55 protein-coding genes and 3 tRNA genes are annotated in these 57,671 nt (G+C 38.4%); 29 read left to right on the forward strand and 29 right to left on the reverse strand.

Annotated features, from left to right (window positions below; all coding sequences use genetic code 11):
* From EXE10_RS09690 to EXE10_RS09705, 4 genes are all read right to left on the reverse strand, one after another.
* A partial coding sequence (locus tag EXE10_RS09690) for a DUF1376 domain-containing protein (RefSeq protein ID WP_130113221.1) occupies positions 1-394 on the reverse strand: 394 nt, incomplete at its 3' end.
* Positions 395-462: 68 nt separating this feature from the next.
* Positions 463-711 (reverse strand): hypothetical protein, encoded by a 249-nt coding sequence (locus tag EXE10_RS09695; RefSeq protein ID WP_130113222.1) that lies wholly within the window; start codon positions 709-711, stop codon positions 463-465.
* Positions 704-1,885, reverse strand: a complete 1,182-nt coding sequence (locus EXE10_RS09700) for a tyrosine-type recombinase/integrase (protein WP_130113223.1) — start codon at positions 1,883-1,885, stop codon at positions 704-706. Before EXE10_RS09700 ends, EXE10_RS09695 begins: the two co-directional genes overlap by 8 nt.
* A 19-nt stretch (positions 1,886-1,904) precedes the next feature.
* Complete coding sequence (locus tag EXE10_RS09705; protein ID WP_000122748.1) at positions 1,905-2,114, reverse strand: hypothetical protein; 210 nt, start codon at positions 2,112-2,114, stop codon at positions 1,905-1,907.
* A 113-nt stretch (positions 2,115-2,227) separates the two neighbouring features.
* Here EXE10_RS09705 and EXE10_RS09710 point away from each other — a divergent pair, with 113 nt between their 5' ends.
* Positions 2,228-2,455 (forward strand): helix-turn-helix domain-containing protein, encoded by a 228-nt coding sequence (locus EXE10_RS09710; protein WP_130113224.1) that lies wholly within the window; start codon positions 2,228-2,230, stop codon positions 2,453-2,455.
* A gap of 473 nt (positions 2,456-2,928) precedes the next feature.
* Here the strand turns inward: EXE10_RS09710 and EXE10_RS09715 are convergent.
* From EXE10_RS09715 to EXE10_RS09725, 3 genes are all read right to left on the reverse strand, one after another.
* Positions 2,929-3,004: transfer RNA gene (locus EXE10_RS09715), tRNA-Gly, on the reverse strand.
* Between the two features lie 45 nt (positions 3,005-3,049).
* Positions 3,050-3,125 (reverse strand) — tRNA-Gly (locus tag EXE10_RS09720).
* A gap of 47 nt (positions 3,126-3,172) precedes the next feature.
* A tRNA-Gly gene (locus EXE10_RS09725) sits at positions 3,173-3,245 on the reverse strand.
* Between the two features lie 233 nt (positions 3,246-3,478).
* Here EXE10_RS09725 and EXE10_RS09730 point away from each other — a divergent pair.
* From EXE10_RS09730 to EXE10_RS09745, 4 genes are all read left to right on the forward strand, one after another.
* Entirely contained in the window at positions 3,479-3,787 is a 309-nt protein-coding gene (locus EXE10_RS09730) for a BolA family protein (protein WP_087552085.1), read from the forward strand.
* A 17-nt stretch (positions 3,788-3,804) separates the two neighbouring features.
* Positions 3,805-4,197, forward strand: a complete 393-nt coding sequence (locus EXE10_RS09735; protein ID WP_130113225.1) for a SirB2 family protein — start codon at positions 3,805-3,807, stop codon at positions 4,195-4,197.
* An 85-nt stretch (positions 4,198-4,282) separates the two neighbouring features.
* Positions 4,283-5,119, forward strand: a complete 837-nt coding sequence (locus EXE10_RS09740; RefSeq protein ID WP_130113226.1) for a ParA family protein — start codon at positions 4,283-4,285, stop codon at positions 5,117-5,119.
* 13 nt (positions 5,120-5,132) lie between these two features.
* Positions 5,133-5,546, forward strand: a complete 414-nt coding sequence (locus tag EXE10_RS09745; RefSeq protein WP_086322704.1) for a hypothetical protein — start codon at positions 5,133-5,135, stop codon at positions 5,544-5,546.
* A 91-nt stretch (positions 5,547-5,637) separates the two neighbouring features.
* Here the strand turns inward: EXE10_RS09745 and EXE10_RS09750 are convergent, their stop codons facing one another.
* On the reverse strand, positions 5,638-6,300 hold the full coding sequence (locus EXE10_RS09750; protein WP_130113227.1) for a DedA family protein: 663 nt from the start codon (positions 6,298-6,300) through the stop codon (positions 5,638-5,640).
* A 198-nt stretch (positions 6,301-6,498) separates the two neighbouring features.
* Between EXE10_RS09750 and EXE10_RS09755 the strand changes: the two genes are divergently transcribed.
* The 3 genes from EXE10_RS09755 (at position 6,499) to guaA (ending at position 9,372) form a co-directional block, all read left to right on the forward strand.
* Positions 6,499-6,915: a DoxX family protein gene (locus EXE10_RS09755; RefSeq protein ID WP_130113228.1), complete on the forward strand. Its 417-nt coding sequence runs from the start codon at positions 6,499-6,501 to the stop codon at positions 6,913-6,915.
* 211 nt (positions 6,916-7,126) lie between these two features.
* On the forward strand, positions 7,127-7,693 hold the full coding sequence (locus tag EXE10_RS09760; protein ID WP_228256811.1) for a hypothetical protein: 567 nt from the start codon (positions 7,127-7,129) through the stop codon (positions 7,691-7,693).
* Between the two features lie 110 nt (positions 7,694-7,803).
* Positions 7,804-9,372 (forward strand): glutamine-hydrolyzing GMP synthase, encoded by a 1,569-nt coding sequence (gene guaA, locus EXE10_RS09765; protein WP_068975605.1) that lies wholly within the window; start codon positions 7,804-7,806, stop codon positions 9,370-9,372.
* A 195-nt stretch (positions 9,373-9,567) separates the two neighbouring features.
* Here the strand turns inward: guaA and EXE10_RS09770 are convergent, their stop codons facing one another.
* From EXE10_RS09770 to EXE10_RS09785, 4 genes are all read right to left on the reverse strand, one after another.
* Positions 9,568-10,704, reverse strand: a complete 1,137-nt coding sequence (locus EXE10_RS09770) for a restriction endonuclease (protein WP_130113229.1) — start codon at positions 10,702-10,704, stop codon at positions 9,568-9,570.
* Between the two features lie 65 nt (positions 10,705-10,769).
* Positions 10,770-11,771, reverse strand: a complete 1,002-nt coding sequence (locus tag EXE10_RS09775) for a DNA cytosine methyltransferase (RefSeq protein ID WP_130113230.1) — start codon at positions 11,769-11,771, stop codon at positions 10,770-10,772.
* Between the two features lie 194 nt (positions 11,772-11,965).
* Entirely contained in the window at positions 11,966-12,733 is a 768-nt protein-coding gene (locus EXE10_RS09780; RefSeq protein ID WP_130113231.1) for a putative porin, read from the reverse strand.
* A 300-nt stretch (positions 12,734-13,033) separates the two neighbouring features.
* The gene (locus tag EXE10_RS09785; RefSeq protein ID WP_130113232.1) at positions 13,034-13,891 is read right to left on the reverse strand and encodes a putative porin; all 858 of its coding nucleotides are present in this window, start codon (positions 13,889-13,891) and stop codon (positions 13,034-13,036) included.
* Between the two features lie 190 nt (positions 13,892-14,081).
* Here EXE10_RS09785 and prfB point away from each other — a divergent pair.
* The 5 genes from prfB (at position 14,082) to EXE10_RS09810 (ending at position 19,384) form a co-directional block, all read left to right on the forward strand.
* Positions 14,082-15,177 (forward strand): peptide chain release factor 2 gene (gene prfB / locus EXE10_RS09790; protein ID WP_100249700.1). Its coding sequence is split into 2 segments (ribosomal slippage): positions 14,082-14,153 and positions 14,155-15,177, totalling 1,095 coding nucleotides; the frame shifts between segments, so codons are not numbered across the junction.
* A 181-nt stretch (positions 15,178-15,358) separates the two neighbouring features.
* The gene (locus tag EXE10_RS09795; protein WP_087512036.1) at positions 15,359-15,658 is read left to right on the forward strand and encodes an ArsR/SmtB family transcription factor; all 300 of its coding nucleotides are present in this window, start codon (positions 15,359-15,361) and stop codon (positions 15,656-15,658) included.
* A gap of 38 nt (positions 15,659-15,696) precedes the next feature.
* Complete coding sequence (locus EXE10_RS09800; protein WP_130113233.1) at positions 15,697-16,770, forward strand: alkene reductase; 1,074 nt, start codon at positions 15,697-15,699, stop codon at positions 16,768-16,770.
* A 623-nt stretch (positions 16,771-17,393) separates the two neighbouring features.
* The gene (locus EXE10_RS09805) at positions 17,394-18,674 is read left to right on the forward strand and encodes a 3-deoxy-D-manno-octulosonic acid transferase (RefSeq protein ID WP_130113234.1); all 1,281 of its coding nucleotides are present in this window, start codon (positions 17,394-17,396) and stop codon (positions 18,672-18,674) included.
* On the forward strand, positions 18,671-19,384 hold the full coding sequence (locus tag EXE10_RS09810; protein WP_130113235.1) for a 16S rRNA (uracil(1498)-N(3))-methyltransferase: 714 nt from the start codon (positions 18,671-18,673) through the stop codon (positions 19,382-19,384). Before EXE10_RS09805 ends, EXE10_RS09810 begins: the two co-directional genes overlap by 4 nt.
* On the opposite strand, the gene EXE10_RS09815 is transcribed toward EXE10_RS09810, so the two are convergent.
* Together EXE10_RS09815 and EXE10_RS09820 are read right to left on the reverse strand one after the other, a co-directional pair.
* Positions 19,367-20,344: a mechanosensitive ion channel family protein gene (locus EXE10_RS09815; protein ID WP_130113236.1), complete on the reverse strand. Its 978-nt coding sequence runs from the start codon at positions 20,342-20,344 to the stop codon at positions 19,367-19,369. The genes EXE10_RS09810 and EXE10_RS09815 overlap by 18 nt on opposite strands.
* Positions 20,345-20,503: 159 nt before the next feature.
* On the reverse strand, positions 20,504-21,085 hold the full coding sequence (locus EXE10_RS09820) for a DUF805 domain-containing protein (RefSeq protein ID WP_130113237.1): 582 nt from the start codon (positions 21,083-21,085) through the stop codon (positions 20,504-20,506).
* Positions 21,086-21,377: 292 nt separating this feature from the next.
* Between EXE10_RS09820 and acs the strand changes: the two genes are divergently transcribed.
* The 3 genes from acs to EXE10_RS09835 all read left to right on the forward strand — a co-directional run bounded on the left by acs (position 21,378) and on the right by EXE10_RS09835 (position 25,535).
* On the forward strand, positions 21,378-23,321 hold the full coding sequence (gene acs, locus EXE10_RS09825) for an acetate--CoA ligase (RefSeq protein ID WP_130113238.1): 1,944 nt from the start codon (positions 21,378-21,380) through the stop codon (positions 23,319-23,321).
* A 217-nt stretch (positions 23,322-23,538) separates the two neighbouring features.
* Complete coding sequence (locus EXE10_RS09830; RefSeq protein ID WP_130113239.1) at positions 23,539-24,714, forward strand: acyl-CoA dehydrogenase family protein; 1,176 nt, start codon at positions 23,539-23,541, stop codon at positions 24,712-24,714.
* Positions 24,715-24,845: 131 nt separating this feature from the next.
* The gene (locus tag EXE10_RS09835; RefSeq protein WP_130113240.1) at positions 24,846-25,535 is read left to right on the forward strand and encodes a hypothetical protein; all 690 of its coding nucleotides are present in this window, start codon (positions 24,846-24,848) and stop codon (positions 25,533-25,535) included.
* Between the two features lie 109 nt (positions 25,536-25,644).
* On the opposite strand, the gene sfnG is transcribed toward EXE10_RS09835, so the two are convergent.
* A complete protein-coding gene (gene sfnG, locus EXE10_RS09840) occupies positions 25,645-26,769 on the reverse strand; it encodes a dimethylsulfone monooxygenase SfnG (RefSeq protein WP_130113241.1) in 1,125 nt (374 codons plus the stop codon).
* Positions 26,770-26,811: 42 nt separating this feature from the next.
* Positions 26,812-27,549 carry an FMN reductase gene (gene msuE, locus EXE10_RS09845; RefSeq protein ID WP_130113242.1) on the reverse strand — a complete coding sequence of 246 codons (738 nt, stop codon included), beginning with the start codon at positions 27,547-27,549 and terminating at the stop codon, positions 26,812-26,814.
* A 377-nt stretch (positions 27,550-27,926) separates the two neighbouring features.
* On the opposite strand from msuE, the gene EXE10_RS09850 reads away from it, so the two are divergent.
* Positions 27,927-28,580, forward strand: coding sequence for a response regulator (locus tag EXE10_RS09850; protein WP_068975621.1), 654 nt, complete (start codon positions 27,927-27,929; stop codon positions 28,578-28,580).
* 175 nt (positions 28,581-28,755) lie between these two features.
* Positions 28,756-29,967 (forward strand): MFS transporter, encoded by a 1,212-nt coding sequence (locus EXE10_RS09855; RefSeq protein ID WP_130113243.1) that lies wholly within the window; start codon positions 28,756-28,758, stop codon positions 29,965-29,967.
* 45 nt (positions 29,968-30,012) lie between these two features.
* On the opposite strand, the gene EXE10_RS09860 is transcribed toward EXE10_RS09855, so the two are convergent.
* Positions 30,013-31,029 carry an alpha/beta hydrolase gene (locus EXE10_RS09860; RefSeq protein WP_130113244.1) on the reverse strand — a complete coding sequence of 339 codons (1,017 nt, stop codon included), beginning with the start codon at positions 31,027-31,029 and terminating at the stop codon, positions 30,013-30,015.
* Positions 31,030-31,319: 290 nt separating this feature from the next.
* On the opposite strand from EXE10_RS09860, the gene EXE10_RS09865 reads away from it, so the two are divergent.
* Together EXE10_RS09865 and EXE10_RS09870 are read left to right on the forward strand one after the other, a co-directional pair.
* Complete coding sequence (locus EXE10_RS09865) at positions 31,320-33,734, forward strand: YgiQ family radical SAM protein (protein WP_130113245.1); 2,415 nt, start codon at positions 31,320-31,322, stop codon at positions 33,732-33,734.
* A gap of 483 nt (positions 33,735-34,217) precedes the next feature.
* Complete coding sequence (locus EXE10_RS09870; protein ID WP_130113246.1) at positions 34,218-34,751, forward strand: DUF2726 domain-containing protein; 534 nt, start codon at positions 34,218-34,220, stop codon at positions 34,749-34,751.
* Positions 34,752-34,846: 95 nt separating this feature from the next.
* Here the strand turns inward: EXE10_RS09870 and EXE10_RS09875 are convergent, their stop codons facing one another.
* From EXE10_RS09875 to argS, 7 genes are all read right to left on the reverse strand, one after another.
* On the reverse strand, positions 34,847-35,200 hold the full coding sequence (locus tag EXE10_RS09875; RefSeq protein WP_130113247.1) for a RidA family protein: 354 nt from the start codon (positions 35,198-35,200) through the stop codon (positions 34,847-34,849).
* A 79-nt stretch (positions 35,201-35,279) separates the two neighbouring features.
* The gene (locus EXE10_RS21895; RefSeq protein ID WP_130113248.1) at positions 35,280-35,495 is read right to left on the reverse strand and encodes a hypothetical protein; all 216 of its coding nucleotides are present in this window, start codon (positions 35,493-35,495) and stop codon (positions 35,280-35,282) included.
* Between the two features lie 100 nt (positions 35,496-35,595).
* Positions 35,596-37,005, reverse strand: a complete 1,410-nt coding sequence (gene creD / locus EXE10_RS09885) for a cell envelope integrity protein CreD (RefSeq protein ID WP_130113249.1) — start codon at positions 37,003-37,005, stop codon at positions 35,596-35,598.
* A 127-nt stretch (positions 37,006-37,132) separates the two neighbouring features.
* Entirely contained in the window at positions 37,133-38,623 is a 1,491-nt protein-coding gene (gene creC / locus EXE10_RS09890) for a two-component system sensor histidine kinase CreC (RefSeq protein ID WP_130113250.1), read from the reverse strand.
* Positions 38,624-38,626: 3 nt separating this feature from the next.
* Complete coding sequence (gene creB / locus EXE10_RS09895; RefSeq protein ID WP_130113251.1) at positions 38,627-39,364, reverse strand: two-component system response regulator CreB; 738 nt, start codon at positions 39,362-39,364, stop codon at positions 38,627-38,629.
* A 489-nt stretch (positions 39,365-39,853) separates the two neighbouring features.
* Positions 39,854-40,447: an SPOR domain-containing protein gene (locus tag EXE10_RS09900; protein ID WP_068975630.1), complete on the reverse strand. Its 594-nt coding sequence runs from the start codon at positions 40,445-40,447 to the stop codon at positions 39,854-39,856.
* A gap of 242 nt (positions 40,448-40,689) precedes the next feature.
* Positions 40,690-42,480, reverse strand: a complete 1,791-nt coding sequence (gene argS, locus EXE10_RS09905) for an arginine--tRNA ligase (RefSeq protein WP_130113252.1) — start codon at positions 42,478-42,480, stop codon at positions 40,690-40,692.
* A 282-nt stretch (positions 42,481-42,762) separates the two neighbouring features.
* Between argS and EXE10_RS09910 the strand changes: the two genes are divergently transcribed.
* Positions 42,763-43,035, forward strand: coding sequence for a DUF2798 domain-containing protein (locus EXE10_RS09910; protein WP_068975632.1), 273 nt, complete (start codon positions 42,763-42,765; stop codon positions 43,033-43,035).
* Positions 43,036-43,070: 35 nt separating this feature from the next.
* On the opposite strand, the gene EXE10_RS09915 is transcribed toward EXE10_RS09910, so the two are convergent.
* Positions 43,071-43,664 (reverse strand): hypothetical protein, encoded by a 594-nt coding sequence (locus EXE10_RS09915; RefSeq protein ID WP_130113253.1) that lies wholly within the window; start codon positions 43,662-43,664, stop codon positions 43,071-43,073.
* 314 nt (positions 43,665-43,978) lie between these two features.
* Between EXE10_RS09915 and EXE10_RS09920 the strand changes: the two genes are divergently transcribed.
* The 5 genes from EXE10_RS09920 to EXE10_RS09940 all read left to right on the forward strand — a co-directional run bounded on the left by EXE10_RS09920 (position 43,979) and on the right by EXE10_RS09940 (position 52,088).
* The gene (locus EXE10_RS09920) at positions 43,979-45,676 is read left to right on the forward strand and encodes an NAD-dependent malic enzyme (protein WP_130113254.1); all 1,698 of its coding nucleotides are present in this window, start codon (positions 43,979-43,981) and stop codon (positions 45,674-45,676) included.
* Between the two features lie 158 nt (positions 45,677-45,834).
* Positions 45,835-49,113: a type VI secretion system Vgr family protein gene (locus EXE10_RS09925; RefSeq protein WP_130113255.1), complete on the forward strand. Its 3,279-nt coding sequence runs from the start codon at positions 45,835-45,837 to the stop codon at positions 49,111-49,113.
* 20 nt (positions 49,114-49,133) lie between these two features.
* On the forward strand, positions 49,134-51,182 hold the full coding sequence (locus EXE10_RS09930; RefSeq protein WP_130113256.1) for a LysM peptidoglycan-binding domain-containing protein: 2,049 nt from the start codon (positions 49,134-49,136) through the stop codon (positions 51,180-51,182).
* A 4-nt stretch (positions 51,183-51,186) separates the two neighbouring features.
* Positions 51,187-51,606: a hypothetical protein gene (locus EXE10_RS09935; RefSeq protein WP_228256812.1), complete on the forward strand. Its 420-nt coding sequence runs from the start codon at positions 51,187-51,189 to the stop codon at positions 51,604-51,606.
* A complete protein-coding gene (locus tag EXE10_RS09940) occupies positions 51,597-52,088 on the forward strand; it encodes a hypothetical protein (protein ID WP_228256813.1) in 492 nt (163 codons plus the stop codon). Before EXE10_RS09935 ends, EXE10_RS09940 begins: the two co-directional genes overlap by 10 nt.
* 38 nt (positions 52,089-52,126) lie before the next feature.
* Here EXE10_RS09940 and EXE10_RS09945 read toward each other — a convergent pair whose 3' ends face one another.
* Positions 52,127-53,047: a Dyp-type peroxidase gene (locus EXE10_RS09945; protein ID WP_130113258.1), complete on the reverse strand. Its 921-nt coding sequence runs from the start codon at positions 53,045-53,047 to the stop codon at positions 52,127-52,129.
* 161 nt (positions 53,048-53,208) lie between these two features.
* Here EXE10_RS09945 and EXE10_RS09950 point away from each other — a divergent pair, with 161 nt between their 5' ends.
* Both EXE10_RS09950 and EXE10_RS09955 read left to right on the forward strand, forming a co-directional pair.
* Complete coding sequence (locus tag EXE10_RS09950) at positions 53,209-53,829, forward strand: LysE family transporter (RefSeq protein ID WP_087554117.1); 621 nt, start codon at positions 53,209-53,211, stop codon at positions 53,827-53,829.
* 27 nt (positions 53,830-53,856) lie between these two features.
* Positions 53,857-54,477 carry a LysE family translocator gene (locus EXE10_RS09955; protein WP_130113259.1) on the forward strand — a complete coding sequence of 207 codons (621 nt, stop codon included), beginning with the start codon at positions 53,857-53,859 and terminating at the stop codon, positions 54,475-54,477.
* 10 nt (positions 54,478-54,487) lie between these two features.
* Here the strand turns inward: EXE10_RS09955 and znuB are convergent, their stop codons facing one another.
* From znuB to EXE10_RS09970, 3 genes are read right to left on the reverse strand one after another with little or no spacing between them, the layout of a single operon-like run.
* Positions 54,488-55,288 carry a zinc ABC transporter permease subunit ZnuB gene (gene znuB / locus EXE10_RS09960; protein WP_130113260.1) on the reverse strand — a complete coding sequence of 267 codons (801 nt, stop codon included), beginning with the start codon at positions 55,286-55,288 and terminating at the stop codon, positions 54,488-54,490.
* 3 nt (positions 55,289-55,291) lie between these two features.
* Positions 55,292-56,080, reverse strand: coding sequence for a zinc ABC transporter ATP-binding protein ZnuC (gene znuC, locus EXE10_RS09965; protein ID WP_130113261.1), 789 nt, complete (start codon positions 56,078-56,080; stop codon positions 55,292-55,294).
* Complete coding sequence (locus EXE10_RS09970; protein WP_068975680.1) at positions 56,053-56,550, reverse strand: transcriptional repressor; 498 nt, start codon at positions 56,548-56,550, stop codon at positions 56,053-56,055. Before EXE10_RS09970 ends, znuC begins: the two co-directional genes overlap by 28 nt.
* A 138-nt stretch (positions 56,551-56,688) precedes the next feature.
* On the opposite strand from EXE10_RS09970, the gene EXE10_RS09975 reads away from it, so the two are divergent.
* Positions 56,689-57,531: a metal ABC transporter solute-binding protein, Zn/Mn family gene (locus EXE10_RS09975; RefSeq protein WP_130113262.1), complete on the forward strand. Its 843-nt coding sequence runs from the start codon at positions 56,689-56,691 to the stop codon at positions 57,529-57,531.
* Positions 57,532-57,671: the final 140 nt, after the last annotated feature.

Here is a 57,671-nt window from a genome sequence, read left to right on the forward strand (position 1 = left end):
CATTTATTTTGGATTGCTTGGTTGATGCTTGAGCATTACTTGCAGATTTCCCCCAACGTGCTTGAGCTGCATTTTTGGCTTTCTCAGATTTCATTTGCTGATTTTGTAATGCTTGGCTTTTTAAATTGGTTAAAAAATTTGAATGAATTTTTTCGGATTCTATTTCAAACAGTTCCAAGGTCATCAATGTATTCAACAAGGTTTTAGCCTTAGCCTGCTGTGGTAATTTGGTGATACTGCACAGTGTTGCTAAATCTTGAGGAATAGCACCATTTTTCCAAAAATCCATCATTAATAGCAGTGTTGCACCAATTTGTTCAGCTGTCATTCGTGCAAATTTTGCTTGTAAGTCGCCAATATAAAGTGGCATCCAAATTGAAATATCTTTATGCATGGTTTTACCTTTTTATGGGTATAGAGGGTCTAAGGTCATCAATAAAATGACCTTATATGTTGGTTTTATTAGTGAGTAAGGCTCATTAATCGGAGGCGAGCTTCTTGAGCGAGATCATCGTAATGAGTTTGTCCATCATCTAGTATTCGCTGTAGCCAAAGTCTCAAAGCTTGGTGATCATCAAAGCATTTATTGATATTGAGTAAGAAAGCCAAATTATGTAATTTCTGAATATGGAGCTCCTGAATCAGTAAACGAGCAACCTGATCAGCTTCTTGGCTCACTACAACACCGCCAAAGAACGATTTACTATTCATGTAAAAACTCCTTTTCATTGAGCTTTTCAAGCATCGCTTCAAATGCACTACCATCGCGGCGTGTAACGTTGGGAATATAGCGGCTATAGACCCGGAATAGCATTTCAGTCGTTGAATGACCAAGCTGACGTGCAATCCATTCAGGATTTTCACCTGCAGATAGCCAAAGCGTTGCAGCAGTATGGCGTGTTTGGTATGCACGACGTGATTTGAGCCCCAGAAATCGTAACAGAGGATGCCAAACACGTTTGTTAACAATGCGGTAGTCTAAAGGACCACCATTTCGACTACAGAAGACAAAATCTGATTTACCATTATTCAAACTTTTTTGTTGTTTAAAAGCTTGATAAATACGCTCACTCATTTGAATTGTCCGATCGGAACCATAAGTTTTGGTGCCACCAAGTACACCATTTACAAGTGCTTCTCGGATATGAATTTCTCGACGTTGGAAATCCACATTTTTCCACTGTAATCCATCAATTTCACTAGTACGCATACCTGTGAAAAATCGGATGGTGTAGTACGGTTTAAAATCGTCACGCACAGTTGAGAGGATCTTTTGTACTTCTTCGAGAGAAAATGGAGTTACCTCGATTTTACTTTCTTTCAAATTGTTAATATTTTTATAAGGCGACTCGAAACTATATCGTTCAGCCGCATCATTCAGTATCATACGCAAAGGTGTCATGATTTGATTGATCCTTGATGCTTTCAGACTTGTCTGATTTTTTCCGTGTGTCACTTTGGCGAGAGAGGCACGGAAGTTCAACAAGTCTGACTTCTTAATTTTTGTTAAAACAAGGTTACCAAAAGCAGGTAGCAAGTAGTTTTTAATGACAATAGCCACTTTTTGCTGATAAGAACTCCGCCATTCGATTTGTTTCTGTTTAAACCACAAAGCTGCAAAATCTTTGAAAAGCGGTACTTGTGTTTGTACAGCAATTTGCTGATTACGTTTTTCTTTGAAGTCATCAATTTTTTTACTTTTAGGAAAGTACTTTTCATACTCAAAAGTACCTAACGTTATTTCCGCTTCTAGTTGTTCTAGTCGCTTCTTTAAGACTCTGCGGTTATAGGCATTATCTTCGAGACTTGTCGTCTCTCTACATCGAATACCCATATAGCGAAAGTCAGCAATCAATTTGCCACTTCTTTCCCGAATTGTAGCCATTAGTTAAACCTCCTAAGCCTTATTGCAAAGCATCCATGCTTAAACCAGTGAATTTGAGCATTTCTGTTTCAATGCGTTCCCAAACAAAAAGAATTTTGCGACCACCAAAAGGGCGGATGTAATGTACACCTTCGATGAAGACGCTATCTTTAAGTTGATTGCGAATGGTACGGGCATCGTATTGAATTTTTTCAGCCAGTTGTTGGGCTGTAAGATAGGTATATGACATAATAAGAGCCTCTGATTTTTTACTAGTTAAGTAGGAAAAATTATTCCCTTTAAGTAAATTATCATATTTTTATGTCTTTGCAAGTAATTTTTACTATTTAACTAGGATAATTTATGATTATTTCAAACTTGGCTGTTTTGTTGGCTGAAAGGAAATTAAAAGTTGCTGATTTAGTCAGGAGTACTGGGATTAACAAATCTACATTACATAAACTTTATAACGATGAGTCAGTAAGAATTGATTTTGAGACAATAGACAAGATTTGCACAGCACTAGATGTAGAGGTTGGAGATTTATTGATTTTTAAAAAAAATGTTAATAATCATATGAGTGAAGAGTAGTTTGGTCACCGATGGTCACATTGAAATCGCGATTGGTCACAAAAGTAGATATAAGGTTTGAACGATCGTTAAAATTTATATAGATAATTTGAATTGATTTACTTAAAACCTAAATGAATATCTAAAAATGAGCTTTTTTAAGTAAAAAATTTGGTCACCGATGGTCACTTTAGAAAAGTGATTGGTCACAAATTTGAGAAATTAGTTCAAGTCTCGAACTAAAATTCTATTTTTTAGATCCAGTTTTGGAGTTTTGATAAGCTAAAAAGAGCAAATGATTTAATGGAAACTGAGATCATTTGAAGTAATTTATATGAGGTGGGCGCCGAATGGTCACATCTTGGTCACAGAGAATAAGAAAAAATAATAAAAGTGATAAGTAGGTTCTAGTAAATCATTCTAATCAGATTAAAAAATATCAATTAAATCAACAATAAAAAAGCCCTAATCTTTCGATCAGGGCTTTTTGAATTTGGAGCGGGAAAGGAGACTCGAACTCCCGACCCCAACCTTGGCAAGGTTATGCTCTACCAACTGAGCTATTCCCGCGGAGTCTGTCCAATTTTTTAAATAAAAAACTGAATAAAAAAATTTTGGAGCGGGAAAGGAGACTCGAACTCCCGACCCCAACCTTGGCAAGGTTATGCTCTACCAACTGAGCTATTCCCGCGGAGTCTGTTCAATTTTTTAAATAAAAAACCGAATGAAAAAATTTTGAGCGGGAAAGGAGACTCGAACTCCCGACCCCAACCTTGGCAAGGTTATGCTCTACCAACTGAGCTATTCCCGCATGCGGTGTATAATACATCAACAGATAACAGGGTCAAGATTTTTTTGCTCAGGAGAATGTTAATTGCATAAAATAAAGTCATTTTTATGAAAATAATCCAAGAAAGTTCTCATAAAATACAGAATTGTCTTTTTAACAAAGGATATTCTGCATAATTTGGAGCTTTCAATAAGCCATTTAAAGATAATCAGCTATACTAATAAAAACCATTGATGTATCTCAAAGGAAGTAGCATGACCTTAGAACAGCAACTTATTGATAGCCTAAATCAACTTGAACCTACTCACTTAGAAGTAATCAACGAATCTTCAGGTCATGGTGGCTATTTCCCTGGCAAAGAATCACACTTTAAAGTGATTATTGTCAGTGAAGCTTTTACTGGCTTACGTTTAGTTCAGCGTCATCAAAAAGTTTATGCTGTCGCTAAAGAACTACTTTCCCCAGGAAAAATTCATGCCTTGGCGATCCATGCATATTTACCAAGCGAGTGGCAAGGTCAAGCGCCTGCAAGTCCTGCATGTGCACATGCACCTAAAGCTTAAGTATTTGGGATAATTAAATGGATACACATTTATTGATAAAAATCATTCACATGACCAGTGTTGCGGTGTTGATACTGGTTTTTGTTTTACGTGCAAGTACTTTATTTATAGGCACTCAAAATCAACAACCCAATCAAAAAGGTCGTGTGGCTTTTGTTGCATTACAACACTTATCACTCACATTGATTGTCGTCACAGGTGTGACACTTTTGGTGATGAATGAATTTAAGGTTCAACCATGGTTTTATGCCAAAGTTGTTCTATTTATTGTGTTCTTATCATCCCAAATTAAAGCTTATAAAAAAGATGAGAGCATACTCTTGGCACAACGCCGTGCAGGTTTAGTGATCGGTGCTGTCGCGCTCATCGCCACTTTGGCTTTGGTGGTAATCAAACCAGTTTTTAGTTGATTGTTAGACATAGATTTCACACTTATAGTGTGTCTAGGTTAAACTATAGACAAGTTTAAAAATAATGATATTTCGGGGAAGAGGTATGTTGACGCGTGTGGTGTTTAACCAAAAGGGCGGTGTTGGTAAATCAAGTATTACCGTAAATCTTGCGGCGATTAGCGCACATCAAGGTTTTAAAACATTGGTCATTGATCTAGATCCACAAGCCAATTCTAGCCAATACCTTTTGGGTGATGATGCGACCTATTCTGCGGAAAAAACGGCTTTAGAACCGAATATTGAAAACTTTTTTAGTGATGTTTTAGGAAATAATCAGCAAAAAGGCTTGATTGGCAATGCCATCGGTTCATTGCTAAAAGGTAAAAATAAAGGTTTTGACCAATATATTCACCGTGCGCCATTCAAAGACCTCGATGTATTGCCTGCAAGTCCAAGTTTGGGTGAGTTAGAGCATGCTTTAGAATCTAAACATAAGATTTATAAGCTACGCGATGCAATCCAGTCTTTAAACGGTCAATATGATCGTATTTATATTGATACACCACCTGCATTTAACTTCTTTACCCTGTCTGCGCTTATTTCGGCAGATCGTGTACTGATTCCTTTCGATTGTGATGTATTTTCAAAGCGTGCCTTACAAACCTTGATTCAAAATGTTATTGAAACCCAAGATGATCATAATGATCGTCTTGAAATTGAAGGGATTGTAGTCAATCAATACCAAGCTCAGGCAAAATTACCACGTGAAGTGGTACAACAATTAAAAGATGAAGGTTTGCCTGTACTTGAAAATATGCTTCCTCCATCGGTGTTGATGAAAGAATCTCATCATAAAAACCTACCGTTAATCCATTTGGCTACAGATCATAAATTGACTCAAGCCTATCAATCATTGTTCAATGAGATTGATAAAAAATAATTTCGAGATTGTGATGAGTTCATTAAAAATGAATGCTGTAAAATTAGCGACAGCAACGATTGCAACATTAGTATTGTCGGCATGTGCGACGACGGTAAAACCAACTTATGTTTCGCCTACACAGTATCAAGCGATGAACTGTGCGCAAATTTCAGCTGAATTTAACCGTATTCAGCAATACATCAACAATGGCGTCACACCTGCAAAACGTACAGGTGTTGGTGTTGGCTTGGGTCTTGGTGGTGGTTGGGGCAGTGGCGGTTTTGGTTGGGGAATTGGTCCGAGTATTTCTGTCAATATGGGACAATCTTCAAATACCAAAAATACCGAGCTGTCTCGTCTATATGGCGAGCAAGATGCACTTTCGCAAGCTGCACAATTTAAAAACTGTCCTTATGTACCGAAGCGTCAAGAAGTGAAAAAGTAATTATTTCATCTTTCGAACTGAATATCAGACGCAATAAAAAACCGATTCTTTTTGAGAATCGGTTTTTTATATTCAATTTGATCTAGTGATCTTATTTGCTCTCAGTTTTACCTTCAATGGCTTTATTTTTATCAAAAAACTTATGACGAATATAACCGATTATACCAGGTAATACGCTCAAAATAATAATACCAAAAATAAGGTGGGTGAAATTGTCTTTGACTACAGGCAGATTGCCAAATAAATAACCGAGTGTAATAAAAGAACCAACCCAGCAAATTGCACCAACAGCATTATAAGTGAGGAAATACTTATAATTCATGCTACCTGCGCCTGCAACAAAGGGAGCAAAAGTACGTGCAAAAGGAATAAAACGTGCAAAAATAATAGTTTTGCCACCGTGTTTTTCAAAGAATTGTGAAGTTTTGATCAGATGTTGTTTATTAATAAATCGGGATTCAATTTCAAAGACGCGAGGACCGATATATTTACCAATATGATAATTTAGTGTGTCACCTAAAACCGCTGCGATAAACAGTATGATTACTAAGACTACAGGATCCATCGCACCTGTAGATGCAGCTAAAGCACCTGCGGCAAAAAGTAAGCTATCCCCAGGTAGGAATGGCATCACCACCAAACCCGTTTCTACAAAAATAATCAGGAATAAAATTCCGTAAACCCAAACACCATAATTGGTTATAAATTCAAATAAATGTTGGTCAACGTGCAAAATAAAATCAATAAGATTCATAAGGCAAAAACTATGCGAACTCGTAGGCAAATCCTAACAGTGTCGATATTGAAAGTCAGTATTAAAACGTAACTTTATTACATTAAGATGATTGTTCTTTAAATGAAACAATAGGTCTTTTTTTTAGTATTTATGTTGAAATTGGCGATGATTAATATGGCTATATCTTCAGAACGAAATACAAATTTAGGAAAGATCATGTTAAACCCAAATGTCGTTGTTAAAAATATCGTTAATCAACCAAACACAGAAGCAACAATTGCACTCATTGCTCGCATCCTCTTGGCTTACATTTTCCTTGTAGCAGGCTGGGGCAAATTAACGGCTTATAGTGCAACCGTCGGTTATATGGAGTCGATGGGCGTTCCTGGTGCAATGCTCCCTTTAACGATTCTTGTTGAGTTTGGTGGTGGTTTAGCATTGTTATTTGGCTTCCAAGCACGCTTCGCAGCACTTGGCTTAGGTATATTTAGCTTAATTACAGCATTCTTATTCCATGGTGGTGCAGAAGATGGCATTAACTTTATGAAAAACTTTGCGATGGCAGGTGGTTTATTTTTCTTGATGCTACAGGGCGCAGGTAAATTCAGTCTTGATCATATCATTGAAAAGTAATGAATTGAGATTTCAATTATTAAAAGTAGCCAGATGATGATCTGGCTTTTTTGATTAAAAAAAAGCAAAAGATTGTCAGTGCGATCATTGGTTATTTTTATTAATATAGTGGTGTAGTTGATCTAATTAAATTTTATAAATGAAAAAGTAAATACTTGATAGAATAAAAGCACTTGGCGGCAATATTGATAATGTACAAGGTCATTCATTTGTGGATGATCTTCTTTCTATACAATTCAACACAGTATTATTTGAACGTCCGCAAGACACACCATGGGCAGAGTCTGATGATCAGGAACCGATCTATGGTTTGGGTGAATATTTTGACCAGCACCAAGCTTTATTTGATCGTGATCCTGAGCGATTTTTTCAGCAATTGATTCGAGATTATTATCAATTCAGTGAAGAACCTAGAGGGCAAACTTTTTGGCAGCCTTTTTTATTTACACCATATAAACAAGGTACAGATGATTTTGAAGAATGGAATTATGATTTTTTACAGGATGATATTGATTTAAAAGAAGTCATTCAATTCACACAAAATTCAAAGCCTGATTTTCTACAACTTGTTTATCGTTATAGTTTTCCTGATCAATATTATATTTGTCTGTCCGATCCAAATTTGGATAATCCAACTTTGTTTGGTACAGATCACACTGTTTTTTTTAGGGAAGTTAGCAATCAAGGAAGTTTAGAGCAATTTTTAAATCGTTGTATGACACCAGATGAATTGATTGAGATCATCAAAAAGCGCTTAAAAAGTGAAAATAATGGTTAATTTTCAAATGGATTATTCATTCTTCATCTAGGTGACTGAATAAAGTGCGTCCTGTTCAGAAAAATGTTAGAATGTGGCGCTTATATTCGTTGCCTACATAGTTGTATACCATGACGACCAATACCCAAATTACTGAAGATCGTATCCTCATCTTGGATTTCGGTTCTCAATATAGCCAGTTGATTGCACGTCGTGTACGTGAAGCTGGTGTTTATTCAGAAATGTACGCATTTGATATGTCTGAAGAAGACATTCGTGCATTTAACCCAAACGGGATCATCCTTTCAGGTGGTCCAGAAAGTGTTTATGAAGCGGGTAGTCCACGTGCCCCTGAAGTTGTGTTCAACTTAGGTGTGCCTGTACTCGGTATTTGCTATGGTCTACAAACCATGTCGCAACAACTTGGTGGTAAAGTTGAGCCAGGTGATGTGCATGAATTTGGTTATGCAGAAGTAGATATTCAAGTTCGTGATAAATTAATCGGTGATCTTGAAGATACAGCAAACCAATTAAAAGTGTGGATGAGCCACGGTGACAAAGTGACTGCGATTCCTGAAGGTTTCCAAGTGACTGCAAGCACGCCAAGTTGCCCATTTGCAATGGTGTCTGATGAAGCTCGTCGTTTCTATGGTATCCAATTCCACCCAGAAGTGACGCACACTGCAAAAGGTGCTGAGATTTTATCTAACTTCGTGCATGGCATTTGTGGTTGCCGTAACCTTTGGAATTCTGAAAACATCATCGACTTACGTGTTGAACAATTACGTGAGCAAATTGGCGATCAAAAAGTTCTTTTAGGTCTTTCAGGTGGTGTGGATTCATCTGTAGTTGCTGCACTTTTACATAAAGCGATTGGCGATCAATTGACCTGTGTATTTGTAGACAACGGTTTACTTCGTTTGAACGAAGGCGAGCAAGTGATGGACATGTTTGCGAAAAACATGGGTATTCGCGTAATTCGTGCTGATGCTGAAGATCGTTTCTTATCTGCGCTTGCAGGTGAGGTTGATCCTGAGAAAAAACGTAAAATCATTGGTCGTGAGTTCATCGAAGTTTTTGCTGAAGAAGCACGTAAGCTTGATGGCGTAAACTTCCTTGCTCAAGGTACGATTTATCCTGACGTGATCGAATCTGCTGCGACTAAAAATGGTAAAGCACATGTGATCAAATCACACCACAACGTGGGTGGTTTACCAGAAGATTTAGCATTTGAACTGGTTGAGCCAATCCGTGATTTGTTTAAAGATGAAGTACGTCGTTTAGGTACAACTTTAGGTTTACCATTTGAGATGCTTTACCGTCATCCGTTCCCTGGCCCAGGTTTGGGTGTTCGTATTCTTGGCGAAGTGAAAAAAGAGTATGCAGATATTCTTCGTCTTGCTGATGACATCTTTATGCAAGAGCTTCGTGCAAGCGGTTGGTATGATAAAACTGCGCAAGCATTCGCTGTATTCCAACCTGTTAAATCAGTTGGTGTAGTGGGTGATGGTCGTCGTTATGCATGGGTGATTGCACTTCGTGCGGTTGAAACTGTTGACTTTATGACAGCGCGTTTTGCACATCTTCCTTATGATCTTGTTGATAAAATCTCAACGCGTATCATGAATGAAATCGCTGATGTTTCTCGTGTTGTTTATGACGTGTCGTCTAAACCACCAGCTACGATTGAATGGGAGTAACTTTCAGCATAGCTGAAAGTCTTGCGAGGTGACAAAGCATAGCTTTGTTATTTCACCTCTCAGGGTTTCAAAATGCAACGTATTTTGCTGATTTTATGCCATGAGCAAAATTCAAAGTATTGCTTTGAATTTTGTGCGAGGTGCTCGTAGTAGCTAAGAGAATTATTTATAAAAAAGAGTGCTTAGGCGCTCTTTTTATTCTTCATTAATAAAAGTTTCATAACCATTAAGTTCTGCTTTATCAATCCTAAATTTATTATTACTGTCCTTGTAAATAATAACACTGTCAAAGCCTAATTCTAAGAGCTTTTCAATAGTTGCTAATTCACCTTCTTGAAGTTGTAAAAGTTTTCTTAATAACCAATCTGAAAGGGCTCTATTTGGATTTGTCATTAAAGCTTTGGAATTTTGTTGGCAAACTTTAGCTGAAAATGCTTCACCAGTAGGTACTTCTAGTTCAAAAACATGATCTTTGGGTGGGAAGAAATTTGGAAAAAGTTCATGAATTTTTTTAGGTATGGGGATGTATACTTCACCTCTATCTCTTGTTCTGCCACCAGCATTCCATTGATTTAAACCACTACTTTCGAAAACAAATTTTTCTTTATTTTTCATTCCATAAAGAGGAAGAACTATAAAATTTTCACCCTTTATTAGCTTGTTTTTGGCTTCTTTAAAGCTTTGGTTCCCAAATAAATCGAGTAATAATGTATAGGGATCTTCAATAATTTCTATAGGTAATGTAAAAGCATCTTGAGGGATATAGAACCTTCTGAAAAGAGTACTTTTTGAAAAGTTAAAAGAATATTGATGTGATCCATCTTCGAATGAAATTCCTGCTTTAGTTGTTTTTATATTTTTGATATTGGAGATATTAATTTTATTGTAATCAGTTTCAAAAAGCACCAATTCTGAATTTCTACGTGCGACGATATGATAGAACCCAGTAGTGATATTATAGAGACGATTAGCTAATTCAATGCGTTCATTGCGATATTTTGCAAGTTCTTGGGCCAATTCTTTGCCTTGAAGTACAGACAGATTTTTTGAAAGAGCATTAAATTCAGCAATCTTTTCATTGCTAAATTCTTTTTCGCAAATAAAAGTTTTTAAACCTATGCCAATACTATTTTGATATTTTGCATCATAGGCAGTATCTGAACGTGATAAATTTTCTGCATTGAAACTTTTACAGAAAACATTTTCAGCTACACGATAGTTAATAAAAGGTGTTCCACTTTCACTGAATAAACCAGAAAGTTTGCTGATAGCATCTAATAATTTTAAATATTCACCATCATTTTTTTGATCAATTTGAGCGAAGCTAACCATATTATTTACTGTAGATTTAACTATAAGTTACTAGTTATACAGTAACTAACATAGTTTAAAAATGCTTAGTTGATAACTTTTAGAATCTGTTCTCCAATTCGTTGAATTAACGGCATAGTCACAGAGTTACCCGCTTGCATATACAGCGCACTATTCGCCATTTTTTCAGAGAAAACCATTTTATCTACAGGATAACCTTGAAAAGCAAAGCACTCTTTTGGGGTCAATTTACGAATACCAAAATCATCAACCAATAGCGGTACATTATGACCACCTGCTCCCATATTTGCTGTTAAAGTCGGGCAAACATTACTTTTATTTTCACGTACATACACACGACGCCATTGATATAGCGTATCACGAGAAGTCATACTTTCTTTCAATATTGGGTAATACATGTGATCAGGCTGATAATAATATTTTTGATCTACTTTTTCAGTTTCCAAAAAATCATGAATAGTTTTCGTTAGTGGGATTGCTTCAGGAAACTGAAACTCGGCATGATTAGGAATAAGTGCTTCATTGAAAGCTACAATAAAAATACGCTCACGATTTTGAGGAACATTTGCATGAGTCATACTATTTAAAACTTTAAAATAAACAGCATAGCCAAGCTCTTTCAAAGTATTCTTGATAACTTGAAAAGTATTGCCTTTATCATGAGTTAGGAGATTCTTTACATTTTCTAAAAAAATGACACGAGGTTGATGTTTTTTTGCAATATCTGCAATATCAAAAAATAAAGTTCCACGTGTTTCTTGAAAGCCTTTTTGGTAGCCTGCAATTGAAAATGCTTGGCAAGGAAAGCCACCACATAAAATATCAAAACTTTGAGGAATCTTTATTTTGGTTTCATCTAAAGTGATATCGCCATCAGGTAATTCACCATAATTTTTCTCATAAGTAGTTTGAGCATGCTTATTCCATTCACTACTAAATACGCAACTTCCACCTAAATTTTGTAAAGCCATCCTAAAACCTCCAACACCAGCGAATAGGTCAATAAACTTGAAAGTTATATTGACTTGCTCCGAAAAAGGAGGTGGATTGAAAAGTTTAGGTTGCATGTAATTGGACTCAGTTCTACAGGGACATCACGTCTGTAGATTCTAAAGTAAAATCTAAAAAAAAGCAGCATACATTCAACGCGTTTTTGTGAAGTTAAATTTAAAGTAATTCATTTCAATAAATCCGTTACATACCACCTCAAAATAAAAACCAGTCTTTCGACTGGTTTTCTTTTACGATCAAATCGGTTTGATTAGAAACGGTAACCTGCACGAACACCATAAGTGTTGTAATCATCACCGAAACCAACACGACCTTCTAAGCTTACGTTTTGGTTAAAGAATTTTTTCGCAGAAATACCAAACTCGTCACGATTAGTTAAGTCATTGTTGTAGTAATCTGCACCAACACTTAAAGTTTTATCTAAATACAAGTCACCACGTACTTTATACTCATCTAGGTCGCCAAAAGCACCAAATGCTTCAAAGTTAGCGTCATATTGACCTACTTTCGTTACATACTTCGCACGAACAGTCGGGTCAGCACCGTCATCACCATGCTTTTCGTCATAACCTGTTACACCAAGCGCAAGCAATAAGCCAGCAGTTGGTAAATAACCCACTTCCGCGCCATAAGTTGTTACCTTACGATCAATCGGTGTGTTATCAACTTCATATTCATCACGACCTACACGACCACTAACATAGAAGTCAGAACTAGGTACATAATACTCAAGACCTGCGCCGTATTGAGTGTCTTTCACGCCGTCATTGTTGGCATAATTTACATTGGCTTTTACATTACTTGCGCGATCTAAAAATGCAGCTTCATTCAATGGTGAATTACGTGTTTGAACTGGTTTAAAGTAATAAGTTCCATCAACACCAAACTGATGAGTAGCATCAAAATCATCTGGGTCATTATATGTATATGAACCACCCACTTCTGCTTGATATGCATGTGCAGTGCCAGTCATAACGAGTGCCGAGAAAACTGCTGAAGCGATTGTTAATTTTTTCATGGTTGATCCCCTCTGAAAATGATTCGTTTCGATATACATTTTTTGTTACAACTTTAAGTCTAGGTGAAATAAATAAATCGTCAACCCAAGTAAGTAATCAAACTGTAATATAGGTAACTTTGTGTAATTTTTAAAGATTAAGTAATTGAAAATAATAAATTAATTTTCATGTTTTGTTTTATTAAAACTGTGTGGGAAATGTGGATATTGGTGGGTTTTGCGTAAATTTTAGACATGTTTTGAAATAAAAAAGGCACTCTGTTTAAAGAATGCCTTTTTAAAAACGACAGTTTTTACAACTTAGAAACGGAATGTCGCGTTGATATTGTATGCTTGTACATCATCACCAAAGCCAATTGCAGCACCAACCGCAGCAACGTCATTGATGAAGTATTTTGTACGAAGTGTAAAATAATCGACGGCGTCAGTATCTTTTTCATCTTGACGTTCGTATGCAGTACCAATGCTAAATGCTTTATTTAAGTAGTAATCTGCACCGATTTCATAATGGTCAGTATCACCAAATGTACCATTCGCTTCTAAGTTTACATACTGACCAGATGGGCCTACAGGAGCAACATATTTTGCTGTTACAGCGAATGCTGCATCATCATCGCCATCATTTTCACCATAATAACCATCTACACCCGCAGCAAGAAGTAAGTTGCTGATCGGGGTAAAACCGACTAATGCGCGGTAAGTTGTTACATCATAATCATCTTTGACTGTTGTTTTGGCGTTGGCAAAACGATATTCAGATTCATCTTTGAGGCGACCAAAACCAACTTCAGCATTTGCATAGAACTGTTCATAAAAATATTCTAAGCCACCCACAACATGGTGGATTTCACGCTCGTCTTTAGCAAGCGCATAACTATTGCCGAAATCGTCGATATAATCTTTGCTTTCCATATAGTTATATGTGTATTTTGCATAAACATTGCTGTTATGACCTAAGAAAGCAGCTTCATTTAAAGGGCCAGTTTTGCTTTGTACTGGGTTAAAATAATAGGTTCCTTTGATATCAAATTGATTATCTGTATCAATAAAATCATTGTCATGATCAAAGTAGCTAAAGCCGCCATCTAATTGAACATTGTAGGCGAAACTTGAAGAAGCAAGCGTTGCGATCGCAATTGCGAGTAGTGAGCGTTTCATTGTTGTGACCCTAATTTAAGTTGTTGTTGTCAAAAAAATGTAATATTGGTTGTAAAAGCGTGCGTATTTTTCATAAATATTAAACTGTGGTCAATTGCTTTGTTAGACAAGAAAAGCAATATCTCAACTTTTTTCACTCTGTGGTAGAATGCGTCCGAATTAAAAAACAGCCAATGTGAGATTAAAACTCGTGGAAATCAATCCTTATCTATTACAGCTAAAAGACTTAAATGACCGTGGTCTAACACTACGGGGGTATCTTTGACTACGATCTAAAGAAAGAGCGTTTAGAAGAGGTTCTCCGCGAGTTAGAAGATCCTGCGATCTGGAATGACCAAAGCCGTGCGCAAGCCATGGCAAAAGAAAAAGGCGAACTGGAAAACGTACTCAACGTTTTAGAAGGTTTAGCTACACAAATTGAAGATGCACAAGCACTTTTAGATTTAGCTGTTGAAGCAGATGATGAAAGTCTATTGGCAGATGTACAGGCTGAGTTGGATACAGCAGAAGCAGAATTGGCGAAGCTTGAATTCCGCCGTATGTTCAGTAACCCTATGGACCCGAACCCATGTTATGTGGAAATTCAAGCGGGTTCAGGCGGTACTGAAGCACAGGACTGGGCGTCAATGTTGTTGCGTATGTATATGCGTTGGATCGAACGTCATGGCTTTAAAGCTGAACTGATGGAAGAATCTGATGGTGATGTAGCAGGGATTAAATCTGCAACCATCCGTGTTGAAGGTGAGTATGCATACGGTTGGTTACGTACCGAATCTGGTGTACACCGTTTAGTACGTAAGTCACCATTTGACTCAGGTAACCGTCGTCATACCTCTTTCTCAGCGGTGTTTGTATCGCCTGAAGTCGATGATAATATTGAAATTGATATCAATCCTGCCGATGTCCGTACCGATACTTATCGTGCATCAGGTGCGGGTGGTCAGCACATTAACAAAACTGACTCTGCGGTACGTTTAACCCACGCACCAACAGGTATTGTGGTGGCATGTCAGAACCAGCGTTCACAACATGCCAACCGTGACCATGCTTGGAAGCAGTTACGTGCAAAATTGTATGAACTGGAAATGAGTAAGCGTAACGAAGCTGCGCAGGCACTTGAAGATTCTAAGTCTGATATTGGTTGGGGCAGTCAGATTCGTTCATACGTTTTAGATGACTCACGGATTAAAGACTTGCGTACAGGTGTGGAAAATTCCAACACAGGTGCGGTACTGGATGGTGATTTGGATAAATTTATTGAAGCGAGCTTAAAGCAAGGGCTTTAATCGAACGTTTGTTAATAAAATTTTTCTATTTAAATTGTGATAAATAGCAAAGCTTTATCGGTATCTTTACAATATATCTAAAATATTCGATATTAAAATCGAAAAAATACGATATATTATCTACAAAGATGCTGAATAGAGCTTTGCTCAAAATTGGATGTATCTGATACGGGTTGTGGCTATGGATATTGATTTAATTTCTAAAGCATTGGCAAATCCGACTCGACGCCAGATTCTGGAGTGGTTGAAAAATCCACAACAGTATCTGTGTGAAGAGCAGTGCGGTGGCTTTAGTCGTGGCATATGTGCAGGGAATATCGAAAAACTCGGTAATGTCTCTCAGTCTACGATGTCTAATCATTTGTCAGTTTTGCAACAGTCAGGATTAATTCAAGCAGAAAAGTATGGTCAATGGTCGTACTTTTCACGTAATGAAGTTCTTATTCAGCAATATATTGAATACTTAAAAAACTCGCTTTAACTCCTGATTCGGGTTGGAAAGCGAGTGATGAGGCAAATATGGCTGAACTTAATTCTCCCCTTGTTCTAGGCGATTTACATCTCAAAAATCGTGTCATCATGGCGCCACTCACACGCAGTCGTGCAACAGCTGATCGTGTTCCAACTGCAATGATGGCGGAATACTATGCGCAACGTGCCAGTGCAGGTTTAATCATTTCCGAAGCAACGGTGATTTCTGAAGAAGCCAATGGTTATTTAAATACACCAGGGTTATTCACGGATGCGCAAGTGGAGGGTTGGAAATTGACCACTCAAGCTGTGCATGACAAAGGTGGTTTAATCCTCGCACAATTGTGGCATGTGGGTCGTGTGTCACATCCTGATCTTCTCAATGGTGAAACGCCTGTATCTGCAAGTGCTGTACAACAAGCGGGTCAAGTAAGTTTACTGCGTCCAAAACGTGATTATGTTGTACCACGTCCTTTAGAAATCTCTGAAATTAAAAGCATTGTTGAGCAATATAAACAGGCTGCAATCCGTGCCAAAGCGGCTGGTTTTGATGGCGTTGAACTGCATGCTGCCAATGGTTATCTGATCGATCAGTTCCTGCAAAGTTCTACCAATCAACGTGATGATGAGTATGGTGGTTCGGTAGAGAATCGCACTCGTTTATTACTGGAAGTGACTGATGTATTGATCGAGGTGTGGGGCGCAAGTCGTGTTGGTGTGCATTTAGCTCCACGTGGTGATGAGCATGATATGGGTGATGCTACTCCACGTGAAACCTTTGGTTATGCTTTGGAGCAGTTAGGAAAGCGCCACATTGCGTTCTTCTTTACCCGTGAATATCTGGCTGATGACAGTATCAGTGAAGAGATGAAACAGCGTTCAGGCGGTGTACCTTATATTGCCAATATGAAGTTGAGCCGTGATGATGCAATCGATTTGCTTGCTTCAGGTAAAGCGGATGCGGTGTCTTTTGGTAAGGCTTATATTGCCAACCCTGATCTGTTTGAGCGTTTGGTTCAGGATGCACCACTCAATGAATTGGTGTTTGAAAATATGATCGGTTCACAAACTGCGGAAGGGTATATTGATTATCCTGCTTTGGATGTAAATACTCAGCATTAATGATTTAAAAATTAAGCAGTATTACTTTTAGGTAAGCACAGCCCTATTAGCCTTGCAAAATTTAGATTAATTTGTGTAGGCGATGCCTTACTCTTGCGCTTCAAACAAAGCAATGCTTTGTTCTTGCTCAGGATAAAAAGTAACAAAAATCCTTTGTTGGGTACAAGGTAAGTCCCTTTACCTGTACCCAACGGCGACATCCATGTCGCCTAACGTGATAGCACGATTTACATTGAGGGCTGATAGTCAGCCAACTTATATGTTGGAAAGAAAAGTAGCAGTTTCCAAAAATATTTTAATTAGACCTCTTGCGAAAGTTATTTTCAGCGAGATCTGAATCAATATTGAATGTTCCCTCTCCTTTCAGGATGAGAAACATCGTTTCGCAAGAGGGAGAGGTTTTCTATTCAAAATCCCCTCATCCTCTTGCGGAGTTACCTCCTCATCCCAAAGGGAGAAGGAACTTTCATTATTTTATTGAGAATAGCGCTAAATAATATTGTTCTTACTGTCCAAAAAAAAGATATTGTGATTTTTCACAACAATTCGTTAAATATTATTCATTAACAACTGAATATAGCTCTGTTATATTTGCCCATTAAATTGATTTTGGGGCATTCTGTTTGGCTACTCCTTTCTGGTATAACGCAGCACTGACGATCGTCAAACCATTGTATCGTTCACGAATAAAAAAACGTGCGCAAAATACAGCGGAATATCAACAGGAATGTCTTGAACGTTTTGGCCCATTTCAGCCTGCTAAAAATCTGCAAACCATTTGGTTTCATTGTGTTTCTGTGGGTGAAACCAATGCTGCACAGCCATTGATCGAGCATTATTTAAAATTGGGTCATACAGTTCTTGTGACCAATACCACCAAGACGGGTCAGGCACGTTCTAAATCGTTATTCTTAAAAGCGCCCTATGAAGCGTTATTTCAGGCGGTGTATTTACCTGCAGATCAAAAATATTTAATTGCTGATTTTTATCAGAAATATCAGCCTAAATTGTTGATTCTGGTTGAAACAGAACTGTGGCCAAATCTGATTGATCAAGCCAAAGAATTCAAAGTGCCTTGTATTCTGGTCAATGCACGTCTTTCGGAAAAGTCTGCCAAAGGCTATGGCAAAGTGCCGAGTCTGACCCGCCCAATGCTACAAAAACTGGATCGTTTATTGGCGCAGGATCTGGCAACGCAACAGCGTTTTATTACTTTAGGCAGTCAGTCAGATCAAACTGAAGTGGTCGGAAGTATCAAGTTTGATATTTCTGCACCTGAGCAATTTGTGCAAAAGGCGCAACAGTTACAACAGGACTGGAATTTAAGCTCTCGTAAAATCATCACGATTGCGAGTACGCATTCTCCTGAAGAAGAAAAACTACTTACCGCTTTTAAACCGTATCTTGAACAGCATTCAGATTGGTTGTTGATTGTTGTACCGCGTCATCCTGAACGTTTTGATGAAGTGTTTAATATTGCTCAAAGTCTAAATTTAAATACCCAACGCCGTAGTTTAGGTCAATTGATTCAATTAGATACACAGGTTTATTTAGCTGACAGTATGGGTGAAATGTGGCTGTGGTATGCCTTAAGCCAGGCATGTTTTGTCGGTGGGTCGCTGAATGAACCTGGCGGTGGACATAATATTTTAGAACCAATGGTGTTGGATGTACCCACGGTGATTGGTCCAAATTATTTTAATTTCCAAGCCATTGTTGATGAGTTTATTCAGGCGGATGCCGTTGCAGTCGGGCAGTCTGTGGATGAAGTGACACAGTTACTGGTTCGTTGTCTGCAAGATCAGGCATTTGCACAACAGCTGAGTCAGCATGCGATTGAAGTATTGAATAGAAATAAAGGGTCTTTGCAGAAGCATATTGCAGTGATTGATACCTATCTATGAACATCGTTCTGTTAGACCCGCGTCAGACTGAATCTGAAATCTGGACAATAAGTTCCAAACGACAGCTTGAACATTTGCATACCCATGTCGGTGTCAAAGTCGGTGATACGCTGAAAGTCGGGATTCGTGAAGCTAAACGATACTTAACTGAAATTATTGAAATTTCAGGAAATTCGATTCAACTAAAACCTTTAAAAGAAGAAAAAGTTCCTGAAAAATTACCAGTGACTTTGATTGTGGCTTTACCACGTCCCAAAGTTTTGCGTCGTTTAATTATGGATGCGGTTACATTGGGTGTGGATAAGTTAATCCTTATCCACAGTTATCGCGTGGATAAAAGTTATTGGCAAACTCCATTCTTACAACAGCTTGATCATTTTGTGACATTAGGCTTAGAGCAGGCAGGTGACACGATTGCACCTAAAATTGAGTTATATAAACGTTTTAAACCTTTTGTTGAAGATGTATTGCCGATCATGATCAGTGAACATAGTCCTGCTTATGTCGCACATCCTTATACAAATTTAAAAATGCCCTATGCGGTTGATCATTCATGTACGGTGATCATTGGACCTGAGGGTGGTTTTATTCCTTATGAAATTGATTTACTCATAAAAAACGGCTGCCAAGCGGTGAGTTTAGGCAACCGAATTTTAAGAACTGAAACCGCAATTCCCTATGTACTAGGACGTTTATTTAGCGCGACCTGAGTCGTTTTCATCTACAGATGGATCACCACGATAGACTTTGACTTCTTGAACTGGATAAGGAATTGAGATGTTATTTTCAGCAAAGGCATCCAATACCAATTCTTGAATTTCACTGATAGATGAAGCCGTGAGCACTTGACTGGTATCTACCCACCAACGCACGGTTAAATTCACAGAAAAATCAGCAAGTGCTGTTACGTTTACCGAGAAACCCGGTTGGCTTAAAATGCGTTGATCTTTATCTAATAATTTTAAAATAATGTCTTTGGCTTTTTGCACATCATCTTCATAACCAATACCCACCACAAACTCACAACGACGACGTGGATAGGCTGTATTTACAGTTACTGCACTGGTATAGACTGTCGCATTGGGAATTACGATACGACGACCATCTGGTGAACGGAGGAATGTCGCACGGATTTGAATATCTTCAACGGTTCCTTCCATGCCTGTGACGATAATGTCATCACCGATTTTAAATGGCTCAGAAATTAGAATCAGAATCCCTGAAAGTAAATTTTGGAAAATATCTTTAAATGCAAAACCGATTGCAACAGAACCAATCCCAAGAGCACTCATCAATTGACTTGGTGTAAAACCAGGGATAGCAATCACCATTGCGATCAAGAAACCAAAGAACATAATCGCAGTACTACCCACACGGTTCAAAACTAGAACCAAGTTTTGACGAGTATAGTTACGATTGGATAAGGTTTTACGGACAAAGAATTTAAACAGCTTAGACAATAACCAGAAAATGGTAATGACGACTAAAGCAATAGTTAAATAAGGCAGACGTTCCCAAAAACCATCTACAAATTTGTCGATCGTTGAGTAGGCATCGTTATATTTTGCAGTATGTTGAATCACGGATTGTGCCGTTTTTTCACCTGCAGATTGGATGAGTTGGGTGGTGTCTTGCGCGACCTCACTTAATTTATTTGCTTCTTCAGCCACTGTCGTGTCCAGTAAAATGATTGCAATATTTTGCCTGAAATTTCAAAGATGTTCAGCATTGATTACAGTTTTTCGTATAACTTGTAAACAAAGTTTAAACTTGTCATTTAATCATTCACATTGATCAATCATCTTCTTACTTAAAAGGCTTTCAGAAATTTAAAAATATTGTGTGCCTTTTTGAATAATTTCATGAGGTTGTTCAAGTTCACCTGAACCCATCATAAACGAAATCACACTCGCAGAAGCAAATAGCCCAAGTACAAAGAAAATGATCATTAACCACGCAACAATTTTTTCAATAAAAGCTGATGAACGTGGGTGTCCAAAACGATTGGCATGTTGTTCACCGCGTGCTAAAAGCAGATAAAGCAATGTAAAAAATTGAATAATCGGAATAAAAAGTAAGAGGCTGAGCCAGCCAGACTTATTACGATCATGGAAACGACGAATAATAATGACAGCCAATCCATAAAGATAAAAACAGCTGAGAAATAAATAAGCAATTTCACCCATTCCAGAAATTGAGGTCATCGCATGCTGGCTGAGATGTAAGTTATTTAAATTAAGCACGCCAAAAAAGACGCTCAGGGCAACTGCTATAACGGACACTAAAATGTGAAGTAATCCAAACCACGCAATATAACTGAGGCGATTGAAACGCCCATGTATTGAAAGAGGATGGTCTGCTTTGGGAGAGGTTTTTTTTGAAAAAAAAGTTGAGGCGTGTTGCGTTGACATATAGAAGTTGTCCAGATCAAGAAATTCGGTAAGGAAATGTTTTTTTCTGAAAAAAGACATATGCATGTACCACAACAAATTATAAGATCAAAAATAGTACATAGATATTGAAAATTCGAATGTTTTGGCAAATGACTGAGCATTTTTCGATGGTTAAAGTGACGCCCGTGTCTACGACCAAAGCACAATTGTTAACCAAAATGAGCTATCGTAATACTGAACAGATGCAACAAATAAAATCAATAACGTAGGCATACATTCCGAGATGGAATGCAAAATTAAGGAAGTGATTATGAAAGAAATCTATCCAGTTCCAGAACAATTTGTAAAAACAGCAAGAACCAATGAACAACAGTATTTTGAACGTTACCAACAGTCTGTAGAACATCCAGATGAATTCTGGGCAGAAGTAGCCAAAAAACTTGACTGGATTAAACCCTTCACACAGGTGAAGAATACCAGTTATGACCCAGATAATTTTAAAATCGAGTGGTTTGCTGATGGACAGTTAAACGTTAGTGAAAACTGTCTTGATCGTCATTTAAAAGAACATCCATTGAAACCCGCGATTATTTGGGAGGGGGATCATCCGTCACGCCATAAAATTATTTCTTTTGAAGAGTTGCATGATGAAGTCTGTCGTTTCGCCAATGTCTTGAAGAAAAATGGTGTCAGCAAAGGTGATCGTGTGGTGCTGTATATGCCAATGATTCCAGAGGCGGCGATTGCAATGTTGGCCTGTACCCGAATTGGCGCTGTGCATTGCGTGGTCTTTGGTGGTTTCTCACCAGATTCTTTGGCGAGTCGTATTGATGACAGTCAGGCAAAATTGGTGGTTACTGCTGACCAAGGGATGCGTGGTGGTAAAACCATTCCACTCAAAGAAAATGTCGATGCAGCCCTGCAACTGGAAGGTACATCATCGGTACAAAATATGATTGTGGTGCACCGCACAGGGCATCCGATTACGATGAAAGAAGGTCGTGATCTGTGGTATCACATGGAAATTATGACCGTCACGGATATTTGTCCACCTGAACCAATGAATGCGGAAGATCCACTCTTCATTCTGTATACCTCGGGTTCTACCGGAAAACCGAAAGGGGTGTTGCATACCACAGGTGGCTATCTGACCTATGTAAATTCAACTTTCCGTGAAGTTTTTGATATTAAACAGAATGATGTGTTCTGGTGTACAGCAGATGTTGGCTGGATTACGGGGCATTCTTATGTTGTATATGGCCCATTATCCAATGGTACGACCACAGTGATGTCCGAAGGTATTCCGCAATATCCAAGCTGGGCACGTACAGGGCATATTGTCGATAAACACAACATCACCATTTTATATACAGCGCCAACTGCGATTCGCGCGATGATGCGTGAGGGTGATGCCTATGTCCGTGAAAGTGACCGTAGCAGTTTACGTCTATTAGGCACTGTGGGTGAGCCGATTAATCCTGAAGCATGGAATTGGTATTACACGGTTGTTGGTGAAAGCCGTTGTCCAGTTGTAGATACATGGTGGCAAACTGAAACAGGCGGTATTTTGATTTCCCCACTTCCTGGTGCTACAGCGGTTAAACCAGGCTCTGCAACACGCCCTCTATTTGGCGTACAGCCAGCTTTGGTCGATGCAGATGGCAATGAACTTGAAGGTGAGGCTGAAGGGAATTTGATTATCAAAGATTCTTGGCCTGGGCAGATGCGAACCATTTGGGGCGACCCTGCACGTTTTATCGAAGCCTATTTTGCGACCTACCCAGGAAGTTATTTTACAGGTGATGGGGCACGCCGTGATAAAGACGGATACTACTGGATCACAGGGCGAGTCGATGATGTGCTGAATGTTTCAGGGCATCGTTTAGGAACGGCTGAAATTGAAAGCGCTTTGGTGGCGCATGAAAAAGTCGCTGAGTCTGCCGTCGTTGGTATGCCACATGATATTAAAGGTCAGGGCGTTGCTGCTTATGTCACTTTGCAGGCAGGTGAAGTTGAAACGGAAGAATTGCGTCAGGAACTGGTGGCATGGGTACGTAAGGTTTTGGGTCCTGTTGCGACCCCAGATGCCATTTATTGGGCGCCATCATTGCCAAAAACCCGTTCTGGTAAAATCATGCGCCGTATTTTGCGTAAGATCGTTGCCAATGAGCTGGACAGTCTGGGAGATACCTCGACACTGGCAGACCCGAGTGTGGTGGATCAGTTGATTAAAGAAGTGCAGGCGAATAGTTGATTTGACGATTGGTTTTCACCTCTCTCTAACTCTCTCCTAAAAGGAGAGAGGGCTCCTCATGATTAATATAAAAGTTAAATACCGTTTGCTTCAGGCTAGCGGTATTTTTTTGTGTGGCTCAGTATTTTCAAAATAGTGCATAAGCACAGCAGGCATTCAGATAAAGCAGTTCAGGATGATCTGCTAAGCTAAAAATATTGAAAATAAGGACAGTCACATGAATGCGCCACAGGCTTTAAACCAATCTCCCCTCGTTGCTCAACGACTGGCTGAGCAATTTGCGCAGACTGCGGCAGAAAGAGACAAGACAGGGGGCAATCCAAAGTATGAACGTGATCTGATTCGTCAAAGTGGTTTGCTTGGACTGTCTATTCCTACGCAGTATGGTGGACAAGGGGCTGATTGGAAAACCATTTTCCAAACCATCCGAACTATTGCACAAGTCGATAGTTCATTGGCGCATGTCTATGGTTTTCACCACTTGTTGATTGCGACAGTGCAATTATTTTCCCAGCCTGAGCAATACGCAAAATGGTTTGAAGATACGGCTAAGAATAATCTGTTCTGGGGCAATACCTTAAACCCATTGGATCGACGGACTACAGCAACTCAAATCTTAGAGAATGAATATATTTTTCAGGGTGATAAAAGTTTTTGTTCAGGTTCGATCGATTCAGATATTTTGCTGTGTTCAGGTTTTAATGAAGCAGGGAAATTATTGATTGGGGTGATTCCCACTGCGCGTCAAGGCGTAAGTTTTTTAGGTGATTGGAACAATATGGGACAGCGCCAAACCGATAGTGGTACAAGCCATTTTGAACAGGTCAAAATTTCCAAAAATGAATTGTTACTCAACCCAGGCCCTTTAAGTACACCGTATTCAAGTTTACGACCTTTGATTGCACAACTGATTTTTGTGCATTTATTTTTAGGGGTGGCTGAGGGAGCATTTGAGCTTGCCAAAGAGACTGTGCAAAGTCAGAAAGCATGGTCAAAATCGTTGGCTAAAAATGCAGTGAATGACCCATTTACCCAAAAGCATTTTGCTGAATTTTATGTGCAGCTTGAAAGTGTACGCTTACTTGCCAATAAAGCCGTGGAAAGCTTGCAGAATGCGTGGAATGTAGGTGAGAATTTAACAGCAGAACAGCGTGGGCAGGTATCTGTTGCGATTGCCACTGCAAAAATTGCAGCGACCAATACTTCACTGTTTGTGACGCAGAATATTTTCCAAGTGATGGGTGCGAGAGCCACGACAGCCAAACTGAATTTAGATCGTTTTTGGCGTAATGTACGCACACAGACTTTGCATGATCCGATTGATTATAAATATCAGGAAGTGGGTGAGTGGGTGCTGACAGGAAAAGTGCCTGATCCAAGTTTTTATTCTTAAATGCCCTATCTCAGTCGAAAAACCTCATTCAATGCAATGAGGTTTTTTTATTTAACATACTGAAAGATATAATCATATAGAGTAGATTAAAAAATAAGAGTGAGAAGAATGAAAACTTGAGTGGAAACAGCATGGATTTGTACCAAGCAATTTTAGATTTTAGCCATCAGCATATTGATGATTTAAAGCAGAGTTATACGTGGGAAATTAATTTAGAACATCTTCCTGTTGATCTGAGCTTGAGTGGAAATAATATCTACGAACAAAATATTTCACTGCGTCATCAGCTTCATCATGCCTTTTCTGTCGCGACGGATTTTGAAGAAAAATATAAAATAATCAGGTGGTACATTTATCATTGGGGTGGAGTGAAAGCCAACAGTGACAGCACATTGACTGAATATAGCCAAAGCTCACCTGAAATTTTGATTTTAAAAGGAGCGGATGGCATTGCGTCTTGGTCAAAAGCTTTGTCGGTGATCGACCCTGTACGTTACGCAATTTATGATGCTCGTGTTGCCATGTCGTTGAATGCTTTGCAAGTGATATATGCTGTCGATTTACCGCAATATTTTCCACCCTTGAAAGGGCGGAATACCTTAATTAATTTTTTCCAAGCTAAACTACAAACGACTTTTTTACAGTGGAATAAAGCCAATACTCAAACTTTTTATCAAGAATATTTAGCTTTATTACAGCAAATCGCTGATCAATTTTCAGAAAATGTGACGCGACATGAAATTGAAATGTTATTGTTTGCACATGCAGATGAATTAAGTTTTCAGGCTGCGGCAAAGCTCACTCATTTTAAAACAATTTAAAAAAGCTTAAATTGAAAAAGGGTTAGAAAAAAATCCCTCAAGCCGAGTCATGAGGGAAAACTAAAAACCTTATTTTTGATTATTTATTGTTATTTTCTAAGCACATCCTTTAAGCGGATTTTGCTGTAATTTGATTCTTTTGAGCCTCCTCTAATTCACGAACAAGAGGCAACACCTTTTCCCCAAAATATTCGACTTCTTCAATAAAATGTAAGAAACCTGAAAGAACTAAATCCACACCGACACTTTTTAATTCAACAATACGTTCAGCAATCTGTTGTGGTGTGCCAATTAAGTTGGTTTTGAAACCATCGTTATATTGCACTAAGTCTTCAAAAGTAGATTTTGCCCAATTGCCTTCTCCTTCTTTAGAGGCTGCACCTGCTTCACGGGTCGCATCACCAAAGGCATTCACAGCTTCAACATTGGCTTTGGCAATGATTTCTTGTAGTACAGCTTGTGCTTCTTCTTCAGTGTCACGGGCGATAATAAAAGCATTTACGCCAATTTTAACTTGATGATTATTGGCTTTGGCTTTTTCACGAATATCATCAATTTGCTTTTTCAATTCAGCAGGAGTATTGCCATTGGTAAAGTACCAGTCAGAAACACGAGAAGCCATGTCACGTGCAGCACGTGAACTACCGCCTTGGAAAACTTCAATATGTGGTTTTTGCACAGGTTTTGGCTTTAAGGTGTAGTCTTTAAACTGGTAATATTTACCATCAAAGCTGTAGTTATCCGTCGTCCAGATGCCTTTTAAGGTACGGATAAATTCTTCAGAACGGACATAACGCTCATCATGTTCAGGCCAAGGCTCACCAATGGCATCAAACTCGCCACGGAACCAGCCACTCACGACATTGATCGCCACACGTCCATTGGTTAAGTAATCAATGGTTGCCAATTGTTTGGCAGCGAGCGCAGGCTTCCAAGGACCTGGCAGAATTGCCGCAATGACTTTTAATTTTTCAGTTTTTGCTAAAAGTGCATGACTGAAACTTACCGATTCATGTTGATTCTCAGCACCATAACCTGCGGTAAAACGAATTTGCGTCAGCGCATATTCAAAACCACTTTTTTCAGCAGCTTGCGCCAAACGCACATTGTAGTCATAGCTCCAGTCGGTACGTTGCTCAATATTACTCACAACTAAGCCACCACTGACGTTGGGAACCCAGTAGGCAAATTTAATTGAATTTTGGTCTGTGGAAGTAAATTGTTTTTGTGACATGTGATGACCCTCTATTTTTATTATCTATATACGAGGTTGCGCTTAGGCAACCTGTGTTTTCGGTGTTTTAGATTTGGCATGTAAACGAGATTCAGCAGCATCTAAGTTGGGAATTGCTGCGGATGGAAGCACTTCCTCTTGCTCAATTTGTTTGTTAATGCCTAAGTTCTGGTTCGCTTGTTCAGTCTTCGCTTTCACGACTTCTGCGCGTTGACCTTTGGCAGGTGCCCACTCTAAAATAGGTAATGCACGAGCAACCGCAAGCGTAATCCGATCACGTAAAAACTCGCTGTGAATGGTGTATTCAGGCGTGAAGTCACGATCTGTGGCATAGACACCAATTGGTAAAGTCTGCGCCTGGAAGAAGCTGAACAATGGGCGTAACTGATGCTCAAGTACTAAAGCATGACGGTCTGAACCACCTGATGCAGCCAATAATACTGGTACATCAACAAGTGCAGTTTGTTCAACAAAGTCAAAGAAATGTTTAAAAAGACCTGTGAATGAGGCACGGTAAACAGGTGTTCCCACAATTAAAGCATCGGCTGCTTCTACGGCAGCTAAATCATCTTGGACACGTTGAGGCAATTGATTACGATAAATTGCACCACCGAGTAAATGTCCAATTTCACTGAATTTAATGAAATGTACATTGATTGGTGTTGCTTCACCCAGCTCATCCAAAATCGCCTGAACAAGTGCTTCGGTTTTTGAAGGGTTATTTAAGCCACCAGATACAGCGACAATATTGAGTGGCTTTTGTTGGGTATAAAAAGACATTTTTGCAACCTAATAAATTAAATCTCGGAATGCCTTTTATTTATCTATATCTGCCTATTGCTGTAAAATAACGAAAAAAAAATTGGTTATCATTTTTTGAGATAAATGAGAAATTGCTGAAATAAGTAACGAATGATCAAATTAAGTGTTTGAAGCTAAATATTATTCGTAATTAGAATAACTAATTCTTTTTAAAATATTTATTTTATATGTAAATGTGATATTTAAATCTCAAATTTGAGTAATAACATAAAAAGTGTAGGGAATTTTCATTAAAGCCAACAAATCATTTAAAAATTCGTTAATATTTCCGTATCCTAAATACTAATAGTACGGTTAGAATGGAATAACTGTGCTAGAGATCTCTCGCTTCGCTTATGAATATTTTAATCGTTGATGATCATCCACTGTTTCGCCATGCGCTCATTCAGGCGGTTCGCTATAGCTTGCCACAAGCTCAAATCAGTGAAACTGCGGCTGTAAATGAATTTTATGAACGTTTGGAAAATGGTCCAGAACCAGATCTAGTCTTATTGGATTTGAACTTACCCGGTGCATCAGGTTTCTCTGCATTGGTACACGTTCGTGCGCAGTATCCATCGATTCCGATTATTGTGGTTTCTGCACATGAAGAAGCATCTATTATCCAGCGTGCGATCGCACATGGCGCGATGGGCTATATTCCAAAATCAGCACATCCAAGTCATATCGGTGAAGCGATTCGTCAGGTTTTAGAAGGTGATATTTGGTTACCGCCAAATTTACCTGCTGCCAACATGAATTTTGACCCGCGTGCGGCAGATGAAACAGCTTTGGCTGAACGTATTCAATCTTTAACACCTCAACAGTTCCGTGTGTTGATGATGGTGGCGGAAGGTTTACTGAATAAGCAAATCGCCTATGAACTTGATGTTTCTGAAGCAACGATCAAAGCACATGTTACGGCAATCTTCCGTAAGCTCGGCGTACAAAATCGTACTCAAGCCGTATTAGCCATCAATGCTTTAAATATTGAAGAGAAGAAAGTTTAATTGCTTATCATTTTGAGTAGTTTATTTTGACCTAGCTTGAATGCTGAAAAGAAATAAATGACGACAACTGCAAAATGATTGAAGATTTAAAAAGCGTGTATGGAGCTATACACGCTTTTTTGCTTTTATGAACACTTAAAAATAGGCGTATACTGATTCTATCTCATGAACAATGATGGCTGAAATGTCTGAGTCTACGCCTTATATTGAGTATGGTACAAAACCTTTTATCGCGATTCTCCTGTCGCTGTTCTTAGCAGGATTTGCTGTATTTTCATCATTGTACTGTGTGCAACCGATGATGCCATTCTTAGCAAAATTCTTCCACGTCACACCGACCCACAGTAGTTTTCCGCTGTCATTCTCAACCATCGCTTTGGCACTGGGTTTACTATTTGCAGGACTGATTTCAGATCGTTTTGGTCGAAAACAAATCATGGCAATCTCGCTATTCTCTACGGCAATATTATTATTGATCAGTTCATTTTTGCCTTATTGGGAAGTTTTCCTTGCGACTCGAATGATGGTCGGACTGGCTGTAAGTGGTGTCGCATCTGTTGCGATGACTTATATTGGGGAGGAAATTGCCCAGAAAGATGTCGGTTTTGCCATGGGCTTGTATATTTCAGGCACTGCGATTGGCGGAATGGGTGGGCGTTTAATTGCGGGGGTATTGCTGGATTATATTTCTTGGCAAACAGCTACCATGATCATTGGTATATTAAATTTATTGATCGCCATTACTTTTTATCTCGCACTACCAGCTTCAAAACATTTCACATCTTATCCAATTCAATTCTCTCGTTTTATTGAGTCTTTTAAGAAAAATTTGTCTGACCCTAAACTTAGATTACTGTTCATCGAAGGTTTTATTCTTATGGGCTGTTTTGTGACAGTCTTTAATTACATGAGTTATCACCTACTGGAAAAACCATTTGAACTTTCACAAACATGGATTGGTTTGATTTCGATTGCTTATTTATCTGGAATTTATAGTTCACCACGTGCCGCCAGTTGGAGTCGTAAGTTTGGTCGGGATAAAGTTTTGATTGCCATGTTTCTAACGATGATTCTTGGTTTATGGATCATGTTAATCCCATCATTAACAATGATTTTGATTGGTTTATTGATCTTTACTTTCTCTTTCTTTGCAGCACATTCCACTTCAAGCAGTTGGGTGTCGGTACAGTCCTTACAATATCGTGCTGTCGGTTCTTCCCTATATTTATTCTGCTATTACTTGGGTTCAAGTTTCTTAGGTAGTAGTAGTGGTTTGGTTTGGGAAAATTACGGATGGTTTGGATTAACCGTGACCATTACATGTATTTTGTGTGTTGGTTTATGGGTCGCGTTTAAATTAAAGCAAATGCAGGAAATATCTAAATAAAAACAGTGAATTGATCAGCTTACAATTCACTATTCCCTCGATTTGCTAATTTTTAAGATTCTGTTGAATAAATTCAATGCTGCTTTTTTTCAGTTGTTCCAAGGCTTCTGCTTCAACAGGATAATGTCCACCTTTTGGTAACATGACGACTTGATGTGGAACAGACAATTGTTTGAGTACAGGTTGGCTCAGTTCTAAGGGTGTCCAATGGTCTTCAGCGGGTTGAGTCAATAAAACAGGGCATTGCGTAAAATTTGAGATTTCATATTTTGGTCGATAATTCATATAACTATTTAAAAACTTAATCGACATGGTATTTCCTGCCGAAGTTTTGTCATTGAGCATGATTTTCAATGCTTCTTTATCATTGCTTAAAGCATACATCTTAGAAACCAATGACATCGGTAAAGCAATATTGCCGATAGGCGTCTTTGCACTCAGTTTCATACTTGGCAAAGTCATTGAACTAAGTGGGCTAAAGCGCATTGTCCCTTTTTTGACTGCTAAATTTCTTTGATCGAGAAAGGTCATTCCAATAATGCCTTTTACATTTTTATTCTGCATCGCTACATGTAAGGTCAGCATTCCTCCAGCAGATAAGCCGTATAAGAATATTGGACGTGAATCTTTTTCCGCTTCTGTATCAACAAAGTCACTGACCAATTGAACCCAATCTTCATAGCGTATTTTACTTTTTTTAGGATATTGACTGAGTCCATAACCGATTAGATCAAGAGACATGGTTTCATAACCTGCCTGAGCCAGTGGATGACCGAGGACTAAGCTCATTTGACGACCATTGGTTCCCACACCATGTAGTAAAATCACTTTAGCAGGTGAATTGGGGCGCGGGTAGTAATCGACATGAACTTGGTTCTCTTTCCATTGCCAAAAGTATTCTTGTGGTAACTGATCTTGGGTTAAACGATAATTTTCTGGCATGCGATCTTGTAATTCTTTCCATGCTTTTTGTTCAGCATAAGACTGTTCTTTTGCTGCATGTGCAGAAATAAAGCTTTGTAAGAACACCAGTATGGAGACGATAAATCTTTTTATTGGCATCAGTCATCACCTATTTATTTTGTCTATACAATAAATAAAATGGCACAAAATGGATTGACAATTGGGACAAACATCACATTTTAATGGTCAATATTTAGACTATGAAATTGATTTTTAATTTGATTTAAAACCACCATTTGTCGGTTTTTTGAATTTCTTAGGAGTCATATTCTACATTTTAAAAATTAGGTTGTTTTTTAATCAATGAAAATGAATTCAATTCATGGTAAAATGATCAACTTTCATCTTAGATCTCTCCCGATCGCCAACCGCCAATCGAGAAATTCAACATGTCGACCGCTTATACTGCTCAGACTGCGCCTACTGCGTTGTTTGATTATGACAAATATTGGGCATCGTGCTTTGAACCAGCACCTTTTTTACCCATGTCACGCGAGGAGATGGATCAGCTCGGTTGGGACAGTTGTGACTTTATTTTAGTCTGTGGTGATGCCTATATTGATCATCCATCGTTTTGTTCAGGCATCATCGGTCGTACTTTGGAAGCGCAAGGTTTCCGTGTTGGTATTATTGCGCAACCTGACTGGACATCGGCTGAAGCATTCAAAGTTTTAGGCAAGCCGAATATTGCCTGGGGTGTGACCGCGGGCAATATGGATTCGATGATCAACCGTTATACGGCTGACCGTAAAATCCGTTCTGATGATGCGTATTCTCCAGATAATCAACCGAATAAACGTCCAGACCGTGCTGCGACGGTGTATTGTCAACGTTGCCGTGAAGCATTCCCTGATGTGCCTGTTTTACTCGGCGGGATTGAAGCATCTTTGCGTCGTATTGCGCATTATGATTACTGGTCAGACAAAGTCCGTCGCTCAGTATTGATGGATTCTAAAGCCGATCTGTTGATGTACGGGAATGGCGAGCGTTCTATCGTTGAAGTGATGCATCGCCTTGCCAAAGGGCAAAAAATCCATGAAATCACCGATGTTCGTGGTACTGCATTTATTGTTAATAAAAATAACCGTGCTTCAAAAGCACACTTCGTTGAAATTGCATCGAATGATGTTGATTCGATTGGTCGTGTAGATCCAATTATCAACCCCTATGTGATGACTGAAGATCTAGATGGTTGTGAAATTGAACAGGGCAAAGGCAATTCTTTAACGCAGTATCAAAACTTCCAGAAAGAACTGGTTGCCAATCCGATTGTCCGTGAAGGCGACAATCTGGATGAAAATACCCAAATCGTGCAGCTTCAACCTGCATCGAAAGCGATTAAACACAAATTGCCTCCACGTGAGTTGGCAGTAATTCGATTACCAGCTTTTGAAGAAGTATCACAAGATCCTGTTTTATATGCACATGCCAACCGTATTCTTCATCTTGAAACCAATCCTGGTAATGCGCGTGCAATGGTGCAGAACCATGCGGGGCGTGATGTATGGCTGAATGCACCACCGATTCCATTGACCACTGAAGAAATGGATTATGTGTTTGACTTGCCTTATGCACGTCTGCCACATCCTGCTTATGGTGAAGCACGTTTCCCTGCATTTGACATGATCAAATTCTCTGTGAATATCATGCGTGGTTGTTTTGGTGGTTGTACGTTCTGTTCGATTACAGAGCATGAAGGTCGTATTATTCAGAACCGTTCGGAAGAATCGATTCTACGTGAAGTGGAAAAAATCCGTGATACCGCACCAGGTTTTACAGGCATCATTTCGGACTTAGGTGGTCCAACGGCAAATATGTACCGTCTGGCGTGTAAAGATCCTGAGATTGAAAAGAACTGTCGTAAACCATCCTGTGTATTCCCAGGTGTGTGCCAGAATTTGCATACCGATCATGCACCATTAACACAGTTATACCGTAAAGCACGTGCATTAAAAGGCATCAAAAAGATTCTGATTGGTTCAGGGTTGCGTTATGACCTTGCAGTTTTGAACCCTGAATATGTCAAAGAATTGGTACAGCACCATGTCGGTGGTTATTTAAAAATTGCGCCCGAACATACCGAAAAAGGTCCATTGTCGAAGATGATGAAACCTGGTATCGGGACCTATGATCGCTTCAAACAGATGTTTGATCGTTACAGTAAGGAAGCAGGTAAAGAACAGTATTTAATTCCGTACTTTATTGCAGCGCATCCGGGGACGACCGAATACGACATGATGAATCTGGCGATTTGGCTGAAAAAGAATGGTTTCCGTGCTGATCAGGTACAGACTTTCTACCCATCGCCAATGGCAACAGCAACAACCATGTATTACACAGGTAAGAACCCGCTGGCAAAAGTGGCGCGTTATACTGAAAATGTCGACATCGTGAAAGGTGATAAGCGTCGTCGTATTCATAAAGCCTTCCTGCGTTATCATGATCCGAACAACTGGCCTTTGTTACGTGAAACCCTGAAAGAAATGGGGCGTGCCGATCTTATTGGGAACTCGAAACAGCATTTGATTCCGACTTATCAGCCTGCGGGCAGTGCAGAGGGTCAGTATCAATCTGCGCGTAAGAAAAATTCAACGGTGGATGGCGATTCACAAAAGCGTAATGGTGAACAGGGTAAACGCACTAAAGCTGCTCAAGGTCAGTCACGTCCATCGAATACCAAAAAGCGTCCTGAACGTGGTCAAATTCTGACGCAACATACAGGTTTACCACCTCGCGAAACAGGTGATAAAAAACCGTTTGGTGGAAAGGGTAATGGAAAATCTAAGCCGAAGCATAGAGCTTAGGTTTTGAGATAATAGTTGATTGAAGAGGATGCGGAAGCATCCTTTTTATTTTTATAAAATAATCAATTGAATAGTCTAATTAGAAGTAAAATTTCAGTACAAACCTAGATCGATTAATGAATAATCTAATCTGTGGATAAGTCATTGCAAAACTGTTGAAAACTTTAGTACAGAAAAAACACAATAATTTTATGTAAATTGTCGAACAATCATACTAAAGTTACGACAGAGCGTGTTGTATTCCGTATAGAGAAACGGTATAAAAGTACTGAACACATTCATTTTTTTCAATAATCAGTGAATAAAATGAATGTTGGTTCAAATTATAAATTAAAACCGTGGTTTAATCGAATATTTAGAATAATGAATATCGATTTTTAGTGAACGATTAAAACATTAAACTGAATGGGAAAGTATCTATAGATACATAAAATTGGTTTTTTTAAGAACCATACTATAAAAAAGAAATAAGGAACATCAACAATGGACATGATCATTGTCGCAAGTTTGGTATTACTTGCTATTGTGACTGGCGTTGCTTATAAAGGACTAAAAAATAAGCAACAGACAGATAGTGCTTTACGCAGAAGAGCTGTATTTAACTCGCATGAACAAATGACTTTTACTCGTCTAAAAGAAATATTACCAGAAGCGAATATTCTGGCGCATGTTTCATTTGATGCATTACTCACAACCAAATATTTGCATACACGTCGCAAATATCAGCAAATGTTTGCTGATTTTGTGGTGTTAGATAAAGATTGTAAAGTTTTGGCGGTGATCGCCCTAGACGATGTTAACTCGGTGAAGCGTTCTACAAGAAGTCGGTATGAAGATGCCCTGTTACAATCGGCAGGCTATCGTGTAGTACGTTATATGGGTATTCCTGAATATCAATATTTACGTGAAGATTTTCTTTCAGAGTTTTCTGAGATGAGTCGCCCTCAATTGATGGAAGAGCAGACTATGGGGAAGTTTGATCTTTACGCGAATCGTGATTCACGTGTTTTTGGATAAGTGTTGAGTTCCTATAAATACGCAATAAAAAATGCATGTTTTTACATGCATTTTTTTGCTTTAAAACAAATGAATTGATTCAAATGATTGAACAATTAAGGCTTTACAGCAACGACAGTCAGTTCAACCAACACATTGGGATCATACAGTTTAGCTTCTACACAAGTCCGTGGTAAGGCTTCAATATCAGATACCCATGCATCCCAAACCTCATTAAACGCGGCATAATCTTTTTCAATGTCTTTTAAATAAATCGTCACTGACATGATATGACTTTTATCTGTGCCTGCATCTGCCAAAAACTGGTCAATAATGTCGAAAGTCTGTTGAGTTTGACCTTTAATGTCTAAGCTAAAATCACTAGCCAATTGACCAGCCAAGTGAATTAAATTTCCTGAAATTGCAATTTCAGAGAAACGTTTTGTAACATGCAGACGTTGTACAGTCATAATCATTCCCAAATTTTATCTTGTGTTCAAGTTTACGTGATCATGAATGATCTGCACATCTGGTTTTTCAGACTTTGTGTTATGTGTTGGTGAATGTATCGATACGGATCAATATTTTGGATTGAAAAAAAATTAAGCAGTTCTGTTTGGGGCAGATGATCAAATTGCCCAAATTTAAAAATTGAATTCTTGCGCTACGTAATTGAGTTAAACAGTACGCAATTGAACATTTTAAAGGACAAAGTTGTTGGATATTTTCTATGTATTGCTGTTTTTGAATGATGGATATATTCATTTTAAGACCTCTAGATTCAGAGTGATGATTAAAGATTTGATTAGAAAAATGATTGATGCAAAAAGTGGATGGTATGTACCATCCACAGGGGGCGATATGCCTATTGATGAGGTGTGTAAGGTTTAAGTTCACGCTCTGGTCGATTGCTGATTTGATACCAGTCGATATGACGAGTAATGAACATCACGACTGCAAGGACGACAAATGAAATGATTGAGCCGATCAAGAATGTTTTGCCTGAAGACTGCAATAACATGTACATGATGGCGTAGAGCGTACTAAGGATGATGCCGAACAGCATTGCAGGTTTAGCGCCTTTCATCACAAAGAACAGATACCACGTCATTAACCCCACGCAGGCAATACATGCCACTACATAGGCCCATGCAAAGGCATAATACTCACTGATTGAGAGTAATAGGACAAAGAAGATTCCTTGCGCCATTGCCACCAAAGAATATTGAATCGGGTGGATGCGTAAGCTTTTCAACACTTCAAATAGAAAGAAGCAACCAAAAGTAATGATGATAATGACGATACCGTATTTAATCGCACGGTCTGTTTGGGTGTAGACATTTACGGAATCTAAAAACTCGGTGCTTAAACCAATTTTCTGACTATTTTCGGATTCATATTCTGCGTTTTTGATGTAATTACCATCACTGAGTTGTCGGATACATTCATTGTTTTCACAGTTGATGAGTTTGTTTAAATTCTGGTGACCTAGCGCAATATTTTTCCATTGGGCAGTGAATTGTTGATGAGCACTGGTTTTTTCAAGCGGTAGATTTTGCCCTGAATATTTAGCATCAGCCCAATTGCCTTTGGCTTGATAAGTTACACTGCGACTGGTTGGAATGAGGGTAAATTTCCCTAAACCTGCTATTTTTGCATCTAAATCAAAGGCAAAACCATTTTGGATCGCAGAGATTAATTCTGGATGTTTCTGAGCCGAAATGCGCATAAAATCAAAACCAGTACTGTCATTGCCTTGAGGGCTCATTTCAAAGGCGTAGTTTTTATTAAGCATTTTCAATGTAGGCTGAGTTGCTAAACCACGTGGATCATGGATTGGGAAGAGGATTTCTGCTTTTTCCCATTGGTAGTTTTTATTTTCCAAGGTTGGTTTTTGGAAGATGCCTTTTGCCGTTAAATTGGCTTGGTAACTGATGGCACGGTAAATCGTGCGTTTATACTGATCATTTTTGACATCAAAATTGGATTGCCATTGAGTGCTATCCGCACTGACATACACCCAGTGTTCTTGCGTACATGCATGTGCAACTTTTTGCTCATCTAGGCAAGTCGTTTGTTCTAGGTAAGGGACACGGACATAAGGTGAGATAATGGTTTGTGGGCTGATATTATTTTGGGTGATTTCTTGTAGAAATGCTTTTTGGTAGCCTTGTCGTTCGGAAACAAGACTACTGATAAAGAATAAACCGACCCAAAAGAGGGCGACTAAAATCACGATGGCGATGATTTTGAGTGTAAGGAAGCTAGAGCGCATCACTGTTGTCCTGAATGGTTGTTTTTGTCAGGATTGAGTGTGCAAAATTGAAATGTGTTTTGTTTGCGTTAGGTTTGTGTTTTCTGTGAAGTTTGGGTGAAGTGTAATATTCTTCACGACAATGGATTTAGGGCAATTGAATATTGACCCTTACGCCTTGCTGATGTGGCTGAATGATTGAAATACTATTTTCCTGAATATTTTCAATCTGAATGTGTCCATGATGTTGTTTAATCACTTGTTTGGCGATGCTTAAACCAATGCCTGAACTGCGTTGTTGGCTAATCGGGCGAGGTAGTGAAAAATAAGTATCGAATACTTGAGACAGGGCATAGTCAGGGATCCATTCTCCCTCATTAAAAATAGTAAGCTCAATGTTTTGATCATTTTGAAGATGATGTGAACGGTGTAGCTGAATCAAAAGTTTGGCTGAATTTGCAGAGAAATCCAAAGCATTGTCAATAAGATTGATGATGACTTGCTGAATCCAAAAACGATCTGCATTCATCATACAATCAGGTTCAATATCTAATAAGCATTGAATTTTTTTTGTCTGAATTTGACTGGCATATTGGTCTAAAACCTGTTGAATCAGTTCAGATAAGTTGAAATTTTGAATCTCGATTTGGTGCTTTGATTTTTCCAAGCGTGTTAATAAAAGCATGTGATCAATTAAACTGCGTAGGCGATGACTTTGCTCATGAATGTGGGTGGCGAATTGTTGCTGATCATCTAGGGGCAAATCTTCTTTGAGCAGTTCAGCACTGGCTTGAATCGCCGTGAGTGGGCTTTTTAACTCATGCGTGAGCGTATTGACATAATGTTCAACATAGGCGCGATCTTCTAGTCTTTCACGCATATTTTCAACCGCTTGAGCGACCAGATTGAGTTCTTGGGCAGAACGGAAATGTGGAGTTTGATTGACAGGAGCCAGTGCTTGCGCATATTTCCGTACACGGTCGATACTATGTTTGAGCCAATAGGCGACCAAACTGGCAAGAAATAAGCTGATTAAAGTAATCCATGCTGCTTGACGAATCAGTTGATTTTCAGCACGTTGAATATAGGGTTGCACGGAAATATTTGGCTTACCAATACTGACCACACCGATGAGTTTATTGTGTTGATTGACTTGATAATAAATCGGTGCAGCAATAAACATGATGCTGTTGCTACTGCCCAAATCATTGCCTTTGACATCATAACTACGCGTGGAACGCACGCCGTATTTTCCTCTCAATGTGAGGTAGACATCATTCCACTGTGAATAATCTTGTCCTGTTGCAATCCCTTGTGAATCATAGATCACAATACCTTTTTCATCGGTAATATAAATTTGCTGATTGATCTGATCTTTGTTGTGTTGCCAAATATTGGCATTGAGCTTTCGTTTTAGTGCTTTCTGAATTTTCTCATCAAATTGGGGCGTGCTGACCTTATTTTCATAGACATCTTCAGCCACCAACATAGCGATGATATTGGCATTTTCAGCTAAGGTATCTTCAACTACTTGGCGTACATTGGGTTTAACTTGCTGGTTGAAGGTATAAGACATAAACCATAGACCGAGCAGGATAATCAGCCCGAAGAAAAACCAGATACGGATGAAGATAGACATGTTTTAACTCAGCTTTTTCAAGCTATAACCAAAACCACGATGGGTTTCAATCGGGTCTTGTTCAGGTGCAATCTGTTTGAGTTTATTGCGAATGCTTTTGATATGCGTATCGACGGTTCGTTCTAAACTGTGCTCAGGATGTTCCCACACATGATCCATCAGTTGTTGTCGGCTAAATACTTGCTCAGGATGTTGAATCAACAATTTGAGTAAACGATATTCATAACGAGTCAGTTGTAGGGCGGTGTTTAAATATTGGATGCGTAATGATTCATCGTGACATTGCCATATTTCAGCATTTTGAACATTGGAGTCTTGTAATTCGGTATGAATAATTACATCAACTTTGCTTTGTTGTAATTGGTTTTGAATTTCCATTCTACGCCAAATGGCTTTGATACGAGAGACAATTTCTCGTGAACTAAAGGGCTTGGTACAATAGTCATCTGCACCAATTTCCAAACCGACAATACGGTCAATTTCATCATCCCGCGCAGTTAAAAACAGAAGAGGGGTATGATTGAATTGACGAATTTTTTTACACACTTCAAAGCCATTTAAGTCAGGTAAACCAACATCTAAAATAATAAAATCAAAAGCTTGTTGTTGAATATAATCAATCGCTTGAAGCCCTGTATTTGCCCAAGTCACTTGCCACTCTTCACGTTCTAGTGCATAGCGCAAAGGCATCAGGATTGCAGCATCATCTTCGACACATAAGATCTGTTTTTTATTATTCATCGTGATTTAAACTTTGATTTAAATAAGAGCAACTGCGTTTGAGTGTACTGAAATTGACGTATTTAGGCGAATGATTTAAGTGAAGTTTAGGTGAACTTTGATTGTTTGGGTTTATTGAACAGAATATGAATTTGAAAATTTTGCGAGGAGTTTTGAAAGGGCAGTATACCCATGTGAATTTCTGAGCGCCCTGTAATATTCGGATTTGATCGTCACGCCAATCACAGGACAGCAAATCAAAAGTATTGGTGACTTTTGAGATCTCGACAAAACATGGGTAATGTAGTGCGTGGAATAGATTACTCTAATTTTGAGCAAATAGGGTTAAGTATTTAGTCGAACAAGGTTTCTTTGGTTGTAAAGTGATCAATACTCAAGAAGGTTATTGATATTACTTAGCTTATTGTTATTTTAAATTGTGTGTTTAGGTAAATGAGAAATAAAAAAAGATGCCGAAGCATCTTTTATTTTATTCATAGATTCAAAGTATTAGCGTTTCACTACGATTGAATCAATACCGCTATGTTGCAGCGTTTGTTGTGCAATCACGGCTGCATTTTGCGAGTCATAAGGTCCTGAAATCACGCGGTACCACGTTTTCCCACCTTCTGAACTTTGTACCACGTCGGCAGATAGACCATTCAAAATGATTTCAGCACGACGAGCATCAGCCGCATCAGGGTCATCATAACTACGAACTTGTAGAATATATTCAGGTTGTACGGGCGCAGTAGGTTCAGCATTGACACCTACATCGACATCATTTGTCTGAGATGGTGCTTCAACAATCACAGGCTGTTGCTGAGTTTGAGTTTCAGGTACAGCTTGTTGAGGGATTGGCGTCACTTGTTGTTGAGGTAGAAGGTCATAGAAACGATAGTCTTTGTTAGTATCTTCTTGATAATGCTCAGAAGTAACTTCATTTCTAGGTTGAACAGGTGCCCAAGGTTTCCAGAGTAGCAAGGCTACGCCAAAACTTAACACGATTAATACGACCACAAGTAAGCCTAACCATTTAGGAATTAATGGCTGTTTCGGCTTTGTCGGTCTTTCAGATACACCGCGTTGCGTTTTTCCAAACACTTGGAACCCTCTTATTCTTTATTTTTAACATCAAGCTAAAGCATAAGTTTGCTTTAGCTTGATGTAAAGTAATGATTTATTACTTTGTTAGACACTTCTGATATTGAGGCTTTTAGTCATGCACACATTGTATGCTGACTTTGAGTCAAGCTCTCGTCTTGCGAGCATGTAAAGCGATGTTTTGCTTACATGCTTTTTACTTCGAGCTCAGCTCTCGTCTTGCGAGTATGTAAAGCGATGCTTTACATACTCTCAGGCGCAGACACACCCAATAACTCAAGACCATTGCGTAAAACTTGCTGTACATTCACAGAAAGCAATAAACGCGCTTGAGTTAAATCAGCATCATCACCTAAAACTTTATTTTCGTTGTACCAACCGTGGAATAAAGCAGCCAATTCTTTCAAGTAGTTACCCACTTGATGCGGTTCAAAGTTATTTGCAGCACGAACAACAATTTCAGGATAAGCCGCAAGCTTCGCCAAAATCTCAGTTTCAGCATCAAGATCTAATTTCGCTGCAAATTGACGTGCATTTGCTGCTTCAAATTGAAGCCCTGTCGTTGTCGCTTTTTCTAACATACGGCAAATACGTGCATGTGCATATTGGATGTAATACACAGCATTATCTTTACTTTGTGAAACAGCTAAATCTAAGTCAAAATCAATGTGTTGTTCAGACTTACGCATTACATAATAGAAACGCGCAGCATCATTACCCACTTCTTTACGAAGATCGCGTAAAGTTACGAATTGACCTGAACGAGATGACATTTGTACCATCTCACCGCCACGCCATAAACTCACGAATTGAACTAATAGTACAGTGAGTTTTTTAGAGTCATAGCCCATTGCATCAATCGCAGCTTTAACACGTGCGATATAGCCGTGGTGATCTGAGCCCCAAATATCCACAAGGTCAGTATAACCACGTTGTAATTTATTCAAATGGTACGCAATATCAGACGCAAAATAAGTGGTTTGACCATTGCGACGTTTTACAACACGGTCTTTTTCATCGCCAAATTCAGTCGATTTAAACCAAATATTGCCGTCTTTTTCGTATAAGAAACCACGTTGATCAAGGGTTTGTAATGCTTCATCAATTTTGTCAGTCAGTGATTCTTCACTGAACCATTGATTGAAGGTTACACCAAACTCGCCTAGGTCATCTTTAATATCATCAAGAATGGCTTTTAAAGCAGCTTGTAGGAATACACGATAACCTGCGCCAATCAAAGTTTGAGAATTAAAAATCAAACCATCAATATGCTTTTCTTTATCGCCTGACAGAACCACTTTGTTACCATCGGCATCCAATTCTTCAGCATATTGTACATCTTCAGGCACGTCTTTATAGACATCAGCAACAGGGCGTACATAAGCGTCGCCATCTTTGTCGATAATGCTTTGTGCGATTTCTTTAACATAATCGCCTTGATAGGCATTTTTAGGGAAAACTAAAGTTTGCCCCGTCAATTCTAAATAACGTAAATAAGTTGAAGTCGCAAGTATGTCCATTTGACGACCTGCGTCATTGACATAATATTCACGGTCAACTTTAGCACCTGTTGCTTCTAGTAAGTTTGCAACAGTCATACCATACGCTGCACCACGACCATGCCCCACATGCAGGCTTGAAGTCGGGTTTGCAGAAACAAATTCAACTTGAATTTTCTTCGCAGCATTGGCTTGGGTTTTACCAAACTGATCTTTTTGCGCTTGGATTTGATCAAGTACCGTAAAGCGTTGATCTGCATTTAAAAAGAAGTTGATAAATCCAGGACCCGCAATTTCAGCTTTGGCAATATCAACCACTTCGGGCAGATTTGCTAAAATTTTCTCAGCAAGATCACGTGGCTTCATACCCGCAACTTTTGCACCCATCATGGCAATGTTAGAAGCGAAATCGCCGTGGCTTCGGTCTTTAGTTCGCGTTAAAACACTTGTGTTTTTCCAGTCAGATGGAAGAGTCCCTTCAGCTTGTAGGGATTGCACTGCATGATCGAGAGCTACTTGTATGGCCGTATTCATAATCTATAGAGAAATAAATGTCGCAGAAAAACGGTAAATATAGCAAATTTTGAGCCTCTTAGGTAAATGCATTTGTATAGAATAAAACTTATTCGATCATAAAAATGCACTTACTCGGCTTTTTGACGGATTGTGTGGTGATTTATAGAGAAGTGAATCACTTCTAGAATGATTAATTGATGAAAATAGACGAGATAAATCGTGTGGGATAGGGCAAGAAATTTGTTTGTCAGCCCGAATTGTTAAGGCTAAAATTGACGAAAATTTTTTCATGAAAGCATGATGTCAAATACACCTCCCACGATTATCGGCAATATTCCAAAACTTCCTGCGAAATTCGCCACATGGATCATGCCATTCTTCTTGTCCTGTTTAATGAGTGGCATGGTGTCCTTGATCAACATGCTGATCAATGTCGGTTTGATTAATGGCTTCTTTATCAAGTGGTTTTCTGCATGGATGGTGTCGTGGGCTGTGGCATATCCCGTAGTGCTATTCGTTTTACCTTTGGTTCGACGTTTAACTGCTGTATTTGTAGATATGCCGAAAAATTGATTTCTATCCATCTATTTTTGGCTATTCGCCCATTTTTAATTACAGGTCACAGGTTTTTCTAATAACTCTGCTTTACCATTGGCAAAAGTATAAAGTTTTGCATTATTAAATACTTTAATGGTTTTGGCTTTACTTAATGCGGTTTTAAAAGTCGGCATTTTTTTCGCATTGACCAAGTCAAAAGGATTGCCATAGTTTTTATTGTCGATCAAAAACTGGACTTGACCTGCTTCTGGATCATGCGCTTTTAAAAGTTCTTTGCCATCTTTGTCTTCAATACTAAAACTGGTTTTCTGTGTTGTAATTTTACAATTCAGGCGTAAATATAAAATATTTCCATCTGTTGATTTATTCTGAAGTGTATAAATACCTTGTAGATCATTTTCAATATAGACCCATTGACCTGTCGGCATATTGATTTTCATTTGTTCCAATTTTTCTAATGTCGCCTTACTGACATCAACCACGCCTTTTTTATCAATTTCAGGAATTTTTGCTTCACCTAAACCGACAAGACTTTTTACTTTTTCTGTGGTTTTAGAGACGCCAGAAGATACTTTTTTAGCAGTTTGGCAACCAGTACATGCGATGGCAGTACTTAAAAGAAGAATAGGTAGTTTTACATTCATTGTTATAAATTATGAGATTATTATCTTGCTGACAAAATAAATCTAAAGTTAAAAAAAAGCAATCATTGGTAAATATTGCTAACAAATCTATATAAGATTCAATAGATTTTAAATGAGAGGTGAGCTACAAACTGAAATTAAAAGCAACAATAAAATTAAACTGAGCAGAATTTATCATTTTGTAAAATACTTGGAATATCATTATCACGTATCTAAATACCAATTCATCCTAAAATAGGCTTAAGCTAGTACCCGACCAAAGTCTTAGTTTAGTAAAAGAGAGAAGCACAGCGATTGCTTCGATGAGAATGGAAATGCCAACGGAAACCTCGAAAAAATATCCTTTATATATTCATTATGCTGGCAATGCCTTGCTAGAACTACCATTACTCAATAAAGGTTCAGCCTTCACAGAAGAAGAGCGTACCCAATTTAACTTACACGGTTTAATCCCTCATGTGATCGAAAACATCGAAGAACAGAGTCAACGCTCATATCAACAGTACTGTTCTTTTAGTGAAGCGATCAATAAACATATTTATTTACGAAATATCCAAGACACCAATGAAACATTGTTTTATCACCTGATTGAAAATCATTTGAGTGAAATGATGCCGATTATTTATACACCGACTGTGGGTGAGGCATGTCAGCGTTTTTCAGACATCTATCGTCGTCATCGCGGGGTGTTCCTATCTTATCCAGATCGTAAATATATCGATGAAATTATTCATAATGTAAACCGCAAAAACGTCAAAGTCGTAGTGATTACCGATGGCGAACGTATCCTTGGTTTAGGTGACCAAGGGATTGGAGGGATGGGTATTCCAATCGGTAAATTATCGCTGTATACCGCGTGCGGTGGGATTAGCCCAGCTTATACGCTACCGATTACTATTGATGTTGGAACCAATAATCAGCAATTACTCAACGATCCGATTTACCTCGGATGGTCTGAGCCGCGCATCAGTGGTGATGAGTATTATGAGTTTGTTGATGAAGTGATTGCTGCGGTGAAGCGTCGCTGGCCGAAAGCTTTGATTCAATTTGAAGATTTTGCACAAAAAAATGCGATGCCTTTACTTGAAAAATATCGTGATCAGATTTGTTGTTTCAATGATGATATTCAGGGTACAGCAGCGGTATGTGTTGGGACTTTGATTGCAGCAAGTCGTGCAGCGGGTAAACAGCTTAAAGATCAAAAAATTGCCTTTTTAGGTGCAGGCTCGGCAGGTTGTGGTATTGCAGAACAAATCATTGCACAAATGGTTTCAGAAGGTTTAACTGATGCTGAAGCACGTGCGCAAGTCTTTATGGTTGATCGTTTTGGTTTAATTACTGAAAATCAGCCGAATCTGTTAGATTTTCAACGTAAATTGGCACAAAAGTCTGAAGATGTTGCGCATTGGGGCAATGCCGAAGAAATTATTTCCCTGTTCGATGTTGTGAAAAATGCCAAACCAACAGTATTGATCGGTGTATCAGGTCAACCAGGTTTATTCACTGAAGAAATCATCAAAACTATGGCGCAGAATTGTGAATATCCAATAGTGTTGCCTTTGTCGAATCCAACTTCTCGTGTAGAAGCTGTCCCTGCGGATATTCTCCAATGGACTGAAGGTAAGGCTTTGATTGCGACAGGTAGTCCATTTACCCCAGTGAATTATCATGGTCAAACCTTTAATATTTCACAGTGCAATAACTCGTATATTTTCCCAGGAATTGGTTTGGGTGTTGTTGCGTCGAATGCAACTCGCATCACGGATAATATGCTCATGGCATCAAGTTCTGCGTTGGCAGATTGTTCACCGAAGTTAAAAGACATCCACGCAGATTTATTACCTGATTTAAATGAACTGCAAAAAGTGTCTAAAATCATTGCTTTCAAAGTTGCTAAAGCTGCAATTGAAGATGGTGTTGCACCATTAATTACAGATGAACAGTTGCATGAAAGCATTGAAAAGAACTTCTGGAAACCAGAATATCGTGATTATAAGCGAGTTCCTTTTTAATCATGCATTTAATTTGAAATGAAGAAAATGAGATCTTAAATAGATCTCATTTTTTATGTTTGATTTTTCTAAAAATAAAAAATTTAACAATTTTAAGCTTTCCTTTGATTCTTCATTGTTTAAAATAACTTCATAAAAATTAACTATTCATTATTAAAATGTTAAAAAATATTAATAACTTACTTGAAAGCTTCGGCTTAAGTATGCAGAAACGTGCCATTCATGTGCAGTTTTCCAATCAGAATTTAAATAGCAGTGTATTTTTACAATGCATTCAAGGTCAGCATATTATCAATCAAGGCTTAAAAGCTGAGTTATTGTGTTTATCGACCAATGCGCATATTCCGTTAAAGCAATTCATTGGTTGCCAAGTTGCAGTCGACCAAGTGACTGATTTTGGTGAGTTATATCGTACGACAGGAATTGTCACAGGGGCGAGTCAAGGGCAGAGCGATGGTGCATTGACGGTGTATAAGCTGACACTTGAGGATGCTTCTACACTTTGGCATAAACGTCGCAACAGCCGTGTGTTTATGAATAAAAGCGTGGTTGAAATTACCGAGATATTGTTTAAGGAATGGCAAGCGAAAAGTGCGTTGTTTGCTTCAAGTTTGAGTCTAGACAGTAGTGGTCTTAAAAAAGAGTATGATGTCCGCCCATTTGTCATGCAAGCTAATGAAACTGATTATGATTTCCTCACACGTTTATGGCGTAGTGAAGGAGTTAACTGGTTGGTGGATGAATCAGTTAAAATTGTTCCGATCTCTGCGACTCAAATTCAAGCGCAGAAATTACGCTTAATTGATGATAATTCTCAATATGAAGCGATGCCTCGACGCAGTATTCGTTTCCATCGTAGTCATGCCACGGAACGCTTTGATACCATTACCAATTTGATTGCACAACGTTCCATTCAATCTACCGCAATTCAGGTGCAACGTTGGCAAGCCGACAGTTTGTCGCAAGATCAAGGTGAGAGTGTATTAAGTCATCATACGCATAGTGATCAACAAGATAATGAAACCTTAAGTTTGGAACAAGCATGGACTATTAGCCCAGCTTGGACCAGTGACTTAAAGGGTGAAGATCAGACTACGACTTCAAGTTCTGCACAAATTGAAAAGCTCAACAATCAACTCACACAGTATCAAGAATTGCAGTCTAAATATTTCACTGCGACCAGTTCAGTCCGTGATGCACAAGTCGGTTATTGGTTTGAACTTAAAGAGCATCCTGAAATTGATCAACACGAAGGTTCAGATCGCGAATTTTTGATTTTAGGCAAAACTTTTTATAATCAAAATAATTTGCCTAAAGAATTACAAGATCAGCTCTCTAAAATTTTAAATTTAAGCTATTGGAATCATTTAATTAAAGATCAACGTCAAGCCAATGAGTTGTCTTTAGTTCGTCGCGGGATTTCGATTGTTCCTGAATATAATCCTTTAGACCATCGCCCATCGGCTTTCCCACAACGTGCCAAAGTCGTTGGACCTCAAGGAGAAACGATCTATGTGGATCAATGGGGGCGCATCAAAGTTCGTTTCCTCTTTACCCGTACCGATGATAATGCCCATGATGGTGGTGCAGGCTCTAATGACAATGATACGGATTCAGCTTGGGTAGATGTATTGACCTCATGGGCAGGTGAGGGCTATGGAACACGTTTCCACCCACGTATCGGTGAAATCGTCGTCATCGACTTTTTTGATGGCAATGTAGACCGTCCATTTGTAATGGGGCGTTTGCATGAAGCTGAACGTCACCAAACTATGTTCGATATCAAAGGTCAGTTACCCGATACTAAAAAACTCAGTGGTATTCGTTCTTCTGAGGTTGGCGGTTCAGGTTTTAATCAACTTCGTTTCGATGACACGACAGGGCAAATCAGTGCTCAGTTGCAAAGTAGCCATGCAGCGACACAGTTAAACCTCGGAAATTTAAGCCATCCGAAAGATAAAGAAGTCAGCGATGGTCGTGGCGAAGGTTTTGAACTCCGAACCGATGCTTATGGTGCGATGCGTGCGGGTAAAGGGATGCTGATTACCACCTATGCACAGGAAAATGCAATCGCAGATCATCTTGAAGCGGCACAGGCACAGTCCTTGCTCAATCAAGGTGCTGAAAGCATGAAAGCATTGAGTACAATTGCTGTTAAGCAACAAACAGATTCTTTAAATGTTATCAATCGTCTACCAAAACTGATCAATTCTTTAGAACTAAAAGGTGCAAATGAAGCATTACAAGCAACCGTAGGTTTGTTTAAAAATGCGATTAGCTCTGACCCTATTTCTGCGCTGAAAAGTAGTGGTGACTTCATTGATGATATTAAAAGCTTTGGCAAAGATACCCAAAATATTGTCAGTGAATTTAAAGACTTTTTTGATGATGCAAAAGAATCAGTCGAAAATTTAAAAGACTTTATTGAAAATATTGAAGAGCACGGTTCGGATATTTTAAAAGGAAAGTTATCTAGCTTTAAAGACATAAAAGACAAGTTTGATTCTAATCCACTCGAAGCTTTAAAGGATGTTGGTAAAGTCTTGGGTAATGTTGAAATTAAAGATTTTGATTTAACCAGTACTTGTGGAAGCTTTGGCAAAGGAAGCAAGTTGGATGTCAATCCAATGCAAGCTTTAAGCTCACTCCAAGGTTTTATGGAAGGTTATACGCAAGGTCTTGAAACCAGTAGTGATGATAAAAAACAAGAACAAGGCAAAATTTTCCGTCAAGCATTGATGCTATTGGCTTCTCCAAACGGTATTGCTTTAACCACACCTGAAGACATTATTTTACAAGCTTCGCAAGACATTGCTGAGAGTTCTGGTGCTTCGATTAATTTGAGTGCGCAGAAGAATATTGTGGCGCATGCGCAAGATAAGCTGAGTTTGTTTGCTGCACAAAAGGGCTTGAGTGCTTATGCAGCAAAAGGTCCGTTAAAAGTTCAGGCTCAGGATGATTTGGTCGAGATTATTGCCAAAAAAGTGATTAAGCTGATTTCGACAGAAGATAAAATTGAGCTGACCAGTACCAAAGAGATTGATCTAAAAGCAGGTGGTACTCAGCTGATTGTGAATGGTAGCGGTGTCTTCATTAAAACGGGTGGCAAGTTTGAAGTGAAGAGTGGGCAGCAGGTGTTTATGAGTGGGGCGAAAGTATCTTATGAGGTTCCTCAGCTACCAAATAATGTGATGTATAGTAATAAGTTGGATGTTTATGATTTGTTCTGGGATTTTGATTTACCAAATTTATCTTATGTAGCTAAGTTTAAAGATGGAAGAATTTCAAGAGGTTCATTAGATGAAAATGGTCGAACTGCACGAATTGGTTCTGACTCTTCTGAGCCAGCAGAAGTATTTGTAGATACTAATACTGACTGGGTGGTAGAAATTGAAGAAGATGATTCAGAGGTTGAATCTGAAAATCAAAACATTTAATAAAAAGAAGGCAAAAGAAAATGAATACAGCATTAAAAGACAAATTATACAATATTACTTTTACTTTACATGATTTAACACATAAGCCAATTCCAAATTTATATTATGAAATTAAAAATGGTAAAGAGTTAGTAAAAAAGGGTAATACGAATGGACAAGGGGAAATTTCTCTTAAATATGTTGGAGGGAATACGCTAACTGTTTTTGTTCGTAAAGATATTGATAAAACTATGAAGAAAATTGGTGAAATACATACACCAAGTAAAAATATAAAAGTAAAGCTTATTAGTCCAAAAATGAAGTTTGATGTGACTTTATTGCCACATCAAGAGCAAGGTAAATATTGGAGAGGGACATATAAAGTTAAGAGTGGTGATACACTTTCTAAAATTGCAGAAGAACATCATACAACGGTTTCTGCTCTATTGGCTTTAAACCCAAATATTAAGTCTCCAAATAAAATTTATCAAAAACAAGAAATAGACATTGTAGAGGGAAATGCTGATGCAATAATAAAATTAGACGAAAACTCAACTGTGAAAGTTCCACCAGTGAAGAAAACGGGTACAGTTGCTCTAGATCGTAAAAATAAGTCTTCAGGTTCGAAGTCCTCAGCTTCAACAGATACAAAAAGTAAAACTATCGAGCAGAAAACTGCAAATACTCAACCTCAACCTCAACCTCAACCTCAACCTCAACCTCAACCTCAACCAAAGGCAATAGAATCTAAAAAAGAACTGACACCCCCTGTGTCACCTCAGCAAAAACCTGTACCACCTCCACCTCAAAAGATAGAGGTGCAACAGGAGCATAATGAAGATAAAAAGCCTGTAGCTGTAGCAAGCTTAAGTGGGTGTGTATGTAAGGATTATGGAATAGCATGGGGAAAAAGTGGAAAGTTTGTAAATTGTGAATTTAGAAAAAAGGTTATTCAAATTTGTAAGGACATGTGGCCAAATGATATTAAAAATATGGCGAATAATTTGATGGCATGTATGCACTTGGAAACTGGAGGATCATTTAGTCCAGCTCAACCTAATGGTTTGGGCTATTATGGTTTAATTCAATTTGGTCCAGATGTTCGTACAGACCTAAAAATTTCAGTAAAAACGCTTACAAATATGTCTGCTGTTCAGCAATTAGACCTTGTAAAAAAACATTTTATGAAAGCAAATCGTCATAAGTTGATGAAATCATTAACAGATATGTATTTGTATATAAATTATCCAAGACCATTGCTGGCAGGTAAAAACAAGCCTGATGATATTGTATATGAGGGTGGAGGGAAAACAAGTCCTTATCATGCAAACCCTTCTTTCATGAAAGAGAAAGGAGAATATCAAAATGTTTTTGCATACAGAACTAAGAAAGATGGTAGTTTTAAAACAGATAAAAATGGGAATAAAATTCCAATAAGAGGGTTTGATGATGGTAAAACTTATGTATGGGAAGTAACTGAGGAAATTAATAAGCATCTTACACAAGGGTTAGATGCTAAAAATTTAGAAACAAACTTTGCATGTTCTATAAAGAAAACAGAAACAGCAAAAGGCTTATGCCCTGATTGTCATAAGAATCATGTTGATTTAAGTGGATCTGTTGATTGGATTTCTCAATTTACACAACCAAGACCGAATGTTGCTTGTGCAAGAACTTGCGTACTGATTTTAAAAAAGAGTGGTTTAAGTTCAACTGCTGGTTCCTCTACAAAGTTATTCCAGGTTGCATTAGAAAATTCGGTTCATAATGCTATTAATCCAACAAATGATTTTCAAAATGGATTGAATTATTTAGATAAAGAGCTTGATGCAGGTCATCCTGTTATGGTGGGCGTGGATCATAAGCTAAACTATGGTTACAATGAAAACACAACTGATCATTTTATAGTAGTTATTGGTAGAGGTTGTGAGAATGGAAAAAATTATTATCGTTTTTATGATGTAGGAACTAGACATAAAGATAAAGGGGCAAGTGAAACTAATAAACTTTACATAACTAATGGTTTTTTACGTGGTAAAACTGCTTACAATGGCAGTACTCATACAATGACACAAGTTAGAAGAAATTAATGACATGAAAGATAAGATTTTGGTTAGTTTATTAGGTTTAATATTATCTTTTTTTGTAACCTCAGCATTTGCATTAGTTCCTCCTGGTGATTATGTGATGGTTGAAAAGAAAAAAGATAAATTTGTTAGATTATGTCAAGCTGAAACAACGAACGAGATTGAAAATATAGTTTTGACAAAGAATCATTTATATTTAGGCTTGCCAGAGAAAACTGATTATTTAATTTTAAAAAAAACAAATAATTCTTTATTTGTCCGTAATGAATTTAATGTAAATTATGTTTATAAAATAAAAAAACTGAATAATGGTAATGTTTATCAATGGGATGCTTACGAAGGTCGTAGAAGGATGGATGATTTATCTTTTTATGCGGTGGATAAGAGTGATATAGGTAAATTTAAAACAGAAGGGAAATGTCAGTGAAAAAAAATTATTTAATTTTATTGTTACTTTTCCCAACTTTATCATTTGGTAATATTGTTGATACTTTTTTTGATCAATTTAAAGCTAAATCTAATTATTACATTTATAAAGATAAACAGTCTAAATGGAACTATGACTGTTTAGTTTATGCAAATATGACAAAGAAAGGATTAAATATTAATACTGTTAATTTTGATAAAAAAAAGAAATCTATCCAATTTACTTTTGATTCGCCAGATCATCCATTTTATAAAGTCAGCAAGATTAAAAAAATTGATAATAATCATTATAAAGTTGTCTTTTACGATGAAGATGGTGGTATTAATTTTAATTTTGACGTAGCTTTAAAAAATAATGGTATTTCTGAATGGGATTATCATGATGCAACTGAAGAATCTGATAACTTTATAGATCGTGGTTTTACATTGATAAGTTTTGATAGTACACCAAAATTTCAAATTATTAATAAATGTAAGCTATAAAGTAAAAGGCTTTAGAAAATACTAAAGCCCTTTTAAGATTACCCTTCCAAAACCTCTTCCAACAAATGCTCACTTGGCGCAAAGAAATAAGCCCCATCAACAGCTGTGACAAAATGAAGAAGACGGTCATGAATCCCATCACCGCTAGTACCAAACATACGCACTAACATTTGATCAATACGTGTTAAATCTTTGGTATACGCAAGAAAGAACAAACCTTGTTCACCTTGACCATCACCATAAGGAAGAGAATGACGTAAGATTTCGAGTTCTTCACCTTCATCATCCTCGATCACAGCACGGGCAACATGCGCATTCTCAGGTTTCACATCATCATCAAGCTCAATACTTTCTAACTTAGTACGACCAATCACATGCTCTTGTGCATCAACTTTTAAATGTTTCCATTTATCTAAATCATGTACATAACGTTGAGCAAAGACAAACGAACCTTTTGCAAAAATTCCAGCATCTTCACCTAATAAAGCCACTTCATCACGATCATCAGGGAATTGAGGGTTTTCAGTTCCATCAATAAAACCCGTTAAATCACGACCATCCAAATAACGGAAACACACACGCTCATCCAAAACTTCAACTTGATTTTGGATGCCATTAAAAAACGATTGGCTCATAGCAAAACACAGATCAGCACGTGCTGAGGCAATGTGAATAAATACATCCGCTGGAATGACTGGCATTTCAAAAGAACCTTGAATCGGTTCAAGTTGTTTAAAACCAGCAGGGGATTGATTATACAGCTTCGCCCAAAGTTTAGGACCAAAAGCGACAGAAGTCTTAATTTCAGCATCAGGATGTTGTGTGATTAAACGATCACGAGTGCTAAACAAAGCATTGAGTTGTTCTTTTAAGCCATCAATAGACAGATCTTTTAAATTAATAACAATAAAACGCGCATGGTTTGAAGGTAATGGCAGAATTACAGATTGGGCTGTCATATGGTGATGGCTCCTCAATTATTTTTTATCCAAAGCTTATTGTGCATGATCAAGTGAGAACAGCATAGTCAAGACTAATAATTTTTACCAATTAAATTAATCGAAAAATATCGATTTAAAAAAGCTATAATCAAATTTTAAAAATCTCCTCTTCTGTTGTTATGTCATATCAAGTTTGGTTTGCCTATATGTTGGCGTGTTGGGTGATTAGTATTTCACCTGGCGCAGGTGCAATCGCGTCAATGTCGAGTGGTTTAAACTATGGTTTCCGCCGTGGCTATTGGAATGCGATTGGACTTCAGTTGGCGCTACTTGTACAAATCATGGTTGTGGCGGCAGGTATTGGGGTTTTATTCGCCACAACACCCGTAGCTTTTTTAGTCGTGAAATGGTTTGGTGTCTTATATCTTTTATATTTGGCGTATTTACAATGGACAGCAAAAACACAATCCATTGATATTCAAGCTGAACAACCTACTAAATCTATCCCAAAACTGATTTTAAATGGTTTTATTGTCAATATCAGTAACCCCAAAGCAATTGTATTTTTACTGGCAGTTTTGCCGCAATTTTTAGATTTATCAAAACCGCAATGGATTCAATATGTGATTATGGCGACCACCATGGTGACGATTGATTTGATCGTGATGGCTGGTTATACGGGCTTGGCAGCGAAAGTATTAAGATTGCTCAAATCACCAAAGCAGCAGAAATATATGAACCGTACCTTTGCTGTGTTATTTAGCTGTGCAGCTGGTTTGTTGAGTTTGGTACATCAGTAGTTTGATTGAAAAATCTGAGGGCAATGTTTGAATTATCTTGAACTGTATCTTTATGTCATCACCGTCATTATCATGATTGCAACACCTGGACCTGTGATGATCTTGGTGGCGAGCGCGGGTTTAAAAGGCGGTTATCGCAAAGCTTTGCAAACCATTATTGGTACAAACTTAGCTTCATTGGTGTTGATCGCTGCGTCAATTTTGATTTTAAAAGGCATGTTTAGTGTTAATGAAACATTATTCCTGATCATTAAAATTCTTGGCTGTTTTTATATTGCCTATTTGGGTTATGACATACTCAAAGATGTTTCTTCTCAGAAGAATGATCAAGCTGAAACTGTATTATCACCAGTTGATGGCGGTGTGGTTAAAGGTTTCTTAGTTGGCATTTCAAATCCCAAAGATATTATTTTCTTCTCGTCTTTCTTCCCGCAATTTATCGGGATTCATGCAAATATCAATATTAGTTTGGCAATTTTGGTCATAGCATGGATTATTTTGGATTTTCTAACGTTGTCTTTGGTTTATTTGTCTTTTAACAAGTTAGCCAAAAGTAAACTTTATGCAAAAGTGTTGGGCTTGTGTGGCGTGATTCTTATTGTGATTGCAGTGTATGGTTTGTATGTTTCATTGAAAAGTTTGATCTAGTGGCTTCAGATCAAGCCACTTTTTTAATTTTTTGAGAAATAAAGACAACAGCAAATAAAATCGACATGGTTAAAACAATGCTTAAACCTGTTGAGATATTTAAAGCCGCACTCGACCATAAGCCGACAGTCACACCGACTTGGGCAATGATAAAGGCACCTACCACCATTTGTTTAGGTGAATGAGCGATTAAACGTGCTGCGAGGGCAGGAATCACCAATAAAGCACCCATTAACAATGAACCCACTGCACGTAAGGCTAATACAGTAAATAACGCCAAGAGCAACATGAAAATTAAGCGTTGCCATTTGGCATTGACACCTTCACTGACTGCGATATCAGGATCAATGGCAATTTGAACCTGTGCTTGCCAGTAGTGATAGAGCACAGCTAATGCACCAATGATTACCGCGGCAAAAATAGGTAAATCTGACCATTCAATAGTCAGTAGATCACCAAATAAATAACTCAATAATTCAGGGCGCAATGCGGGTAAATGTTGAATCAGCAATAACCCTGAGCAGAGCAGGGTCGCCGCACAAAGTGCCAGTAAGGCATCATTTGGCAAACGAGGATCATGCAATACCCAAAGCACAGCCACCAAAAGTACAGCAGTAAAGGTCACACCGACCCACAATGGTAGGCTCAAAACAGCAGCCAAAGCCACACCCAGCAAAGTTCCATGCGCCATGGTATCGGCAAAGAAAGACATTCTGCGCCAAAGCATTAAACAACCCAGTGGTGCAGTGAGAAACACCAGTAGTGTTCCCATGATCCATGCAGGTAAGAGTAATTCTAACCATTCCATCATGGTTTAAGCTTCCGGTTCTGGGTGAATGTGGGGATGCGAACCATGTTCACAGGTTTTTGCTGAGTCGCCATGCGCACAATGATCATGATGATGCTGATATGGAACACGACTGGTGCCGAATAATGCCAAATATTCAGGATGTTGCTGAATGCTATCGGGTAAACCGCTACAACAAATATGCTTATTCAAACACACAACGCGTTGTGTACCTTGCATGACCCATTGTAAATCATGTGACACAATTAAAATCGAGCAACCATAACGCTCAGGCAAGCTACGAACATATTCATATAGTTCTGCTTCAGATTGAATATCTAAGCCTTGCATTGGTTCATCTAAGACCAGAACATTGGGTTGGCGTAATAAAGCACGAGCTAACAATACCCGTTGTCGTTCACCACCTGAAAGTTGTTGGACTTTAGAGTGTTCTAATTTGGCAATGCCTGTATCACGAATGATTTCAGCTTTAATTGCTTTATCACATTTTTCTAAATCAAGCAGGTCTTTGACACGAAGCGGTAGGCTGTGCGATGGATTAAATTTTTGTGGCACATAGGCAAGCTTTAAATTTTTTGCAGCAATGATTTTGCCAGAATTGGGTTTTAAAATACCCAATAACACTTTAATCAGTGTTGATTTACCTGCACCATTTGGCCCAATCAACGTGACAATTTCTTTTTCTTGCAGTGAAAAATCAACATTTTTCAAAATGTCGCGTTCATCGATTCGAACATTGATCTGTTGCAGTTGAACGAGAGCGGCGTTCATGCTTTGTTCGAGCACTGCTGACATATTCCTGAAATCTCAATAATACTATGATGTGGCTTGAAGTGATCTGAAGCGGCTAAATCATCCAACTCTTGGATTAAGCCTTTGGCAGAAGCTTCTTTAACTGTATGACATTCAGTACAAATTAAAAAAGCCGCTTGATGTCCCTCACGTGGATGACAACACGGAATGTAGGCATTGATTGATGTTAAACGGTGAATAAACCCTTTTTCCAATAAAAAGTCTAAGGTGCGATAAACCGTTGGTGGGGCAGCAGGGCGCTCTGCAGAGCCTTTCATTTTTGCCAAAAGATCATAGGCACCCATCGGGCCTGTCGCATTTAAAATTAACTCAAGCACTTCTTTACGTAAAGGTGTAAGGCGTGCCCCTGAGGTTGCACAAAGGTTCTCTGCTTCTGATAGACGAGTTTCTACATTGAGATGATCGTGTACGCCATGCAAAGTATCATGGTGCTCGTGTGAACATAAGCTCATATCAGACCTCAAGACTTCTTGTTTGAATGAAAGGGGATTGCGAATCTTAACATGAAGCGCGATCAAGTTACGAATGGCATAGGCATTTTTTAGCATTTGTTATATTATAACATGAATCTTATTTGGTAATACATTTCAATGAAACGCATCATTGCCTTTTACTTCAGTGCATTATTGGCGAATTTTGCTTGGGCACAAGCACCTTTAGTTGTCTCTACACATCCGATTTACCTCATCGCAAAATCGATTACCCAAGGTGTGGAAGAACCAGTTTTACTTTTGGGAAATCAGTCGGGGCATGACGTACAGCTCACTCCTGATAATCGTAAAACCATCATGGATGCTTCTTTGGTGATTTGGCTAGGCAAAGAACACGAAGCACCGTTAGAAAGAGTCTTGGCGAATAATGCAAAAGCGATTTCTATTTTAAATTCAGGCATTATCCAAGCCTTACCTTTGCGTAGTACCCGTGGCGTTGCTTTAAAAGACACTATGGATACTCATGTTTGGCTAGATCCAAATAATGCAGTACGTATTGGTTTCTTTATTGCTGCTTTGCGTTCACAACAGCACCCAGAAAATAAAACAGCGTATTGGAATAATGCCAAAAAATTTGCCAATGAGATGTTACTTGTTTCGCAAAAATACATAGGCGTAGGTACAGTACGACCTTATTGGGCATATCATGATGCATATCAATATTTAGAGCGTTCTTTAAACTTGAAATTTGCGGGGGCAATGACCGATGATCCCCATGTTGCACCAACGGTGACACAAATTAAGTATATGAATGACACGCGCCCTTACAAAAAAATGTGCTTATTGGCAGAAGCCAGTACCAGTCCAAGTCAGTACCGTAAATTGGGTGAAATTACCTTTCAATCGGTAGATGAGTCATTGGCAAAACAACAAGATTTTGTGGTTGCTTGGCGGACTTTGGCACAAGAAACACAAGCTTGTGTACTTAATGCACGAAAATGATGCAAAAAATAATCAACAATCGTACATATGAAAAGCACCATGAATATCGAAAAAAACACGACTAAGGTCGGGAAAAGATTGCATGTTCAGGGGTGTAACTCTATAATGCCTGCGATTAAAAACGATCATCAGCTAAACTT

The organism is Acinetobacter sp. WCHAc060033 (genome assembly GCF_004209125.1).
Classification (GTDB): domain Bacteria; phylum Pseudomonadota; class Gammaproteobacteria; order Pseudomonadales; family Moraxellaceae; genus Acinetobacter; species Acinetobacter wuhouensis.

Excerpts from the sequence above, each read along its gene's own strand:
- EXE10_RS09795 (WP_087512036.1), top strand. The coding sequence starts at position 15,359 with ATGGATATTGATTTAATTTCTAAAGCATTGGCAAATCCGACTCGACGC.
- msuE (WP_130113242.1), bottom strand. The coding sequence starts at position 27,549 with ATGTCTTTTTATACCCAACAAAAGCCACTCAATATTGTCGCTGTATCT.
- EXE10_RS09970 (WP_068975680.1), bottom strand. The coding sequence starts at position 56,550 with ATGAGCTTATGTTCACACGAGCACCATGATACTTTGCATGGCGTACAC.
- guaA (WP_068975605.1), top strand. The coding sequence starts at position 7,804 with ATGACGACCAATACCCAAATTACTGAAGATCGTATCCTCATCTTGGAT.
- EXE10_RS09925 (WP_130113255.1), top strand. The coding sequence starts at position 45,835 with ATGTTAAAAAATATTAATAACTTACTTGAAAGCTTCGGCTTAAGTATG.
- EXE10_RS09775 (WP_130113230.1), bottom strand. The coding sequence starts at position 11,771 with ATGCAACCTAAACTTTTCAATCCACCTCCTTTTTCGGAGCAAGTCAAT.
- EXE10_RS09875 (WP_130113247.1), bottom strand. The coding sequence starts at position 35,200 with ATGACTGTACAACGTCTGCATGTTACAAAACGTTTCTCTGAAATTGCA.
- znuC (WP_130113261.1), bottom strand. The coding sequence starts at position 56,080 with ATGTCAGCAGTGCTCGAACAAAGCATGAACGCCGCTCTCGTTCAACTG.
- EXE10_RS09940 (WP_228256813.1), top strand. The coding sequence starts at position 51,597 with ATGTCAGTGAAAAAAAATTATTTAATTTTATTGTTACTTTTCCCAACT.
- EXE10_RS09700 (WP_130113223.1), bottom strand. The coding sequence starts at position 1,885 with ATGGCTACAATTCGGGAAAGAAGTGGCAAATTGATTGCTGACTTTCGC.
- argS (WP_130113252.1), bottom strand. The coding sequence starts at position 42,480 with ATGAATACGGCCATACAAGTAGCTCTCGATCATGCAGTGCAATCCCTA.
- EXE10_RS09835 (WP_130113240.1), top strand. The coding sequence starts at position 24,846 with ATGGATTTGTACCAAGCAATTTTAGATTTTAGCCATCAGCATATTGAT.
- EXE10_RS09705 (WP_000122748.1), bottom strand. The coding sequence starts at position 2,114 with ATGTCATATACCTATCTTACAGCCCAACAACTGGCTGAAAAAATTCAA.
- EXE10_RS09850 (WP_068975621.1), top strand. The coding sequence starts at position 27,927 with ATGAATATTTTAATCGTTGATGATCATCCACTGTTTCGCCATGCGCTC.
- EXE10_RS09810 (WP_130113235.1), top strand. The coding sequence starts at position 18,671 with ATGAACATCGTTCTGTTAGACCCGCGTCAGACTGAATCTGAAATCTGG.
- EXE10_RS09745 (WP_086322704.1), top strand. The coding sequence starts at position 5,133 with ATGAGTTCATTAAAAATGAATGCTGTAAAATTAGCGACAGCAACGATT.
- EXE10_RS09855 (WP_130113243.1), top strand. The coding sequence starts at position 28,756 with ATGGCTGAAATGTCTGAGTCTACGCCTTATATTGAGTATGGTACAAAA.
- EXE10_RS09870 (WP_130113246.1), top strand. The coding sequence starts at position 34,218 with ATGGACATGATCATTGTCGCAAGTTTGGTATTACTTGCTATTGTGACT.
- EXE10_RS09915 (WP_130113253.1), bottom strand. The coding sequence starts at position 43,664 with ATGAATGTAAAACTACCTATTCTTCTTTTAAGTACTGCCATCGCATGT.
- EXE10_RS09740 (WP_130113226.1), top strand. The coding sequence starts at position 4,283 with ATGTTGACGCGTGTGGTGTTTAACCAAAAGGGCGGTGTTGGTAAATCA.
- EXE10_RS09730 (WP_087552085.1), top strand. The coding sequence starts at position 3,479 with ATGACCTTAGAACAGCAACTTATTGATAGCCTAAATCAACTTGAACCT.
- EXE10_RS09910 (WP_068975632.1), top strand. The coding sequence starts at position 42,763 with ATGTCAAATACACCTCCCACGATTATCGGCAATATTCCAAAACTTCCT.
- EXE10_RS09950 (WP_087554117.1), top strand. The coding sequence starts at position 53,209 with ATGTCATATCAAGTTTGGTTTGCCTATATGTTGGCGTGTTGGGTGATT.
- acs (WP_130113238.1), top strand. The coding sequence starts at position 21,378 with ATGAAAGAAATCTATCCAGTTCCAGAACAATTTGTAAAAACAGCAAGA.
- EXE10_RS09755 (WP_130113228.1), top strand. The coding sequence starts at position 6,499 with ATGTTAAACCCAAATGTCGTTGTTAAAAATATCGTTAATCAACCAAAC.
- EXE10_RS09735 (WP_130113225.1), top strand. The coding sequence starts at position 3,805 with ATGGATACACATTTATTGATAAAAATCATTCACATGACCAGTGTTGCG.
- sfnG (WP_130113241.1), bottom strand. The coding sequence starts at position 26,769 with ATGTCACAAAAACAATTTACTTCCACAGACCAAAATTCAATTAAATTT.
- EXE10_RS09780 (WP_130113231.1), bottom strand. The coding sequence starts at position 12,733 with ATGAAAAAATTAACAATCGCTTCAGCAGTTTTCTCGGCACTCGTTATG.
- EXE10_RS09830 (WP_130113239.1), top strand. The coding sequence starts at position 23,539 with ATGAATGCGCCACAGGCTTTAAACCAATCTCCCCTCGTTGCTCAACGA.
- creD (WP_130113249.1), bottom strand. The coding sequence starts at position 37,005 with ATGCGCTCTAGCTTCCTTACACTCAAAATCATCGCCATCGTGATTTTA.
- creC (WP_130113250.1), bottom strand. The coding sequence starts at position 38,623 with ATGTCTATCTTCATCCGTATCTGGTTTTTCTTCGGGCTGATTATCCTG.
- EXE10_RS09800 (WP_130113233.1), top strand. The coding sequence starts at position 15,697 with ATGGCTGAACTTAATTCTCCCCTTGTTCTAGGCGATTTACATCTCAAA.
- znuB (WP_130113260.1), bottom strand. The coding sequence starts at position 55,288 with ATGATGGAATGGTTAGAATTACTCTTACCTGCATGGATCATGGGAACA.
- EXE10_RS09710 (WP_130113224.1), top strand. The coding sequence starts at position 2,228 with ATGATTATTTCAAACTTGGCTGTTTTGTTGGCTGAAAGGAAATTAAAA.
- EXE10_RS09785 (WP_130113232.1), bottom strand. The coding sequence starts at position 13,891 with ATGAAACGCTCACTACTCGCAATTGCGATCGCAACGCTTGCTTCTTCA.
- EXE10_RS09860 (WP_130113244.1), bottom strand. The coding sequence starts at position 31,029 with ATGCCAATAAAAAGATTTATCGTCTCCATACTGGTGTTCTTACAAAGC.
- EXE10_RS09695 (WP_130113222.1), bottom strand. The coding sequence starts at position 711 with ATGAATAGTAAATCGTTCTTTGGCGGTGTTGTAGTGAGCCAAGAAGCT.
- EXE10_RS09770 (WP_130113229.1), bottom strand. The coding sequence starts at position 10,704 with ATGGTTAGCTTCGCTCAAATTGATCAAAAAAATGATGGTGAATATTTA.
- EXE10_RS09865 (WP_130113245.1), top strand. The coding sequence starts at position 31,320 with ATGTCGACCGCTTATACTGCTCAGACTGCGCCTACTGCGTTGTTTGAT.
- EXE10_RS09975 (WP_130113262.1), top strand. The coding sequence starts at position 56,689 with ATGAAACGCATCATTGCCTTTTACTTCAGTGCATTATTGGCGAATTTT.
- creB (WP_130113251.1), bottom strand. The coding sequence starts at position 39,364 with ATGAATAATAAAAAACAGATCTTATGTGTCGAAGATGATGCTGCAATC.
- EXE10_RS21895 (WP_130113248.1), bottom strand. The coding sequence starts at position 35,495 with ATGAATATATCCATCATTCAAAAACAGCAATACATAGAAAATATCCAA.
- EXE10_RS09820 (WP_130113237.1), bottom strand. The coding sequence starts at position 21,085 with ATGTCAACGCAACACGCCTCAACTTTTTTTTCAAAAAAAACCTCTCCC.
- EXE10_RS09935 (WP_228256812.1), top strand. The coding sequence starts at position 51,187 with ATGAAAGATAAGATTTTGGTTAGTTTATTAGGTTTAATATTATCTTTT.
- EXE10_RS09920 (WP_130113254.1), top strand. The coding sequence starts at position 43,979 with ATGCCAACGGAAACCTCGAAAAAATATCCTTTATATATTCATTATGCT.
- EXE10_RS09750 (WP_130113227.1), bottom strand. The coding sequence starts at position 6,300 with ATGAATCTTATTGATTTTATTTTGCACGTTGACCAACATTTATTTGAA.
- EXE10_RS09930 (WP_130113256.1), top strand. The coding sequence starts at position 49,134 with ATGAATACAGCATTAAAAGACAAATTATACAATATTACTTTTACTTTA.
- EXE10_RS09945 (WP_130113258.1), bottom strand. The coding sequence starts at position 53,047 with ATGACAGCCCAATCTGTAATTCTGCCATTACCTTCAAACCATGCGCGT.